Source organism: Dermacoccus barathri (assembly GCF_015070805.1).
GTDB classification, from domain to species: domain Bacteria; phylum Actinomycetota; class Actinomycetes; order Actinomycetales; family Dermatophilaceae; genus Dermacoccus; species Dermacoccus abyssi.
In genome coordinates this window covers 453362-500322 of the sequence record NZ_JADCTK010000003.1, presented here as the reverse complement: position 1 = coordinate 500322, position 46961 = coordinate 453362, and the positions used below count along the sequence as shown (strand labels likewise).

Here is a 46961-nt window from a genome sequence, read left to right as displayed (position 1 = left end):
CGCCCGGTCACATTCCGAACCCGGAAGCTAAGCCCTTCAGCGCCGATGGTACTGCACTCGCCAGGGTGTGGGAGAGTAGGACACCGCCGGACTCCTTCAAAAAAGAGAAGGCCCTGAACCAAGACAAGACGTGTCGTGTTCAGTGTTCCTCGAAGCCCCCGATAAATGGGTTGGCTCGGAACACACACCGCATGACCAGTCAGGTTCAGGGCCTTCCGCATACCCAAAGACAAGTCCTCAACCCGTATGGCGGCGAGAACATCTCCCGTCGCCTTGCTTAGCTCGAGAAGTGGGTATCAGAAAGGCCCCCGTCGCCGACGGGGGCCTTTGCTGCGTTCCGGAGGGGGGAGCGTCAAGCAGATGTCACGCGTGGGCGTGCTGCGGGGGAGCGTCCGTCGACGTGCCCTGGACGAGAGTGAACGAATGCTCACGGTTCTCCCGCGTACCTGCCAGAGCGGATGTCACCGTGTCCGCAATAGTGCGGCCCTTCTCCTGGCCACGCTGGTCGATCGTGGTGAGGGTGCCCACCAGCCACGGAAGGTCGATGCCGTCGAAGCCGGCCACACTGATGTCGGCTCGTGTGGAGAGTCCGTGTGCGCCGATGCTTCGGATCGCTCCGACGGCCATGAGGTCGGACTGCGCCGCGGTAGCTGTGACGGAATGACTGTCGGAGAACAGCCGTTCGCTGGCTTCGTAGCCGCCCTCGATGGAACTCTCGCCCGCCGTGATGACGAGGGCGTCGGGGAACACCTCGAGGAAGCCGGCAGTGCGATCGAGCGCCTCGGGGTTCATGACGTCCCCCTGAGCGTCCGGCTTGGGGCCGGGAAGCTGGATGAGTGCGACGTCACGATGCCCGAGGTCGTAGAGGTGCTGTGCGATCGCCCGAGCGGCTCCGCGCTCGTCCATGCGGAGGCGCAGGACGTCGTCTGCCTCGGGGTAACCGGTGCCCACGAGCGGGATGCGACGGTGAAGCAGATGCTCGAGGAGGGCGGAGGAGTTATACCCGCCGAGCGGGAAGACGACGGCGTCGAGGGGGATACCTGCTGTGCGCCGCACGAGCTCGTCCTGGTCCGCGCCCTGTGGCGGCATGAGCAGGATGCCGGCGGAGTTCTGCCCGAGGTGCTGAGCCAGACCGTCGAGGATGCTGACAGCTAAGGGGTCGCTGAAGGAGTTCATCAGACGTCCCTCGGCGAAGACGCCGATGATGCCCGAGCGTCCCTGTCGCAGTGACGACGCGAGGGGGTTGGGCCCCCCGTAGTCGAGGTCGGCCGCGTCCTTCAGCACACGCTCGCGCGTGGGCTCGGCCACGGGACGCTTACCGCTGAACACGAGCGAAGCCGTCGAGATGGCGACACCTGCGCGATCGGCGACATCTTTGAGCGTGTATCGAGGCTCGAGAGGGGCTGGCATACTCACGTTTCTTCAGGTTGGGAGCGGTGCTTCGCCCAGACGGACGTTCGGCAAGCGCATGTGTAGGGCTGATCGTCCTCTGCAGTACCCGGCTATGGCAATTTCCATGAAGTTCGAGTACGCCGCTGCTTTGTTACTTCCGCGTAGGTAGGGTTTAGGCCAGACCCCGACTCGAGGAACCAGGAAGTGATTTGCGTGTCGACGCGTCGCCGAGTGACGGTGCTGGACATGGCCCGCGGGATGGCCCGCATGACGCCCGAGCTGGGGCAGGTAGCTCGCAACGCCCCTGGTCTGCTCGTGCGGCGGCCGACGACGAAGTCCTCCATCGGTGCCGTCTTCCAGGATATTGCGGGCAAGCAGCCCGAGCGCACCTTCGTCATCGCCGACGAGGGCCGCCTCACCTACGGCGAGGCCAACGAACGCGTCAACCGGTACGCGTCTGTGCTGCGCGACGCCGGGGTGAAGCGCGGGGACGTCGTGGGGCTGCTCTCCCACAACTCCATCGACATGCTGCTCGTCATGCTCGCGACGGTGAAGCTCGGCGCGGTGAGCGGCCTGCTCAACTACAACCAGCGCGGGGACGTACTCGACCACAGCCTCGGCATTCTCGACGCCCGCGTCGTCGTCCTCGAGGAGTCGCTGCGCGAGAGCCTCGAGACCGCCCCCTCCGCGGGGCAGCAGAACGTCATGACGCTCGACGAGATGCGCGCCGCCGCCGATGCTGCGCCCGCACCAGCGGCGCACAACCCGTCCGAGTGCGCCGAGACGCGTGGCCACGAGAAGGCCTACTACATCTTCACGTCGGGCACGACGGGCATGCCCAAGGCCTCGATCATGAGCCACCACCGCTGGCTCAAGTCCTACTCCGGTCTCGGCGGTCTCGGCGTGCGCCTGCGACCGGACGACACGCTCTACTGCTGCCTCCCGCTGTACCACAACAACGCCGTGACGGTCGCGCTCGGTGCGGTGCTCAACGGCGGCGCGTCCATGGCCATTGCGGGCAAGTTCTCGGTCTCGAACTTCTGGGACGACATCGTCCGCTTCGACGCGAGCTCGTTCGTCTACATCGGTGAACTGTGCCGCTACCTGCTCGGCCAGCCCGAGCGTCCGAGCGAGCGTCAGCACCGCGTGCGTGTCATCGTCGGCAACGGTCTGCGCACCGACATCTGGCGCGAGTTCCAGGAACGGTTCGGCATCGAGCGCATCGCCGAGTTCTACGGCGCCAGCGAGTGCAACATCGCGTTCATCAACGCCTACAACCTCGACGAGACCGCCGGCACGTGCCCGCTGCCGCACAAGGTCGTCCGCTACGACCCGGACACCGGCGACGCGCTGCGCAACGCGAAGGGCCGCCTCGAGCAGGTCAAGACCGGCGAAGCCGGCCTCCTACTCGCCAAGGTGACCTCCGGCCAGCCGTTCGACGGTTACACCGACGAGGGTGAGACCGAGAAGAAGCTGCTGCGTGACGGCTTCCGCAAGGGTGACTGCTGGTTTGTCACCGGCGACCTCGTGCGCCGTCAGGGCTTCCAACACGTGGCCTTCGTCGACCGCCTCGGCGACACCTTCCGCTGGAAGGGTGAGAACGTCGCGACGACCGAGGTCGAGGCTGCGCTCGAGCGCCTCCCGCAGGTGCAGGACTGTGTCGTCTACGGCGTCGAGGTTCCGGGGAGCGACGGCCGTGCGGGCATGGCTGCCGTCGTCCTGCGCGAGGACTTCCACTCCAGTGACGTGGCCGGCCGCCTCGCCGAGATGCTGCCCAAGTACGCCGTGCCGCTGTTCGTGCGTGAGGTCGAGTCGCTCGAGCAGACGTCGACGTTCAAGTCGCGCAAGGTCGAACTGCGCGACGCGGGCTACGCCGGTGCGGGCGACGACCGCGTCTGGGTGCTGACGAAGGAGGGCTACGTGCCGTTCTACGAGGGCTACCCCGAGGACGTCGCCGGCGCGCGTCAGCCCTGAGGCACGTCCAGCGCCTGCGCCTGGGCGTGCTCCTGACGCAGGTCACGCTTGAGGATCTTGCCGCTCGCGTTCTTCGGTAGCGCATCGACGATGACGATGACGGTCGGGGTCTTGAAGCCCGCCAGCCGTTCGCGGCAGTAGGCGCGCAACTCCTCGACCGTCACGTCGTGGCCCTCCTTGGGTGTGACGGCAGCAGCGACGGTCTCGATCCACGTCGCGTGCGGCACACCGAACACCGCGACCTCCGCGACGGCCGGGTGGGTGTAGATGGCTTCCTCGACCTCGCGGCTCGCGACGTTCTCGCCGCCGGTCTTGATCATGTCCTTCTTGCGGTCGACGATCGTGATGTAGCCCTCGTCGTCACGCGTGCCGAGATCGCCCGAGTGAAACCAGTCGCCCTCGAAGGCTGCGGCCGTCTTCTCCTCGTCGTTCCAGTATCCCCACGTCGCGTGCGGGCTGCGGTGGACGATCTCGCCCACCACTCCGGGGGCCACGTCGTCGCCGGCGTCGTCGATCAGGCGCGTCTCGACGTAGATCGCCGCACGACCGGCGGATCCCGGCTTGCGCAGTTGGTCCTCCGGGCCGAGGACGAGGGCGAGTGCACTCATCTCCGTCTGGCCGTAGAAATTGAACAGGTCGATGTTCGGCAGCCGCTTGCTCAGCTCCTTGACGATCTCAACCGGCATGATCGATGCGCCGTAGTACCCACGCTTGAGCGACGACAGGTCACGCGTGTCGAAATCTGGGTGACGCAGGAGCGAGATCCAGACGGTCGGCGGGCAGAACAGGCTCGTGGCGCCGTGCCGCTCGATCGCCTCGAGCAACGCGCCCGGCTCCGGGCCGTCGAGGACGACGTTCGTCGCGCCGAGGGAGGCGTACGGCGTCAGCATGCAGTGCTGTGCGGCCACGTGGAAGAGCGGCAACGCGTGCAGGGCGACGTCGTCACGCGAGAAGCGCCCTTCGACGATGCAGCTCACGTACTGCGCAAGCAGGCTGCGGCTCGTCATGATCGTGCCCTTGGGGCGCGATTCGGTGCCGCTCGTGTACATGAGCTGCAGCGGGTCGTCGTCGGCAATGTCGACGACGGGTTCGCTCGTGTCCTCGTGGGCGAGCAGCGTGTCGCTCGCCTCCCAACCCTCGGGAACCGCGGCGCCGATGACGACGCGTAGGCCGATGTCGGTGCTCGCCTTGCCCATGGCGCGCTCCGCCGTCCGCACGAGAGCGTCCTCGACGATGAGGCCGCGGGCGCCCGAGTGCTCGAGGATGTAGGCGACCTCGTCGGCGTTGAGCATGAAGTTGACCGGAACGCAGATGGCGCCGAGCTTGGCGAGCGCGAACGTCACGACGACGAACCCGGCGTTGTTGTGCGACAGCAGGGCGACGCGCTGGCCCTTCGTCACACCGCGTTCGGCCAAGGCGTTCGCGCACTCGTTGACACGCTCGTTCAGCTCGGCGTAGGTGTAGCTCGTGTCGCGGTGGACGAGCGCGAGCTTGTTCGGCTCACGCGCAGCGCTGCGCCGCAGCACGTCTCCGAGGGCGTTACGACGGGCGGTGGCGACGGACTCGGACACGGCGGCGCTGAACATGGCGGACCTCTCCACGGGGACGTGACCCGAGTCACATTACCGAGCGGCCTCGCCGTGCGGGCACCCACGCCGCAACCGTCTCAGAACGAGGCGGAGGCCAGCTTGATGGCGAAGAGGCAGAAGGCCGTTCCGGCGACGAGGTGAGCGCCGATCGCCAGGCCCGGGCGGCCGCTCGCGCGGTGACCCAGCCGCGCACTCACCGCGATGACGGTGGCGAGGTAGGCGGCGCTGATGCACTGCATGATGACGGCCAGCACGCCGAAGTTGCTCCACAGGTGCGGATCGTCGGGGTGGACGAACTGCACGAAGAACGCCGCGAAGAAAAGGATCGCCTTGGGGTTGAGCAGGCTGGTCGCGAGCGAACGGCGGAACGGGGAGTAGCGCGCGTCGTGCATCGTGAGCGTCGTCTCCGTCGGCTCTGCTCCTGTCGCCGCGGCAGAAGGGCGAGCTTCGCGGCGCAGGGCGATGCCCTGGCGGATGAGACCGAAACCCAGCCACGCGAGGTAGGCGCCACCTGCGAGCGTCAGGAGGCGGAAGAAGACCGACCCGCCGGCCAGCAGCGTGCCGGCGCCGAGCACTCCCAGCATCATGAGCACGCCGTCACCGATGAAGACGCCGAGAGCGGCACGCCATCCCGCGGCGCGGGAAACCTTTGCGGCCGTCGTCGCGACGAAGAGGGAGTTCGGGCCGGGCAGCAGGACGATGAGAACCGCCCCGAGCGTGAACTGTGCGAGCTGCGTCAGGGTGAGCGTCATGGACGCTCGAGCGACGCCTCGCCGGCGCCCAACTCCTGAATGGCCGAACGGCGTGTGAGGCGGTGCTCGCGACGCAGTTCGGCTGCGCGGTAGCGGCGGCGGTCCGCGTCGGTCTCCGGCACGAGTTCGGGCACGGTGCGCGGCGCTCCGTTCTCGTCGACCGCCACCATGACGAGGAAGGCCGTGGCGACGTGGACGGGTGCGGTGAGCTCGTCCCAGCGTGTCGTCTCGACGCGCACGCCCACCTCGACGGAGGTGCGGCCCGCCCAGTTGACCTGCGCCTTTACGGTAAGGAGATCACCGACGCGAACCGGCGCGAGGAACACCATCTCGTCCATCGCGGCCGTCACGGCGGGACCGCCGCTGAACCGGGCCGCCGTGGAGCCGGCGGCCTCGTCGACGAACTTCATGACGTTGCCGCCGTGCACCGTTCCGAGAAGATTCGTCTGCTGCGTCCCCATCATCTGGGTGAGCTGGAGCTGGGTCGTCGACGGTGCGGTCATGCCGCCATTGTCGCGCACCCGAACCGGGGCTCGGACAGGGCGTTCACCGCTCAGCGGTTCGTCACGAGATCCGGGCCGTCGAGGTGGGTGAACTCGTTGAACGTGAGCACGTGTGGGCCGTGACGGTCGATCGTGATGCGGGTGACGCCGGTGTTGACCGCCGCGAGGGTGAACTGCTTCCACGCGTCGAGGCTGTCGGCCGCGGCGAGGTGCGCCATCGTCCAGCACACCGGACCCGCCGACGTCACGACGACGACGTGCTCTTCGGTGCCGTCGACGATCGAGCCGAGAGCATCGTTGATGCGCGTCGCGAACTCGGTGAAGCTCTCCGGGTAGTCGTGGTCGAAGTCGCCGCTGCTCCAGCGGTCGACGGCCTTGGCGAAGGTGTCCTCGAAGGCGATGCGGGGGCGCAGCGTGCGCACCATGTCGGCCTTGAGCACGAGCATGTTCTTGTACGCTGGCTTGTAGGCCGTGAGCAGTGCGCGGTGGTCGAGCTCGTTCCACCGCTCGTCGAGGCGCCGACGAAGAACGGGCGGGGCGTGCGTGACGCTGATGTCGGCACCGAGGTCGGGAACGTCCGTCGTGGCGGACTTGGCCCTGTCGGCTTTGTCCTTCTTGGTCTTGTCAGCCTTGGCCGATGCTTCGGCCGTCTCGGTGTCGTCCGTGACGTCGGTGAGCGTCCACCCTGCGCCGGCGGCGATCTCCGCGAGCGTCTGGCGATGTCTCTTCATGGATCCGCTCACGAGCAGGGACGGCGTGATGCCGCGGCGGGCGAAGTCCTTGCCGAGCAGGTAGGCCTGCTCGTGCCCGGCCTCGGAGAGGTTGTCGTAGTCGGACTTGCCGAACGACGCCTGCCCGTGGCGCACGAGCCACAACGAACGCGTTTCCATGACCCAATCTTGTCTCATGCCATGTGACTCGTCGGTAGTGTTCGGCGAGTGAAGCTGGAATGGGCGCCCGGAGAGCACGTCGAGGTCACGTTCACCCCCGCCGAGGACGAGGCCGCACCGCTGCTCGTCGTCTGGCCGGCGTTCGGAACGCCCGCTCGCTTCTACCGTCATCTGGCGCCGGCGCTTGCCGCCGCGGGCCTGGCGAACGTCGTTGTCGAGTACCCGGGCCGGGAGACTCCGCGCGGCGTCGGGCGTCATTCCTCGTACGGGTACGACGCGCTCGCGACGAAGGTTCACGAAGCAGTGATGACGTACGCGCACCGGGAGCGCCCCGAGGCACCCGTCTACATCCTCGGTCATAGCCTGGGTGCCCACATCGCACTGTTCGCAGCGGCGATGCACGCCGGCGACGACGCCACCCGGGCCGGCTTCTCGCCGCGTGGCCTCGCCCTGGTCGCGACGGGCAGCCCCTACTGGCGAGGCTTCGAGCGCAACGGGTTTCTGCGCTCCTACCTGGGCACGGGTTTCATGGCGTTCGTGGCGCGCACCGTGGGGTACTGGCCCGGCGACCGACTCAAGTTCTGGGGGCGCCAGTCGGGCGTTCTCGTCGCGGATTGGGCCCGGCTGGCCCGAACGGGGCACGTGCGGCCCAAGGGCGCCGAGCGCAGCTACGACGATGCCCTCGCCGCCTACACCGGTGACGTGCTGGCCATCTCGTTGCCCGAGGACCCACTCGCGCCTGTCACGGCGCTCGAGGAATTGTTGAAACTCGTGCCGCGAGCCCGGGTGACGCGCCGTCACGCCGCCATCCGCGTTGGGCACATCCAATGGGTGCGCCGCCATGAGGAGATCGTCGGACTCATCGCCGAGTGGGTGCACACCCAGGAAGCCGAGCAGAGTCCGAACGCTCGGGCAACGACGGGCGTCGACGCGCAGGCCTGAACCGCGTCGCCCGATCCGCCATTCGCGCGGTCTTGTCCTCGCCGGAGTCAAGGGATTCGAACGACCCGTGCTCGATACGATCGCGTCAGAAGGGGCGTGGTCAGAAATGGAATTCAGACTCGAAGAGCGGTGGTTCGTCATCTCGGATCCGGGCGGCGAGCCGTGGGCTCTCATCCGGCAACTCCCGAACAGCAACATCGAGCGCTACCTGCCCGGGGGTGGTGTGTGGGTGCCTCGTCAGGAGATGGCCGATTACCTGTTCGGTGAGCCCGGAGCGCGCCAGGTACTGCCGGAGAACTGGGAACTCGCGAAGAAGATTCCCACGCTGGTCGTCGGTGTGGATCCCGACGCCGAGCCGAGCGAGAGCCTCACGCCGGCGCCGCAGTCGAACCTCGCCCCCGAGTTCGTCGACGAGCGCGGGAGCGCGACCTCAGGTGGGAAGGTCCATCCGAACGCGCAGTCGCTCGGTGAGATGGAGTCGGGGCCGCAGTCCGCGGACGAGGGCGGATTCAGCGAGGAGTACATGCGTGTCATCAGTGGGGACATGACGCACGAGGAGTACACCGAGTGGTACGAGTCGACGCGTCGAGACTGACGCGCGTCCCCGCCTGACGCGGCAGGTCCCGCCGACCCGCGTCTTGCCCTCGGGGGCGAGCAGGTGCGAGCCGGCGGGGGCCGGTGAACGTCAGGCAGCGGCCTGAGCCGGGGCGTGAACTGCCTTCGGCGGCAGCGTGTTCGACGCCTTCTTCGCCGGCTTGGGCGCGTTCGGCTTCGCGTGGTGCTTGCCACCGTGCGCGTGCGGCGCGTGCTTGTTCGCGTCCTTGCCGTGCGGCTTCGCAGCCTTCTTCGCGGGGGCGTGGGCGTGCTTGGCCCCCGGCTTCTGGGCCTTCGGGGCGTGCGGCTTCGCGGCCTTGCCCGTTTGCGTCGTCGGCGAAGTGGACGACGTGGAGGAGGCCGCGGTCGTGCCCGTGGTCGCAGCGGTCGATGCGCTGGAGGCCGCAGCGGTGTTCGCGCTCGCGGTCGTGCTCGTCGACGACGTGGCCGGTGCGCTGGTCATGCTCGACCAGCAACTGCTGCTCGCGGCCCAGGGCGAGGTGCCCATCTGCGCGTAGAGCTCCTGAGCCGCAGCGTCCTGCACGGAGGCAGGCGCCGACGCGGCCGTCGAGTAGCCGGACGCGGCCGAGAGGCTGCGCCACGTCGAGTCGAGGAATTGGTAGGCGCCGGACGCGCCGCTCGAGGCGTTCACGGCCTGGTAGTTGCCGCCGCTCTCGCAGTACTTGATCTTGGCGAGCGTGGAACTCGCGGACGACGTGGTGGCGGCGTTCGCGGTGCCGGCGAGGCCGGCTCCGGTTGCACCGAGCAGGGCGATACCACCGGCGACCGTCATGGCTCGAACTCGCATGGGCTTCTTCATGGGGGACATCTGGTGTTCCTTTCATCGGTTGACGTCATCAACCGTGACGAGGCTTCGTTGCCCCCGCCTGACGTCCGGATGTCCCCGCCGACACGCTGTGTGCCTTCTGTGAGCAGCCGCGAGGCAGCGGGAGTGTGGCCGAAGTGGAGATGAAACCCGTTGATCCGCAGTGAGTTACGTGGGGAGGGCGCCGTCCGAGTGACGCCTTCGCAGCCCCGCCTCGCCGCCCGACGGCGCCCCTCAGCGCGGCGACCGTTCTTATCGAACTCAAAGCCGTGCTCCCTACGTTCTGCGGCATGAAAGCACTCATCGTGGACGAAGGCGGCCGTGTGGCCGAACGACTGCATCCAGCCCTCGAGCAGGAGGGGTACGTCGTCGAGTCGGCGCAGGCGCGGGGCGAGGCGTTGTGGCTGGCGGGCGAGTCCGACGTCGACGTGGTCGTCGTCTGCTCCTCACGCCCGGGAGTTCACGACGTGCCCACGATTGCGGCGCTGCGCGAGGAGGGCGAGAGCGCGCCGATTCTCGTCATGGCTCGCCGCGGCAGCAGCAACGAGACGGTCGCGGCCCTCGATTCCGGCGCCGACGATGTCGTCGTCTCACCCGTGCCATTCGCGGAGGTGGCGGCACGCCTGCGGGCTCTGACGCGCCGCCCGCCAACGCTCCTGCCGGACGACCTCACCCTGGGCGACCTTCGCCTCGATCGCGCGGCACGCTGTGCCGTCCGCGAGGACAAGGGTGAGCCCGTGACGATCGCGCTGTCGGCGCGTGAGTTCGCCCTGCTCGAACTCCTCATGCGTCATCCCGGCCAGGTCATCTCGCGCGCTCGGATCGCCGATCACGTATGGGGCGCGGGCCACGAAGCCGGTTCCAACGTCGTCGACCAGGTCGTCAGTCACCTGCGTGCGAAGCTCGACCGTCCCTTCGGGCGCCGCGACATCGTGACGGTGCGTGGCGCGGGATACCGCATGACGAACGGCGCCCAACCCGCATCGGGGATGAGCGCCGCATCGTGAAGCGAGGGCTTTACTTGGCCCAACAGCTGCTGCTGGCAGCCCAGGGCGAGGTGCCCATCTCGTTGTAGAGCTCGAGAGCAGCGGCGTCCTGCACCGAGGCCGGCGCGAACTTGGCCCGGGAGTACCCGGCCGAGGCGTCGAGGCTCTGCCACGTGGTGTCGAGGAACTGGTAGGCGCCCGAGGCGGTGCTCGTCGGGTTCTGTGCCTGGTAGTTGTTGGAGCTCTCGCAGAACTTGATGGCGTCAAGCGTCGGCTTGGTCTGGCTCCACGTAGCGGCGTTCGCGCCGCTCGCGAGACTTATGCCCGCCGTGCCGAGGAGGGCAAGGCCTCCGGCGACTCCGGCTGCGCGCTGACGAAGGTTTCGGCTCGAGTGGAACATGGGTCACCTCTCGTGTCGACGATGGGGGTGGGAGGGCACGTTCGCCCTCCCGGCTGATCTTCCTTCCTAACAAGGGCGCGGGGCGTGACGCAAAGGCAACCGCTACCCGAACAGCCACCACACCCCGTGAGAACCCCGCCCTGGCGCGGCAAACACAAAGTGGCGCCCGGCCGAAGCCGGACGCCACTTGCTCGCGTGGAGCGATCGATCAGCGCATCGCGCGACGGCGGCGTGCGACGAGGACGACGCTGGCACCTGCGATGAGCGCTGCCGCGGAGCCCGTGGCGGTCAGGGCGGTGGCGTTGGACGACTGCGTGACGACGCGGTCGGTCTGGACAATGGGGCCGGCGGCCGGCGGGGCCGTCTCGGCGGGCTGCGACGGGGTGGCGCCGGGCACGCTCGGCATCTCCCCTTCCATGCCGATGAGCTTGGTGAACCAGGCCTCCCACTCGGCTTCGGAAGCGTCCATGGAGGGCAGAGCCGGCAGACCGAACATCTTCGCGACCTTGTTCGCCCACGCCTCGAACTCGGCGTCGGAGGCGTTCATGGCGGGCAGGGCCGGCAGGCCGAACATCTTCACGACAGCGTTGACGAAGGCGTAAGCCTCGGCCTCGGTGGCGTCGGCGCCCGGGAAGGCCGGCAGACCCATGGTCTTGGCGGCCTGAGTCAGCCACGCCTCGATCTCGGCGTCCGTGGCGTTCTCATCCGGGAACGGGGGAAGCTTCGTGGCGGCCTGGGCGACGGCCGGAGGCACCGTGGGCGTCGGCGTCGGAGCAGCGACGGCGGGGGCGGCGAAGGAGAGGGCGGCAGCAGCGGTGCCGAGCCCCGCGATCGCACGGGTCTTGAGGGACATGGAGTCAACTTTCGTCGGGCCCATATCGTTCCGATCGGAGCATGCGGGCGTGATACAGGTCATTATGCGGTACGCCACAGGAATCGTGCGATTCCTGTGGCGCGCCGATCGGGGAAATCAGGCAGCCCGGTAGGCGGCCCACTCCTCGCGGGTCGGCACGGCGAGCACGCAGATGTTCTTCCACGTCGAACCGAGCTGACGGCCGAAGCGTCCGGTGTTGTAGGGAAGCCCGTAGCGTCGGCAGATGTCGCGCACCTTCGGGGCCACCTCGATGTAGCGGTTGCTCGGCAGGTCCGGGAAGAGGTGGTGCTCGATCTGGTGGCTGAGGTTGCCGGTGAGGGTGTGGAAGACGCGGGTGCCGTCGATGTTGGCCGAGCCGAGCATCTGACGCACGTACCAGTCACCGCGCGTCTCTCCGTCGATCATCTCCTCCTCGAAGGTGTCGACACCGTCGGGGAAGTGCCCGCAGAAGATGACCGAGTGCGCCCACACGTTGCGCAGCGCGTTGGCGGCCACCGTGCCCCCGAGGGCACGTGCGGCGATCGACGCGAACCGTGCGGGGCGTCCGAACGCCTTGCCGACGACGGCGCCGACCGCTGCTGCCGCGAGCGGCGTCGCGATGTAGTCCTTGAGCACCATGCCGACGGCCTTGTCGCGCAGGTCGCGCATGTCGGACATCATCTGCTCGCGGGTCTTGTACCCGGCCTTGTACTGATCCCATTCGATGTCGTAGCTCGCGATGCCCCACTCGAACGTGGGCGCGAGCAGCGCGTTGACGAGCGGGTTGAAGACGTCGCGCGGCTTCCATGGCTGGTCGTCGGAGACACGCAGGATGTTGTAGCCCACGTCGCGGTCCTTGCCGATGACGTTGGTCCACGTGTGGTGCAGGTCGTTGTGCGTGTGTTGCCAGCCCTTGGCCGGCGCCACGAAATCCCACTCCCACGTCGTGGAGTGGATGTCGGGGTCGCGCATCCAATCCCACTGCCCGTGCAGGATGTTGTGCCCGAGTTCCATGTTGTCGAGCACCTTGCCGAGCGCGATGAGCCCGACGCCCGCGCTCCACGCGATGCGGCTGCGCGCACCGGTCATGGCCACTCGGCCGGCGAGCTCTGTGACGCGCTGGATCTTGACCATCTTCTTGATGTAGGCCGCGTCCTTGGCGCCGCGCTGGGCGAGAACCTCGTCACGGATGGCGTCGAGTTCGGCGCCCAGGCGCTCGACGTCCTCGTCGGACAGGTGCGCCGCCGTCGGCGGGCGGACGGCGACGTGGCCGCTCGTGGGCAGAACGCCGGTACGACGTTCGGGGTTCGCCGCGGCGCGACCCGTCTTGCGGTCGAACGCCCCGGCCTTGGGCTGGGTGGTCGTGGCAGTCATGACAACTCCTGAACTTACGCGTCGAGGTGCACAGGCCCAACGGCTGCGCTGATGCAGGTCTGGATGAGTTCACCTTCGTCGGAACACAGTTCGCCCGAAGCAAGGTTACGGACGGTGCCGCTGACGAGCGGCGTGAGGCACGTGCGGCAGATGCCCATGCGGCACCCGGAGGGAAGCAGGACGCCGGCGTCCTCGCCGACCTCGAGGAGGGAGGTGTTGCCCTCCGCAGTGGCTTCCTTATCGGACTTCTCGAACGTGACGAGCCCGCCGCGCGCGTTGGGGTCGGCGAACAGCGTCGGCATGAAGCGCTCGACCGTGAGCTCGTGCGGCAACTCTTCGGTGTGCCAGAGCTTCTCGGCGTCGTCGAGCATGGCTTGCGGGCCGCAGACAAACGTCTTGCGGGAGCGCCAGTCAGGGCACAGCTCGTCGAGCTCGTGCGTCGTCGCGAGATCGAGACGCCCCTCGTGTGCGGTGAAGCGGTGCACGAGCGTCAGGCTGTGGTGCTCGTCGTTCATGCGCTTCAACTCGTCGAGGAACAGCGTCTCGTCCGGCGTGCGTGAGGAGTGAACGACGACGACGTCCGCGTCGTGCCGCTTCGGCAGCAGGGTGCGCAGCATCGACATGACGGGCGTGAGGCCACTGCCGGCCGTCAGCATGAGGAGCGGACGCGGGCCGCTGGGCAGAAGGAAGTCGCCCTGCGGCGGCGCGAGGAAGAGCACATCACCGCGCTTCGTCGTGCGGACGAGGTGCGTCGACACGCGACCCACCGCGGTGACGGTGATGGCCGGGTCGTGGCCCTCGGCCGTGACGAGGGAGTAGGAGCGCCAGTTACGGGCACCGTCGATCTCGACGCCGATGCGCGCGTATTGACCGGCCTTGTGCGGATCCCAGCCGCCGCCCGGCTTGAACTCGATGGTGGCGGAGTTCGGCGTCTCGTGACGCACGGCCGTGACGACGCCGCGCAGCTGGCGGCTCGAGACGAGCGGGTTGAACAACCGCGCGAACTCCTGCGGCGGCACCGGCGAGGTGAAGACCTCGGCGGCACGCCAAGCGGCCCGCCGGAAGCGGGCAGGCTGCTGCGAAGCCGAAGGAGTCACTGACCCATTGTCCAGTACGTCAGGATCAAATTCCTCCGAGGAGGGGGTAAAACGCACTGGGCTTTTCGTCCCTTGAGGACAACCGGGGTCAGCGTCCGGTGCGTGCTCGCCACTCGCGCCGCGTCTCACCGGGCCGAGGCAGGTCATCGGAGGAAGCGTCGGTTTCACCCTCGCTTGCACTGTCGTGGCTCTCCGAGAAGCCCGACTCAGGACCCGCAGGGGCATCGGTCGGCAGCGTCGCGCTCGACGCGCTCTGACCCTCGACGGTTTCGGGAGCCTCGGGGTCGACCTCGAATTCGGGCACCTCACGGCGGGCATCGAACTCGTCCTCGGGGGAGGCGGGGTCGCGGGTGTCACGTGAGACGCCTGCCAGCGGGCGGGAACCCGCCTCGGTGTCACCGCCCTTCCAGGCGCGGTGTTCCTCGTCGGTGCGCACGACGCCGTCCTCGCCGAGCACGAGGCCCTCGGGCAGGTCTTCGTCAGCAGGCGGCAGGTCGGAGGGAATCTCGGGCTCTTCGTCGCGGAAGGTGGGGCCGACTCGCTCGTCGGGTGCCTGGTAGCTCGAGGTGTCTGCGACGCCGAACGGCGGGAACCCCGCGAGCAGTTCGACCTGACCCACGACGACGGACCCCGGCGTCGGGGCGCCTTCGAGAGGCAGCGGGGTGCACAGGTCGACCTCACCGCACACCGTGGCGATTCGCGAGACGAGGAACTCGTGGCCCGTCAGGGAGTTCTTCTGCACCTCGGCGAACTGGACGGTGCCGCTCAACGTGGCGAGCGCGTCATCCGCGTTGTCGCTCGGGAGGAAGGTCTCGATCTCCATCGTGGGCGGCCACGCGAGCCCGAACTGCTTGACCTCGGCGGGCGGTTCGCCCTCGAAGCCGGGTAGTGCGCTGCGGGGCGAGTCGAAGAAGTCCTCGGCCGTCGGGAAGAACTCGGTGTCGATACCCATGGCCACGAGCGCCACACGTCCGACGGGCGCCCAGCCGACGGTGTAGCGGTTGTTGGGCACAACCGTGAACGGGTCGAGCTCGAAGCCCGAGACATCGGTGAAGACGACCTGCGCGAGCCCGTTCTCCATCGGCGTGATGCCGCGGTACGGCGTGCGAACAGGCGTTGAGAAGCCGGGGCGCGCGTACTGCGCGTTGCGGTCGAGGAACAGCGTTGCGCCGCTGGAGTCGACCCAGAGGTTGGTGCTCGACAGCTCGTGCACCGGCTCGCCCTTCTCACGGACGATGCTCGCCAACGACGAAGGGTCGGTGAAACCGATGCACGCGACTGTGGAACTCATGGTCCAAAGGTAGGCGAGCGCCGTGCCCGGTGCCACCTATCGAGGGGCGATCAGTCGAGTCGCAGGGCGCGCCGGTCGGTGTCAGGCGATGGTGGAGAGGCGCTTCGCGTTCTCTGCTGAGGTGACCACGACGCCGTCCTCGTCGCTCCACAGGTGATCGCCCGGGGTGAACGTGGCGCCGCCGAAGCTGACGGGTACGTCCTTCTCGCCCTCGCCGGCCTTGGCCGACTTGCGCGGGTTGGTGCCGAGCGCCTTGACGCCGAGGTCGAGCTCGTCGACGGCGACGCTGTCGCGGATGGCTCCGTTGATGACGACGCCCGCCCAGCCGTTCTTCACCGCGGCCTCGGCGATCATGTCGCCCATGAGGGCGCTCTCGACGTTGGCGTCGCCGTCGACGACGAGCACCTTGCCCTCGCCGGGGGAGTTGAGGGTCTCCTTGACGATCTGGTTGTCGCGGAAGCAGCGGACCGTGACGATCGTGCCGTGGAAGCGGGCCTTGCGTCCGAAGCGGCGGAACTGCGTCGAGCACGAGTCGAGGGCGTCCTCGAGTTCGTCGTAGAGGTCAGCGGTCGTGATTCCGGCGTTCGTCTCGGACATGGGTGCCTCTCGTGTGGGTGCGGCCTGACGTGGGTACCACCGTAGAAGTCGAGCGCTCGTGATGGGGCGCAGTGCGCGCGATCGGTCAGGATGGTGACGTAACCCACTCGTCCGACGCACAGCTGCGTGCCCAACTCTTCGCTTCCGGCGTCCCGATGTTCGTGCGGCCGAAGGACCGGCTTCGGGGGCTGTCCGGGCGTTGCGCCGCGCCCTTGCTCACCGTGCTCGTCGTCCTTGTTGCTCTTGGACACCTCGTGGGCGTGGCGGAGGGTCTCGGGTCGACGCCTGTCGAGCAGGTCGCGGGGAGCACGCAGGCCGACATCCTCGTGACCATGAGCGTTCTCGTGCTTTCGCCTGTGTGGCTCGCCGTGTTCGCCTGGGTGGCTTCCTTCCCCGAACGGCTCGTCCTCGTGATCCTTGTTGTGCTCGCCGCCTACGTCGGAGCCGGCGCCGTCGGCCTGTGGGCCCTGCGGTGCGTGGGGCGCGAGCTCGGCACCCTCGGGACGATGGTCGGGCGCGTCCTTCCGGTATGACGCTCACGACCCTTTTCATGTTCTTCAACGCCGAGGTGTGGCAGGTCGTCCGCCACCTCTCGATGGGCAGGACGTGGCTGTTGGCGCTCGTCGGCAACGGATTGGGCCTGGTGTTCGCGCTGTTCGTCTCGCGCAACGTGCTCGGTGACCTTCAGGACCGTTTCGCGCGAGCCGAGCCCGGCGCCCCGCGCCTGCGTCCCGGCGAGCGAATCGACGTGCTCGTCCTCGGTTCGTCGTGACACTCGTACAGAACGTCCTGCTCGCTGCCGTCGTCTTCTGCTTCTTCACCGCCGTCTCCACGAGCGATGCGACGTACCGCCGAGCGTTCGTCGACCCCGCCTTCGAGGAGGTCGAGGAGGCCCTGCGGGTGCGTCACGCCTATCTCGCGACGGGCCGCGACGACAACCCCGGCGCCCCCGACAACCCGGACAACATGGCCGAGAACTCGGCGTCGTGACGCCCGTTCGGCGTCACATGGACTTGCGGTAACGGCCCGGCGGGATGCCGACGAGGCGGGTGAACGTACGGCTGAACCCGGCCTGGTCGGCGTAGCCGCAGAGGTCGGCGATCTGGGCGAGCGGCATGTCGGAGCCGGTGAGCAGCCCACGGGCCACGTCGATGCGCGTCGAGAGGATGAGCTGGCCCGGAGATCGCCCGAACACCCGACGGCAGCGCCGCTCGAGGGTGTCGACCGAGCACCCCGCCACGCGGGCGAGGTCCTGGGACGTGACGTTCTCGCCGAGATGGACGCGGATGTGCGCGACGACGGCACCGAGCGACGTCATCGTCCGGTCGTCCGCCGCACCCTCCCCGACGTCCTGCGACATGCTGACGACGCCCGTCACCCGGCCGTCCTCGTCACGCAGCGGCACCTTGGCGGTGACGTGCCAGCGGAACGGGCCGCCCGGAGCGCGGATGAGTTCCAACTCGTTGAACAGGGGGCGTCCGCTCGAGTGGACGCGGGCGTCCTGCTCCTCGTAGCGGTCGGCGAGTTCGGCGACGAACAGTTCACCGGCCCGGCGCCCGAGCACCTCGGCGCGGGAGCGCTTGTTCGTGCGTTCGACGAAGGTGGGGTTGACCGCGATGTAACGGCCGTCGGCGCCCTTGACGCAGAACATCGTGCCCGGAAGGTGGTCGACGAGATCGAGCACCGCGGGCCCCAGAGCGCCTGCGAGGGCGCTGAGTTCGGGGCCGTCGGGCATGGATCAAGAATACGGGTGCTTCAGCCCGGGATTTTGTAGACGTTCCGCGCTGTATACGACGCCGAACGTCTACAGAATCACCCGGACGCGACGCGCTCAGGGGACGAGGCCGGCGCGGCGGGCCGCAATGGCGGCCTGAACCCGGGTGGTGCACCCCAGCTTCGTCAGGATGCGCGAGACGTGGGTCTTCACCGTCGACTCGGCGATGAAGAGCGACGACGCGATGTCGGCGTTCGACAATCCCTCGCCCAGCGCAGCGAGGATCTCGCGCTCGCGGTCGGTGAGATCACTTGGCAATGTTGATCGTTCGTCAACTGCAGGCGGGTGCTCGATCGCGACGAAGCCCGTGATGACGCGGCGCGTCACCTCAGGCGAGAGCACGGCTTCGCCGGCTGCGACGCGACGCACCGCGTCGGCGAGCGGGCCGGCGTCGATCGTCTTGACGAGATAGCCGTCGGCGCCGGCGCCGAGGGCTCCGACGACGTACTCGTCGATCTCGAAACTCGTGAGCACGAGCACGCGCGACCAGCCGTTCGCGACGATCTCGCGGGTCGCCGCGATGCCGTCCGTGCCCGGCATTCGCACGTCCATGAGCGTGACGTCGGGACGCAGGCTGCGTGCCTGCTCGATGGCGACGGCGCCGTCGCGCGCCTCACCGACGACCTCGATGTCGTCGCACCCGTCGAGGATGAGGCGCAGCCCGGAGCGGATCGCCGTGTGGTCGTCGGCGAGCAGGACGCGAATGGCTGCGGTCATGCCACCACCTCACCAGAGTCGAGCGGAATGACGGCGTGAACGCGCCACCCTCCGTCGTGCGGGCCCGCCTCGAACAGGCCGCCGAGCGAGGTGACACGCTCCGACATCGACGTGAGGCCGTACCCGCCGTCGCTCCTCGGACCGACTCCACACGGCGAGTCGACGGTGATGGTGAGGTCGCCGTCGCGCGTCACGACGAGCCCGGCCCGCCCACCCGGGCAGTGCCGCTCGACGTTGGTCAGCGACTCCTGGACGACCCGGTAGGCCGCGTGCGCGACCTGGGGCGTCAGATCGCCGAGCGGGGCCGGCTCGTACCGGGCCTCGATCTCGAGGCCACGACCGCGGGCTGCGTCCACCGCATCCTCGAGGTTCGATGGCGGCATCGCCGGGCCCCCGTCAGGCCGCAGAACGGCGAGCATCGAGCGCAGTTCGCCCATGGCCTGCTTCGACGTCGTCCGGACCACCTGCAGAGCCTGCAATGCAACCCTCGGATTCGCGAGGCCCGCCTCGGCGTGGATCGTGATGGCCGCGAGGTTGCCCGACAGTGCGTCGTGAATCTCACCTGCCATCGCCTCGCGCTCGCCTCGACGGGCTTGCTCCTCGCGAAGCGCCGCCATGCGCGCGAGATCCTCGGCGCGAGCTCGTTCGGCCTCGACGAGGTCGGCCTGCTGCTTCGCCGACTCGCCCCACCAGTACGACGTGCCGAGGACCGCGAAGACGGTGAGCGCCGCCATGATGGCGACGCGTAGGTCGCGGGTCGCCACGAGCGTCAGCGCACCGACGGCTGCGATGACGGCGACGATGACGTGGGCGAGGTGGTCGGCGATCCGGCCTCGTCCGTAACGCCCGGCCGCGTGGACGAGTTCGATGAACACGAGCAACGACGCGAGGCTCCCGCCGAAGAACCCCTCGGCGACGAAGACGAGAAGGCCGACGCCGAGCGCGGTGAGCGGGCGCCCACGCCGAACGGCCATGAGCGCACAGAGCACCGCGAGGGGTGCGAGATGCCACCACCGTTCGAGTGTCCACGGCGTGTCCGTCCACGTCTCGACAAGACCGATCGGCACGAGGGCGACACCCAGCGCGAACATGCCGAATGCGCCGCGCAGGTCACGGCTCGTCACGGGAGCTGATGCAGGTTCGGCGGGGGCCACGTCAGTCATTGCAGCACGCCACCGGCCCTCATGCGTCCGTCGAAAGGATGACGCCGGTGTGCGCGAACGGCACTTCCTGCCGACGCGCGAGTACGGCGCGCGCGAGCACGCTGAGCGCATGGACCTCGAACTCGCTCTCACCCTCGTGGTGCTCGCGCTCGTCGACGCGACGAGTCTCGGAACCCTCGTCATCCCGGTGTGGTTTCTCCTCATGCCCGGACGGCCACGCGTGGGTCGGATGCTCACCTACCTTGCGGCCGTCGTCGGCTCGTACGTCGTGCTCGGTTTCGCGTTGCTCGCCGGTGCCCTCGTCGTCCTCGAACGGATCTCGGCCTGGTTCGCAGGGTCGAGCGGAGCCCACGTTCTGCTCGCCGTCGGAGCCGCCATGTTTCTCGTCGGCGTGTGCATGCCGACGAAGAAGGACGCCGAACCAGGACGCCTCATGCGCAGGATCACCACCTGGCGCGACCGGGCGATGGGCGCCGACGTCGACGCCGGCGTCAAGGCCGTCGTGGCGCTCGCCGTGGTGGCCGTCCTTGTCGAAGCGGCGTCGATGGTGCCCTATCTCGCAGCGATCGGTCTGCTCTCGGCGGCACCGATGTCGACGCCGGAGCGGGGCCTCGCGCTCGTCGCGTACTGCCTCGTCATGGTGGTGCCCGCCCTCCTGTGCCTGGCGGCGAGGCTCATCTTGCACGAGCGCATCGAGCGACCGCTCCAGCGCTTCGGGGCCTGGATCGAACGCACGAGCCACGAGAACCTCGCCTGGGCGCTCGCGATCATCGGGTTCCTCCTCGTGCGCCACGCGTGGATGGCCGGGGCCCGCCCGCCCTGGATGTGACCGGAACATTCGCTTCTGCCCCGTCATTGCGCGCAATCCGCGGCCACGCTGCGGCATTCGGGCAAGACATACGGACCGGTAGGGCGAACACTGACGGTATGAGCCAGATCACTGACGCGCCGCACACCCCCGCGGTGCCCGACACCGACCCCACCGCCGTCCTGCGCGAGCTCACGGACGAAGCCGTCGCCCTCGCCAAGAAGTGGGGCGACGCCACCGAAGCCGGCCAGACGAAGGCCGAGAAGCGCACGAGCGATCAGCTCGGCGCGCTGCTGCGTGACGAGAAGGGCCTCGACCTCGCGGTGAAGTTCGTCGACCGCGTCGCCCGCCCCGAGGACAACACGGCGGCCGCACGCGAACTCGCCCGCTTGTCCTCCAACGAGGCCACCGGGTTCATGGGCCGCATCGACGCCGCGCTCATGGGCATCGGCTCGCGCGTCGCCACCCTCGCGCCGCCTGTCGTCGTGCCCGCCGCGCGCAAGCGCCTGCGTCAGCTCGTCGGTCACCTCGTCGTCGACGCGAGCGACCCGACGCTGGGCAAGCACCTCGCCAAGGCGCAGGCGGACGGGTTCCGCCTCAACCTCAACCTGCTCGGCGAAGCCGTGCTCGGTGAGGCCGAGGCCGCTCGTCGCACCGAGTCGACCCGCAAGCTGCTCGCGCGCGACGACGTCGACTACGTCTCGATCAAGATCAGCTGCCTCGTCTCGCAGATCTCGACCTGGGACACGGAGGGAACGGTCGAGCGCGCCCTCGAGCGCCTGCGCCCGATCTACCGGGTGGCGAACGAGGCCTCGCCCAAGAAGTTCGTCAACCTCGACATGGAGGAATACCGCGACCTCGACCTGACGATCGAGCTGTTCACGCGACTCCTTTCCGAGCCCGAGTTCCATGACCTCGAGGCCGGCATCGTGGTGCAGGCCTACCTGCCCGACGCCGTGCCCGCGCTCGAGCGACTCATCGACTTCGCGAGGAAGCGCAAGGCGGCCGGTGGCGCCGGCATCAAGGTGCGTCTCGTCAAGGGGGCCAACCTCGCGATGGAGCGCGTCGAGGCCGAGGTGCACGACTGGGAGCAGGCACCGTACACCTCCAAGGAGGACGTGGACGCCAACTACCTCGCGTTCATCGAGCGCGCCACGCGCCCCGACGCGATGGAGGTTTGCCGACTCGGTGTCGCCTCGCACAACCTCTTCGACGTCGCCGTCGCGCACCTGCTGTCGGAGAAGCGTGGCGTGAGCGACCACCTCGACGTCGAGATGCTGCAGGGCATGGCGCCCTCGCAGGCGCGCGCCGTCAAGGCCGACGTGGGCACGGTGCTGCTCTACACGCCGGTCGTGAAGTCGGAGGACTTCGACGTCGCCGTCTCCTACCTCATCCGCCGTCTCGAGGAGAACGCGGCCGAGCAGAACTTCCTGCACGCCATGTTCAGCCACGACGACGAGGCCGACGACAAGTACAAGTACGTGCGCGACGGCCTCACCGGCACCGGTCGCCTCACGCCCATGGAGGATCAGGAGCGTCGTTTCCGCGAGTCCGTGGACGCTCTGGCCTCGACGCCCGTCGGGCCGCGCCGCAGCGCCGAGCGCAAGCCGATCGGTGACTACTTCGAGAACACCGCCGACTCCGACCCGGCGCTGCCGGCCGTGCGTGAGTGGGCGCTCGCGGCAGTGACACGTGAACCCGCGCCGCTGACCTCGCCCGAACTCACGTCGCTCGAGGCCGTCGACGAGGTCGTGAGCCGTGGCGTCGGTGCGCACGAGGCCTGGGCCGCTCGCCCCAACGCGGAGCGTGCCGCGCTGCTGCGCGAGGCCGCACGCGAACTCGAGAAGCGTCGTGGTGACCTCATCACCGTCGCGGCCGCCGAGGGTGGCAAGACGATCGATCAGGTCGACCCCGAGGTCTCCGAAGCCATCGACTTCGCGCGCTACTACGCCGACAGGTGCGAAGACCTCGTCAGCGGAATGGCCTCGGACGGAGCGCGATTCGAGCCTCACAAGCTGACTCTCGTCACGCCGCCGTGGAACTTCCCCGTCGCCATTCCGATCGGTTCCGTGCTCACGGCGCTCGCGAGCGGATCGGCCGTCATCATCAAGCCGGCGCCGCAGACGGTCGGCTGCGTCGAGGTCGCGATGGAGGCCCTGTGGGCCGCCGGCATCCCGCGCGAGGTTGCCCAGGTCGTGCGCGTCGAGGAGAACGAGAACGGCAAGGCGCTCGTGTCCCACGAGGACGTCGACACCGTCATCCTCACCGGCTCGATCGAGACGGGGCGCCTGTTCGCCGGCTGGCGTTCGCGTCACGCCGGTGGCCCGCGCGTGTTCGGCGAGACGAGCGGTAAGAACGCCCTCGTCGTCACGCCTGCGGCGGACCTCGACCTCGCGGCCGCCGACCTCATGAAGTCGGCGTTCGGCCACGCCGGTCAGAAGTGTTCGGCGGCCTCGCTCGGCATCCTCGTCGGCTCGGTCGGCTCCTCGCGCCGTTTCCGTGAGCAGCTCATCGACGCCGTGGAATCGCTGCGCGTCGACTGGCCGAGCGACCTCGGCACGACGATGGGCCCGGTCATCGAGCCGCCGTCGGGCAAGTTGCTCAAGGCGCTCACGACCCTCGAGGAGGGCGAGACGTGGCTCGTCGAGCCGAAGCAGCTCGACGAGACGGGTCGCCTGTGGTCGCCCGGCCTCAAGGACGGCGTGAAGCCCGGCTCCTTCTTCCACATGACCGAGGTCTTCGGGCCCGTGCTCGGCCTCATGCACGCCGACTCCCTCGAGGAGGCGCTCGAACTGCAGAACGCGACGCAGTTCGGCCTCACGGCAGGCATTCACAGCCTCGACGAGGACGAGATCGAGTACTGGCGCGAGCACGTCGAGGCCGGCAACGGCTACGTCAACCGCCACATCACCGGCGCCATCGTGCAGCGCCAGAGCTTCGGTGGCTGGAAGGAATCGGTCATGGGCCCGGGCGCCAAGGCCGGTGGCCCCAACTACGTCGCACAGTTCGGTACGTGGGTGGCGGACGGCGTTGCTCGTCAGGGTGCGCCGGTCATGCCGCGCGTGCGGGACCTGCAGGAGATCCTCGCGCCCCTCGCGCGTACCGAGGACGACGCGGCGTGGCTGCTCGCGTCGCTGCGTTCGGACGCCTACGCGTGGCGTGAGGAACTCGGTATCGAGTCCGACCCGTCGTCGCTGCGCGCGGAGAGCAACATCTTCCGTTACCGCCCGCAGCCGCGCGTCGTCGTGCGCGCGGAACTCAGCGAGGGTCTCGACGCCGATGACCGGGCAGCCGACCGCACCCTCGTCGAGGTGGCGCGTCTCGTGCTGGCCGCGCACCTCGTCGGTTCGTCGGTTCGCCTGTCGTGGGACATCGCCCTGCAGCCGGCGCTCAAGCGACTCGAGGAGACGGGTGAGGGCCGCCAGGCGCTCGCGTGGCTCGACCGCGTCGGCGAGGTGGAGAGCTCCGCGCAGTTCGTGTCGTGGGCTCGCGCGCAGGCGCTCGACGGCGAGTCGCTGCGTATCCGCATGGTCGGCGCGGACGCCGACGGTGAGACCGCTGCGGCGCTCACCGAGGCACCTGCTGCCGACCAGGGCGCCAGCATCACGCCGCTGTTCGGCGAGGTGCTCTCGACCGGCCGTCGTGAGCTGCTGACGTTCCTGCGCGAGCAGGCGATCAGCCGCACCCTGCACCGCTTCGGTCACGTGCCGCCGGAGCTCGTGCGCTGATCGACGCCACGAGAGGACGCGCCTCGCAGCCGACGCTGTGGGGCGCGTTCTCGTGTCATCGCCCCGGTGTCGCGGCGTCGGGGAGTGACGGTGGCAGCCGCGCGGCCACCATCTCGTGTCGGCAATCGGGCACCATGAATCCGTGGCACTTCTTCAGTCGGACGTTCTCGTCATCGACCAGGTCACGAGCTTCATGGGTAACGACTTCGCCATCATGGACGCCGGTGGGCAGCCGATCGGGCGCATCCGCACCGACGGTGGTGCGCTGAAGCGCTTCGCCCTCGGCAACCGCGAACTCACCATTCTGGACACCGACGGCTCCCTGTTCATGCGCATCGACGACGTGATGAACTTCGGGCGCGACCGCTACGTGCTCCAAGACCCCAACGGTCAGCAGTTCGGCGAGGTGGTCAAAGAGTTCACGTTGTTCTCCAAGCGGCTCACCGTGAACCTCCCGGACGCGACGCTGCAGTTGTCGGGCAGCTTCTTCGAGCGCGAGTTCGAGGTGGTCGGCCCCGGTGGACCGGTGGCTCGCGTGTCGCGCCGGTGGCCGGGCATCGGCGCGGCGTTCCTCGGCAAGGAGCGTTACGTCCTCGGGTTCACTCCTGAGGTTCCCGGCCCGACTCGCGCCGCGACACTGGGCGCGGTCGTCGCGCTCGACCTCATCCGAGCCAAGGGCCAACAGGGTTAATCCGGCTTCTCCTCGGCTGAACCGGGTGAGCGTCCCCCGGGCGCCGGGTCAGGCGTCTCAGTCGAGGCCGGGCTTGCGACGCTGCTGCTTCGTCACGCTGCGCTGCTTCTTCGCCTCGAGGCGCCGCCGCTTCGAACCGCGCGTCGGCTTCGTCGGCCGGCGAGGCACCGGTGGGGCGACCGCCTCACGCAGGAGGGTAGCCAGGCGCTCGCGGGCGGCTGTGCGGTTACGGCGTTGCGAGCGGTGCTCGGCTGCGGTCACCGTCAGCACCCCGGCCGCGAGCCGCGCGTCGAGGGCTGCGAGCACGCGGGCGCGCTGGGTGTCGTCGAGCGCGCTCGTCGTCGTGAGGTCGAGGCTGAGCTGCACGCGCGAGTCGGTGGTGTTGACGCCCTGACCGCCCGGCCCGGAGGCGTGGGAGAACTGCTCCTGCAGCTCGGCGGCGGGGACGCGCAGGCCACGCGGGGCGCCAGGCCCCGGCATCACCAACAGATCGTCCACGTCAGAAGTCAGTGCTTCTCGACGAAGGCGACGAGGTCGGCGAGTTCTGGCTTTACCCGGGCTGATTCGAGCGAGGCGGCGAGGACACGGTCGTGCGTGGGGCGGGCCTTCTCGTAGGCGGCGCGACCTTCCGGCGTCAGCTCCGTGTAGATGCCGCGCCGGTCGTCCGCGCAGATGATGCGCGTGAGGTAACCGCGGTCTTCGAGTCGGTTGACGAGCCTCGTCGTCGCGGAGGGGGAGAGGGCTGCTGCGCGCGCCACCTGCGCCATGCGGAGGTGGAACGTGCCGTCCTGGCGCGACAGGGCGTCGAGCACCGTGTACTCCACGACGGTCAGGCCGTGGCCCGCGACGAGCTCCTTCTCGAGACAGGTCTCGATGTGTCCGTGGAGTGCGGCGAGCGTGCGCCAGCCCGAGGCGCGGACCTCGACGGCGGTGTCAGCGATACCCATGAATTCAGTATACGCCGCTTGCAATAGAGCGCGTGTGCAACTAACGTCACGCAAGTTAGTTGCACGCGCGGTATGTTGCCGCATGGAATGAACCTCGAAAGGTTGCACTCATGCCTGTCGGACTGCTCGCCCTGGCCCTCGGTGGCTTCGGCATCGGGCTCACCGAATTCGTCATCGCCGGCCTGCTCACCCCGGTCGCGAACGACCTCGGGGTCTCCGTGCCCACGGCCGGCTACCTCGTGAGCGGTTACGCCCTCGCGGTCGTCTTCGGTGCGCTGGCGCTGCCGCCGCTCCTCGCGAAGTGGGCGCCGAAGCGTGCGCTGCTGCTCCTCATGGTGCTGTTCGTCGTGGGCAACGCGATCTTGGCACTGGCACCCGGCTACGCCGCGCTCCTCGCCGGACGTGTCGTCGCGGCCCTCGCGCACGGCGCCTTCTTCGGCATCGGGTCCGTGCTCGCGGCGGCCCTCGTGGCCAAGGAGAAGCAGGCCGGCGCCATCAGCATCATGTTCGGTGGGCTGACGCTTGCCAACGTCCTCGGCGTGCCGATGGGCACCTTCGTCGGTCAACAGTGGGGCTGGCGGGCGACGTTCGCCACCATTGCCGTCGTCGGAGTCGTCTCCTTCGCCGGCATTGCAGCGCTCGTTCCGGACGCCCACGCCGAGTCGTCCGAACGTAGCCTCCGGGCCGAACTGGCCGTCTTCTCCCGGGCCCAGGTCTGGTACTCCCTCGGCATGACAGTGCTCGTCTTCGGCGGCATGTTCGGTGCGTTCATGTACATCGAGCCGCTGCTGACTCGCGTCACCGGTTTCGACGACGGCGCAGTGCCGTGGCTCCTCGTCCTCTTCGGCGTCGGGCTCTTCGGCGGCAATCTCCTCGGTGGGCGCCTCGCCGACGCAGCCCTGCGCCGCACCCTGACGACGTGGACGCTCGCGCTCGGCATCGTTCTCGTGGTCTTTGCGCTCGTCCCGGGCAACAAGGTGGCGGCGGCAGCACTCCTGCTCGCCATGGGCTTCTTCGGGTTCGGCACGGTGCCCGGCCTGCAGATGCGTGTCATGCGCTACGCCGACGAAGCGCCGACGCTCGCGAGCAGCGCGAACATCGCCGCGTTCGACGTCGGCAACTTCCTCGGCGTGTGGATCGGCGGCCTCGCCATCGCGGCCGGCCACGGCTTCGGTTCGCCGCTCTGGGTCGGCGCAGGCTTCGCGTTCGCGGGCCTCGGGGTGCTCCTGTTCGCCGACGCCCGCAGCAGCGCCCGGTCGACGGCAGCGGCGGCAGTGGCCTGCTGACCGCCGAGTTGCGCCTACTGGCGGCGAAGCTTGCCCTCGGCGAGTGCAATGCTCTGATGATCCTGCGGCGAACAGCGCTGCGCTCTCAGCTCGAGCACGAGGCTGCGCACCCCCGTGACGTCGAGCGAGAGTGCTTTCGCCTTTTCGCTCGAGAAGTTCACGGTCTGCTTCGTGTCGCCGTCCAGGCGCACGACGACGGCGCCGGTGTCCCCCGAGGGGTTGGGGCGCGCGTTGAAGCCGGCGAGCAACTCCATCTGAGTGAACTCACCGTCGAGGGTGAAACGCACCGGACGGGTGCAGGTGGGGGGCGTGAGATCGCGGGCGACGACGGCGTCGTCGAAGTCACGCCCGTCGATCGTGGCGCTATTCTTCTCCGCCTCCGAGCCGGCGAGACGACTGGACAGCGGAACCACCGTCGGTTGCGCCCGTGTCGTCGACGAGGAGGTGGTGGCCGATGGTTTCGCCTTCGTCTGCTCCGAGCCGGTGTCGCGCAACAACAGCCACGCGACGAGCGCGACGAGGCACAGCCCGACGACGAGCCCGACGCCGAGCGCGATGCTGCGACGGTGCGACGTGCTCTCGTCGTCATCGTCGGAGACGGTCTCGGGAGAGCTTCCGGAGGTCGGCAGTGCCGAACCGATGAGTCGCGTGGGGGGAGAGGCGTGCAGGGGAGCGGGGGCCGGCATCCCGGCGAAGCGCGGCACCATGTCGGCCAGCTGCGCCGCGACGGCGGAGGCGTCGTCGGGCCTGTCTCCCGGGTTCTTCGCCATGAGCGCCGCGACGAGGTGCCACAGCTCGTCCGGCATGCCGTCCGGGCGTCCGGGCGCGTGGTCGGCGTGCATCCGCAGGAGCGCGACCGGCGAATCAGAGCTGAACGGCACGATGCCGCACGCCATTTCGTACAGCGTGATGCCGAGGGCGTAGAGGTCGCTGGCACGCCCGCTCGGCAACCCGTCGCCGAGCTCGGGCGCGAGGTACTGCGGGGTGCCGATGACGTTCGCCGTGCCGACGTGCCCAGTCGCCGTCACGGCGAGCGAGGCGATGCCGAAGTCCGCCAACTTCGGCTCGAGGCCGTTCGGGGTTTCGTCGAGAAGCACGTTCTCGGGCTTGAGGTCGCGGTGCAGGACGCCCGCGCCGTGCACCGCTGCGAGGCCGGCCGCGATCCGCGAACCGAGGGACGCCACCTCCGCAGGCGGAAGATTGCCGCGCTGCTGGAGCAGGCCGCGCAACGACGGCCCGCCGATGTAATCCATGACGATGGCGAGGCGCGGGCCCTCGACGACGAGGTCGTGCACGCGGATGACGTGAGGGCTGCGCAGATTGACGAGCAGGTTGCGTTCCTGGAGGAAACGCGCGACGACGGTGGGGTCGTCAGCCATCTCGGGGCGCAACAGCTTGAACGCGAGGGGGCGGCCGTCGACATCGCGACCGGCCCACACCTGACCCATCGCGCCCGCGCCGATTCGACGTTCGAGCACGTACCGGCTGCCCAGCTGCCAACTCTCCGACACGTGGTTTCCCTCCCTGCCCCGATCGCCTCGATCTTATGGTCTGCCCGGTGTCACTGGTGGCGAGTAGGCTCGAAGGCATGGCGATTTTCGCGGTCTCCTACCGCTACAGCGACGACGTCGCCGCGCGCGACACCCACCGCCCCGAGCATCGCGAGTTTCTCGCGCAGTGCGAGGGCCTCCTGCTCTCCGGGCCGCTCACCGACCCGGCCGGCGCGCTGCTGCTCGTCGCAGCCGACAGCGCCGAGCAGGTCGAGCAGCGTCTCGACGGCGACCCGTTCCGCCGTGAAGGGGTCATCGTCGAACGCGTCGTCCGCTCCTACGACCCGGTGCTCGGCAGCCTCGCGGACGCCGTCGCCGCCCACCGCTGATGGCCACCCCCGACATCGAGGTGGGCAAGGTCCACACCGCGCGCGACGGTGAGGCGATGCGCGTGCTCGTCGACCGGTTGTGGCCCCGCGGAGTCTCGAAGGAACGAGCAGACCTCGACGAGTGGGCGAAGGACGCCTCCCCGAGCACGGACCTGCGCAAGGAGTTCCACGGCGGAGATCTGAGCTTCGAGCAGTTCGCCGACCGCTACCGAGCCGAGCTGGCCGACGGTGACGGTGCCGACGGGCTGGAGAAGCTCGCCGAGACCGTTCGCGGCACCGACGGGCGCGTCCTCCTCCTCATCGCCGGTGACCCGACCGGTGACAACCACGCTCAGGTGCTCGCGCAGGCGCTGCGAGAGCAGATCGGAGAGAGCTCGTGAGTCCCGCCTCAGAAAACGAACCGGGCAACTCGAGCGCAGCTCTGGCCGCCGACGTCGACGTTCTCGACGCTGCCGCGGCCGAGGCGCTGCTCGCCGCGTCTCTCGCCACGAACGTCGACGAACCCGAACCCGACCTGCCGCCCATCACGACCGTCGAGGTCGACGGCGTCACGGTGCATCACCGCGACAGCGGCCACAACGTCTCGGGGCCCACCTACGTCCTCGTCCACGGTCTCGGCGGGAGCCTCGCGAACTGGGAGCCCGTCTGGCCCTACCTCACGCGCCTCGGGCGGGTACTGACACCCGACCTCGCCGGCTTCGGGCGCACCGAGGCCGACGCCGGCCGTTCCGCGGTCGGCGACAACGTCGACCTGTTGAGCGCCTACCTCGACGTCGTGGACGCGCGAAACGTCGTACTCGTCGGCAACTCGATGGGCGGGATGATCTCGCTGCTGCTCGCCGCGAAGGGCCACCCGCAGCTCGAGCGGCTCGTGCTCGTCGACGCGGTCGTGCCGTTCGGCCCCAAGGTGCGTCCGAACCCCCGGGTCGGTCTCACCTTCGCGCTCTACATGTGCCCGCCCCTCGCGCGCTTCGTCGTGCCGCGCTACGTCCAGCGTCGCGGCACCGACCAGATGGGCCTCGATGGCGTACTCGTCGTCGTGGCCGACCGTCGTCGCGTGCCGCGCTGGGTGTGGCGCCGGGCCGTCGAGGAGGCGCGGGCACTCACCGAGATCCAGAGCGCGGTGCCCTCCCTTGTGCGTGCTGCGCAGTCGATCGTCACCGCAGGAGCGTCGCGAAGCTACCGCCGCGCGCTGGCCGAGGTGACGGTGCCCGTCACGTTCCTCCAGGGAGACGCGGACGCGCTCGTGCCTGCCCGCGGCGTGCGCGCGGCGCTCGCGAGGGTTCCGGAGTGGAACTACGTCGAGGCCGAGGGCGTCGGTCACGTGCCGATGTTCGAGGCTGCGACCTGGACGGCTGCCGTCATTGCGGGCCGGATTCGCGGAAACATCACGAATATGTAACGGTAGGTGACTTGTGGGCGATGAACCCATGACCGACCGAGAGGCCAGAACCACGGGCCCGACGAGAGGAAAATCGTGCACCACCACGCTTTCACCCGAACTCGCCGCATCCTGCCGGCAACCGCGGCGAGCCTCGGGCTCGCGGTGACGATGGCCGCCTGCGGCAGTGCGAACAGCGACGACGCCAGCCCCACTGTCACGACCTCCAGCGCGACGACGAACGCGGGCAAGCCCGGCGCGACGCCGGCCCTGCGCGCAGCCTGCATCGACACGAACAAGAAGGTCGTCTCGGCCAACTCCACCTGGAACAAGGCTGTCGACTCGCGCAAGGCGGCCGACCTCAGCAAGGCGTCGACCTCGATGGGCAAGCTCGCCGACGAACTGCGCGAGCAGGGCAAGAAGTCCGGCAACGCCAGCTTCAAGCAGAAGGCGGACGCCGTCGCCAAGAAGGTCGGCACGCTGACGAAGGCCAAGGCGCCCTCGAAGACCGTCGACACGAACACCTACAACGACGCGGTCGACGACCTCACGTCCTACTGCGGCCAGATGTTCCCGTCGGCGACGAAGAAGTCGGCCTGACGCACTTCATCGGGCAGGGTCGAGCTGCCCGATTCCCGGGCTCCTCACCTCTCGTCGAGGGCTCTGACGCGAGTCTCCGCCGCCGCGAGGGCGGCCTGTGCACTGTCACGGGCCGCCTTCGCGGCGTCATAAGCGTCTACCGCAGCGCTCAACCGGTGGCGGGCCCGCTCGACCTCCTGCATCGCCGTGCGACGTTCGGCGTCCCGCGCGGCAGCCTCTCGCTCGGCCTCCCGGTCGGCTGAGTCGGTGTTCACGATGCGAAGAGCGGCACGGCCGCGTGCGGCTGCGTCCCGATGTGCGAGGGCGTCCGACAGGTCAACCTCACCCCACCCCGAATAGCGCAGGCCCCGCACCAGGGTGCGGCTCGCGACGGCGGCCTCGGCGCTGGGGTCGGCTGTCGCGGCGAGCAGCGTGCAGCGAACCTCGTCGCGCACCGCGGGTGAGACGGAGACGGTTGCGAGGACGGCGTCGAGCAGGCGGTGGCGTTCGGACGTGAGGCGTTTCATCTCGTCGGTGTCGAGGCGCGTCTGAGCAGCCCGTAGGGCGGTGCCGACGGCGAGGAGTTCACCGAGCGGCTGATCCTCCAGGTGATTGACGGTCTCCGCGGCCACCGTGGGTTTGCGCAGCGCCGTGATCGCGCGGGCGACATCGGCGGCGCCCTCACTCTTCGCCCGAGCCGCGAGTTCCTTGCGGACCCGCACGAAATCGGCTGCCGGTCCGTCGTAGAGGCGACGGACGGCGTCATCGAGGCTGATCGGCACGGGCATGCTCACCATTGTGCGGCCCATGGGTTACGTTTGCTGTCTCGTCCCCGTCGCCTGACGAAAGTTACCCATGCCCGCGTTGCCCTCGGCGCAGGAGCGCCCCGCGATCGATCGCGTACTCGTGCTCCTGCCGACTTACGACGAGCGCGAGAACCTTCCCCGGATCCTCGAGCGCGTCCATGCCGCTGTTCCGCATGCGGACATCCTCGTCATCGACGACAACTCGCCCGACGGCACCGGTGAGATGGCTGACGATTTCGCAGCCTTGAGCGCGCACATCCACGTGCTGCACCGTCGGGGCAAGGAGGGGCTCGGGAAGGCGTACCTCGCAGGATTCGCCTGGGGTCTCGAACGCGGTTACGACGCTCTTGTCGAGATCGATGCCGACGGCTCGCACCCCGCAGAGGAACTACCGGCGATGCTCGAGCTGGCTCGCCAAGCCGACCTCGTCATCGGCTCGCGCTGGATCAAGGGCGGGTCGGTGGTCAACTGGCCCAAGCAGCGCGAGGTCCTCAGCCGAGGAGCCAACCTCTACGTGCGCGCGTTGCTGGGTACGCACATCCACGACGCCACGGCCGGGTACCGCGTGTACCGCGCCCCGATGTTGCGGGCCATCGACCTCGACGGGATCACGACGAGCGGATACGGCTTCCAGGTCGACCTCACCCTGCGTGTCCTCGAGGCCGGCGGCGTCGTCGTCGAGCACCCGATCCGCTTCGCGGAGCGAGAGTTCGGCGTCTCGAAGATGTCGCGCGACATCATCGCCGAGGCCTTCACGCTCGTGACGACGAGCGGCCTGCAGCATCGAGCCCGTCAGATGAAGGCGCTCCTGCCGGGACGCTGATCGCGCTCCCTCCACGCAGGTAGCGGCTGAGTCGCGGCTACTTCTCGTGGGCGTCGTGGTGCGTGGGCGGGGCACCTTGCTCGGCGGCCTTGCCGAAGACGACCGTGCGGTAGAGCACGAACCGCATGAGCGTGCCCAGGCCGATGCCCAGAACCACGTGCACGTTGACCCAGAACGGCTTCGTCACGTCGAGGACGTAGTGGGCGAACGCGACCCACGCCGAGGTGACTGCGAGCGCGACGCCGTTGACGCCGAAGAACAGAACCACCTCGTGATGGACCGGGCGCCCCTCGCGTTCGCGGAACGTCCAGTACCGGTTGCCGAGCCAGGCGAAGACGGTGGCGACGGCACCCGAGAGGATCTTGGCCGTCGTGTACTTGTCGCTCAGCGCACCGTGGATGAGGACGTTGAACAGGCCGAGGTCGATGACGGCGGCGAAGGCGCCGACGAAGCCGAACGTGCTGACCTCGCGCCAGAACGTCGACAAGGGGGACGACGAGGGCTCCTGTTCCGCTTCGTGTTTCGAAGCCGCGGTGTCCTGGGTCGTCATGGTGCCCGAGTCTAGCGGCGCCCCCTCGGCTCGACGGTAAACGGCCCGGGTGACAGGAGGCCTCAATTATCGTGACGGCAACGATGCAGAGGGAGTGATGGGCATGACTGAACGAACGTTCGACACGATCGTCGTGGGAGCAGGGCTCGCCGGTCTCGTGGCGGCCGCGGAGCTGACGGCGCGAGGGCGCCGCGTCGCCGTCGTCGAGCAGGAGAACCGGGCGAACCTCGGTGGGCAGGCTCACTGGTCCTTCGGCGGTCTCTTCCTCGTCGACTCTCCTGAGCAGCGTCGCCTGCGTGTGCGCGACAGCCTCGAGCTGGCGTGGGCCGACTGGTGCAACAGTGCTCAGTGGGACCGCCTCGACGGCGAGAACGCCGAGGACACGTGGGGGCGCGCCTGGGCTCGTGCCTACGTCGAGTGGGCGGCCGGCGGCAAGCGCGAGTGGCTGCGCGAGAACGGCATCAACCTCACGCCGATGGTCGGCTGGGCCGAGCGCGGTGACGGGCGTGCCGACGGCCACGGCAACTCGGTGCCGCGCTTCCACATCGCCTGGGGGACGGGCACGGGCGTCAGCGGGCCCTTCGTCGAGAAGGCGCTCGACGCCGAGAAGCGCGGGCTGCTCACCTTCTTCCACCGCCACCGCGTCGACGAGCTCGTGACGACGAGCGGCGCCGTCACCGGTGTGCGCGGCACGGTGCTCGCGCCGGACGACGCCGAGCGCGGCGTCGCCTCGAACCGCGATGCCGAAGGTGACTTCGAGGTCGAAGCACCCTCTGTGATCGTGGCGAGCGGCGGAATCGGTGGCAATCACGACCTCGTGCGTCGCTGGTGGCCCGAGAGCCTCGGCACCCCGCCGTCGTCGATGATCACCGGCGTGCCGGAATACGTGGACGGACGCATGCTCGACGTGGCCGAGAGTGCCGGCGCGCGCCTCGTCAACCGTGACCGCATGTGGCACTACACCGAGGGCATCCGCAACTGGAACCCCGTGTGGCCGCAGCACGCCATCCGCATCCTGCCCGGCCCGTCGCCGTTGTGGTTCGACGCGATCGGCCGACGCATGCCGCAGCCCTGCCTGCCCGGTTTCGACACGCTCGGCACGCTGCGCCACCTGCGTACCGACCCTGCGATCAGCGCGTACGACCACTCCTGGTTCATCGTGACGAGCAAGATGCTGGAGAAGGAATTCGCGCTCTCGGGTTCGGAGCAGAATCTCGACCTCACCTCGGGCAGTCGCAAGGAAGTCGTCAAGGCCCGCCTGGCCTCCGGCGCGCCGAAGGCCGTGGCCGACTTCGTCGAACACGGTGCCGATTTCGTCGTCGCCGACACGATCGACGAACTCGTGGCGAAGATGAACACACTCACGGACGAACCGCTGCTCGACGCCGACGCTGTGCGCACGCAGATCGAGGAGCGGGACCGGCAAATGGGCAACCCGTACTCCAAGGACGTTCAGGTCATGACGATCCACAACGCCCGCAATTACCTCGGTGACAAGCTCGCCCGGGTGAGTTCGCCGCACCGGGTTCTCGACCCGAAGGCCGGCCCACTTGTCGGTATCAAGCTGCACGTCCTGACCCGCAAGAGCCTCGGCGGCATCCAGACCGACCTGCAGTCTCGCGTGTTGGACGCCGACGGGAACGCCGTCCCGGGTCTCTTCGCGGCCGGTGAAGCCGCTGGGTTCGGAGGTGGAGGCGTGCACGGATACAACGCACTCGAGGGGACGTTCCTCGGCGGCTGCCTGTTTTCCGGGCGCGCGGCCGGGCAAGCGGCGGCGGGGTGATTCGGCCTTCGGCCTAATAATCCACTTCGAGACGAAGGAAGAAGTCGCCGACGCGGTACTTGCGGCCCACGGAGATTGGATGGTGAAGGCCGCCGAATCGGTACCCGGACGTGGCGCGCAGAAGCTGATCAATCTCGGCTATGTCGTGTGCGACGCCCTGGCCACGGGCTTCCTTTTCCAGGCCACGGCCCGGCTCGCCGTCGAGCGTGAAACCTACAGCGAGGGACGCCCGGCGTCCTTCCACATGTGGGAGTCGATGGCGCGCCACATGATCGAGAGCCTGGACCGCGACGGCGCTTTTGCCAAGAGGATCGACGCCGAACGCATGGCGCGGATGCTCACCGGGGCCCTGCTCGGGTTGCACCTCACGCGGCAGGCCACCGGGCACGAGCAGGGCCTGCACGAGGAAGTGGAGTACTTCTGGCGAACCATCGCCCCGGTGCTCATTGCCCCCTCCGAGTACGAGGCCCTCGAACTGAGCCGTCCGGCCTGAGCGCTCGACGTGGGAAACTGGCCCGATGAACGAGCCGGTTTCCCCTGACAAGGCGCGCGCGAGCGTCCCGTTCGGCATCCGCCTCGCGGGTGCCTGGTCGGGTTACCTCCTGCTCGTCGCAGCCGCAGTGGCGCTCGTGTTCTGGGCCCTGGCAAAGCTCGGCCTCGTGACCGTTGCGCTCGTCACCGGCATCATGGTGGCGGCGCTCCTGCAGCCGCTCGTGGCGTGGCTCGTGCGCCGAGGCCTCGGGCGCGGGCTCTCGGCCGTCATCTCCTTCTTCGTCGGATTCGGGTTCATCGCGCTGCTCGTGTGGTTCGTCTGGGCCCAGGTGGCCGATTCCAGCGGCGAGTTCGCGAGTCAGTTCGGCGGCGCCCAGCGCGGTGCGCGTGACTGGTTGGTCGACGGTCCGCTCGGCCTCGACCCGGCCACTGCGAACACCTACACCGTCGATCTGGCCAAAACGGTGAGCGAGCACTCCGGCGACATCACCGCACAGGCCGGTGGCTATCTCGGTCAGGCGGCAGGCGCGCTGTCGGGTTTCGTCCTGACGCTTTTCTGTGTTCTCTTCCTTCTCGCCGACGACGGCTCCATCTGGCGCTGGTGCGTGCGGGTGCTCCCGCGCCCCGCCCACAACTATGCGGATCTCGCCGGCGCGGCAGCATGGAGGACGCTCGTCGTCTATATGCGATCGCTCGTCCTGCTCGCCGTACTCAACGCCGGGGCGATGCTGCCGGTCATGTGGATCGCCGGTGTCCCACTGGCCGTCCCCCTCACCGTGGCGCTGTTCCTCGGCTCCCTGGTGCCGCTCGTCGGCGTGCTCGTCGCGGCGGTCCTGCTGTTCGTCATCGCTCTCGTCAGCAAGGGCATCGTCACCGCGATCGTGATGATGGTGGCGCTCGCCCTCGTCATCCAGCTGTTCGGCAATCTCGTCAACCCGATCATTCTGGGCAAGTTCGTCGATCTCCACCCGCTCGTCATCCTGCTCGGCGTCACCGCCGGCACCGTGCTCGGAGGGGCTTTCGGCGCCTTCACCGCGGTGCCGCTGATCGCCGTCGTCAACAACATGGTCAAGGTGATGCGCCGCTACCACGTCTCGGGAGAGGTGGACGAGGACCTCGACCACGTCCCGGAGGCGCGCCTTGAGAACCTCGTCGAGGAGTCACTGTGAACGCTGCGAACCCTTCACCCCTGCGGATGGCGGCGCTGCGCCTCTACAAGTTGCTGCCGGTCGGCATCAGCCACCGCATCGTCCACGCGATCCAGCCGACGTTCACGGCGGGTGCCGTTGCGATCATCGAGTACGACGGTCGGGTGCTCGCGCTGCGGCAGGTGCACCGCAAGGGCTGGTCGCTGCCCGGCGGGCTCATCGACGGCGGTGAACAGCCGCGCGACGCCGTCATCCGTGAGGTGCGCGAGGAGACCGGCCTGACGATCGAACCGGGTGGCGCGATGGCCACGTACTTCGTGCCGGAGATTCGGCACATCGACGTCATCTTCCGCGTCCACTGCGAAACGAAACCGCACGTCGAGGTGGCCAGTGAGGCCCTCGAATCGGGCTGGTTCGCCCTCGAGGAACTGCCCGAACCCGACGACTCGACGCGCCGCATCCAACACGCCGTGAAACTCGCGCGCGTGGCTCCGCAGCCGGGTCACCTCGTCGACCCCTCCTGAACTGACATGGTGATTGCCTCACCACGTCGAATTCCGTCAGCGCAGGATGCCGGCGGTGCGGGCCTTGGCGACGGCGTCCGTGCGGGAGGTGGCGCCAAGCTTGTCGTTGATGTGCACGAGGTGGGTCTTCACGGTGGCCTCGGAGACGAAGAGTGCCTTGGCGATCGCGCGGTTCGTCGCGCCGTCGGCGACCCGTTCCAGAACGTCCACCTCGCGCGCCGTGAGAGAGGCTGTCGGCTGCGCGAGGCGGGTGACGAGGCGCTGCGCTACGGCCGGTGCGAGCACCGTCTCGCCGCGTGCCGCGCGGTGGACGGCGTCGACGAGGGTCTCCGGTGGGGCGTCCTTGAGCAGGTAGCCGCCGGCGCCCGCCTCGACGGCGCGCAGGATGTCGGTGTCCGTGTCGTAGGTCGTGAGGATGAGCACCGCGGGGGCGCATCCGCGGCCACGGATGGCCGCCGTCGCACTCACACCGTCCATGCCGTCGCCCATCTGCAGGTCCATGAGGACGACGTCGGGCGGTGTTCCGGTGGCCGTGAGCCGATCGAGTTCGCCGATGGCCTCCGCGCCGTCACTCGCTTCGGCGAGAACGTCGATGCCCGACGCCACGAGCAGGGCCCGCAGGCCGGCTCGAACCACGGGATGGTCGTCGGTGAGCAGCACCGTGGTCACAGGGCGCCTCCGTTCGTCGTGACGGGCGATGGTGCGGCAGGCGAGGTGGCCGTCGGGATTTTGACGAAGAGCGCCGCCCCTTCACCGGGGGCCGACTCGACCTCGAGCTGCCCGCCGAGTTCGACGAGGCGCTCGCGGATGGCACGCAGGCCGAATCCGCTGCCACCGAGCGGGGCGCGCTCGACGGCGGCCTCGTCGAAGCCGACACCGTCGTCGATGATCTCGAGCGTCACGTCGGTGGGCGAGTAGGCCAGCGTCACCCCGGCGCGCGAAGCCTGGGCGTGAATGCGCACGTTGGCGAGACCGCTCTGTGCGATGCGCAGCAACGCGACCTCGACGGGGGACGGCAGCGGGCGGGCGTCCCCGTCGCACGTCGTGGACACCGCGATGCCGGTCTGTTCGCCGAGGCGCTCGGCGAGGCGGCGGAGGGCAGCGAACAGGGGAGCGTCGGCGAGTTCCGTCGGCGCGAGGGCGTGGACGACCTCGCGGGACTGCGTCAGCCCTTCCGCGGCCTGTTCCTCGATCTGACGCAACAGCGTGCCCTCGCCGTCCTCGCGCGCCAGCCCGGCACGCGAGAGGAGCAGGATGCTGGAGAAGCCCTGGGCGAGGGTGTCGTGGATGTCGCGGGCGAGGCGCTCGCGCTCGGCGAGGACCCCGGCGCGGTGCTGCGCGTGCGCCAGTTCCTCCTGGGCGGCGAGGGCGTCGTCCTGCGCAGCGACGAGTTGGTCGACGAGGAGGTTGCGGGCGTCGTTCTCCCGCCGCAGTTGGACGTACACCCATGCGATACCGAGGGCGACGAGCATGCCCATGAACGGGCCGATGAGGCTGCCCGGTCCCCGCGTCGAGTTCGAGCTCGCGAGAGCGACGACGCTCGCAACGAGCACGACAGCGACCAGGGCCGCGGCGAGCGCGCGTCGCGCGACGTAGAGGACGAGGAAGTAGAACGCGAACGCCAGCCACGCGAAGTCGGCAGCCACGGCGAGCAGCGCGATCCACGCCACGACGAGCGCTGAGATCCACACCTGGGCGAGCTGTTCGCGGCGCGCGTCGGAGACCGGACGGCGCTCCAGCGTGAGGCCGAAACAGTAGAGGCCCATGAACAGCGCCGACGCGACGAACAGGAGCGCGAGGTGCGGTGCCGTCATCGTCTGCGTGAGAAGCGCACGCGCAAGCCCGACGACGAAGAGCAGGACGAAGAGCACGTGCATGGCGGCCTGCATGGCGCGGATTGCGCGCGCCGTCTCGGGGCGTCGGGCTGTGGCGGACGGCGGCGGGTGGGCACTCATCGTCCCTTCATTCTGCCTTGGCAAGGCGCGCGGCGGTATCAACCAAACGGTTGAGGTGGGCCTCGCCGAGCGGTCGATGTGTGCGCGCGGGAACGGCGATGGAATGGAGGCATTCACTCCCGCACCTCTTGTTCGGAAAGGCTGAGATGTTTCTCGGATCCCGCGACCTGCTCCACGCCAAGGGCAGGTTCGCGCTCATCGGCGGCGTAGTCGCTCTCATCACGCTGCTCGTCGTCATGCTGACGGGGCTCGCGGCGGGCCTCGGGCGTGAGAGCGTTGCCGCCGTCTCGACGATGCCGGATCGCGGCGTCTCCCAGATCGCCTTCTCGCAGCCGGCCCAGGGGCAGAAGGTCGGCTTCGACTCCTCTCGCGTCGCGTCGTCCGCGGTGAAGGACGCGGCCGACCAGCCCGGCGTCACGGAGGCGACGTCACTGGCGATCGCGCAGAGCCGCGTCAGCGTCGACGGTGTCCGCTCGGCCGTCACGGTCTTCGTCGTCGAGGACGGATCGTTCGCCGCGCCGTCGGGCGTTCGTCCCGGCTCGGTCGTCGTCGGTTCGGGCCTCGGCAAGGACGCGAACGTCGCGGCCGGTGACTCGATCACGTTCGGCGACAAGTCCGTTCGCGTTCAGGCGGTGAGCGACGACGCGTCCTACCAGCACGTTCCCGTCGTCTGGATGACACAGGCCGACGCCAAGGCTGCGGGCGTCCAGACCGCGGGCGGCACCTCGCTCGCCCTGCTGAAGACCGACGGTTCGTTCGATGCTGCAGCGTTCGAGAAGCAGAGCGACCTCGTGGCGATGACACCGAACGATTCCCTGTCCACCATCTCCGCCTACCAGGCCGAGAACGGTTCGCTCACTCTCATGCGCGTCATGCTCATGCTCGTCTCGGCCCTCGTCGTCGGAGCGTTCTTCACGATCTGGACCATCCAGCGCACGAAGGACCTAGCCGTGCTCAAGGCGATCGGTGCCCGCACGAGCTACCTCGTGCGTGACGCCCTCGGCCAGGCCGCGATTCTCCTCCTCATCGGCGGTGGCCTGGGCACGCTCATCGCGACCGTCGGCGGGTTGCTCGCCCGAGACGTCGTCCCCTTCGTCGTCAGCCCGACGACGACCCTCGTCCCCCTCGTCCTTCTCATGGTTCTCGGTCTGCTCGGCGCGCTCGTCAGCCTGCGCCGCATCGCGACCGTCGACCCCAACTCAGCGCTAGGAGCTGCACGATGAGCCTCATCGTCGATGACGCCGTTCTCACCTTCCCCGACGGCGCCGGCCGCATCACCGCGGTCGACCACGTCAGCCTCAGCGTCGGACCCGGCGAGTTCGCCGCCGTCACCGGCCCGTCCGGTTCGGGTAAGTCGTCGCTCCTCGCCGTGGCGGGTCTGCTGCAGACGCCGGACTCGGGCAGCGTCGCGATCGGCGGCCGTGTCGTCTCGGGCCTGTCGCGCAAGGACGCTGCCGCGGTGCGCCTGTCGTCGATCGGCTTCGTCTTCCAGCAGAGCAACCTCATCGCGTCGCTCACCGCCGCGGAACAACTCGAAGCCGTGGCCCGCCTCGACGGGCGCAAGGGCAAGGCCGTCCAGGATCGCGCGATGGAACTGCTCGAGGCAGTCGACCTCAAGGACGCCGCGAGCCGTCGTCCGGCGCAGCTGTCGGGCGGTCAGCGTCAGCGCGTGGGTATCGCCCGGGCGCTCATGAACTCACCCGAGCTGCTCCTCGTCGACGAACCGACGTCGGCGCTCGACTCCGAGCGCAGCTCCGCCGTCATGCGCCTCATCGGCGACGTGACGCGTGACTCCGGCGTCGCGACGCTCATGGTGACGCACGACCTGCCGACGCTCACCGCCGTCGACTCCGTGTACGAGATGGTCGACGGTCGGCTGAGCCGCTCCGAGCGGGCCGAGGCCGCCTGACGTACCACGAGTTCACAGGCGCACCGTACGCGCGGGAAGCGATCGTCGCTTCTCGCGCGTTCGTGCATCGGTCGGGAACACGTCGGGATCTCGCCCACCTCGTGGGCGCCGAGTGCCATCCTGGCGGCATGCAGCAGGTCGACTTCGCCGAGGGATACTTCGACGCCGTGAGCGTCGGCACGAAGGCCACCACCGTGCGATGGAAGGAGAACATCGCACCCGGCGCTGCCCGGTTCGCCTTCGGTGCTCGCAGTCTTCGTGGCCGGGTCGAGTCGGTCACGAGCCACGCGGCAGCGACCCTCACGGCCGAGCAGGCGGACGCTCCGCCCGGCACCGACATGCGGGAGTTCGTGGAAGCTCTGCGACGTAACTACTACGCCGAGATGCCGGACGACGCGGTGGTCGAGGTCGTACGGTTCGTCGTCGAGAGGGACGACGAGAACTCCGGGTAGTGCGTCAGCTGCGGCGCGCGAGCCCGACCGCGAGCACCTCGTCGAGGCCGGTGGCCACCGTGGTGGAGTCGACGACCTGCGTCGAGATCGGCGGCAGATCGTGGATGAGGCGCGTGAGGCGGGCGCTCATCGCTTCGGCGTCGAGCAGCTTGAGTGGGTCCGCGGTCCAGCACGCGGCGAGCGTCACGTAGGACGTGGAGTTGAGGCTGGCCTCCACCTCCTCCCAGGTTCCGAGGGTGTGCGGCAGATCGGTGGCCGCCATCGCGAGCACGTGGTCGGCCTCGAGCTGTTCGAAGACGAGATCCCGCCGGGCGGCGACGCCCCGGTCCGAATCCTGCTGGCCGTCGGCCATGAGCACGAGCACGCGCTGAAGCGCTCGCAGCGAGCGGCGGAACTGCCTGCGCACCAAACGGATCGGCAGACGTCGCGCGAACGCCCACAAGATGACGACACAGATGGCGCACGAGAGCGCCGTCTCGAAGACGCGGTCGAGCATCAACTCGGTCGTTGGTGCGTGCGACGAGCCGACGGAGGCCACGAGCAACGCCATCGGTGTGATGAACATCGAACCGAGCGCGTAGTTGCTCACGACCGACCACTGCAGGAGGAAGACGCACACGAGCGCGATGACGATGACCCACCAGTCGGTCGGTCCGGCCAGACTGACGAGGAAGAACAGGCCGACGCCGACGACGGTGCCGACGAAGCGGTGGCCGGCGCGGTGCGTCAGCGAGAGTCGGTCACCGTTGAGGGAGACGAGCAGCGCCGTTGTCATGACGGCCCAGTACGGGTGTGAGACGCCGAGGGCGTACGCGATGACGCAGGTGGCGAGCACCGCGAGCGCGGCCCGGCGCGCGATGAGCGAGGGCAGGGAAGAGCGGGACAGCCCCCACTCGAGCAGGTAACGCCGCGGCGGACGCCCGAGGTAGCGCGCCTGGAGCATCGTCGGGACGGCGATGTCGGCGTCGGGCAGGCGGGTGGCGGCGGTGCGTTGGACGACGCCGATGTGCATCTTGCGCACCTGCGCCGTGAGATCACGCAGGTGCGGGTTGCGGTTGCGGCGCCCTGCGGCGAACGCGACGGCCCACGCGGCGTTGAAGATCGAGCCGTATGCGGCGTCGCGCAGGCGGCCCGTCTCGACGAAGTCGCCGTCGGGGTCGGTGGCGAAGTATTCGTCGCACGCCTCTTGCGCATCCTCGACGGCTTCGTCCTCGGGCGTGTGCCGGAACGGCCACTGCAGCGCGAGGCTGAGTGTGCTCGACATCACGGCGCCCAGGGACGCGGCGAGTACGAACGTCGAACCGGCCACGCCTGTCGTGGGCAGGTAGGTGCCGATGGCCGGGCCGATCGTGAGGAACACCGGCCCGGGCGGGTCGCCGACGAGCGCGTGGTAGAGCAACACACTGACGCCGGCAATCGCCGTCAGGGCGAGGGTGGTGAGAAGCGCGTTGCCCGCGACGCTCACGCCGATGGTCAGGGCGAGGGCGTAGGCGAGTGTCATCGAGGCGAGGATCGTGACGCGATGGCGCCACGTGCGTCGCACGCTGACGGTGCACAGGAACGTTCCGGTGAGGCCGAGCAAACCCATCTTCGGACCGAAGATCAGCGACAGCGTGAGCACGGTGAGGGTCACGCAGGTCGTGATGTGCGCAGCCACCTTCCAGCGTCCCGGAGAGGGCTTCACCTCGACGAAGGTGTGTAGCTCGTCGGCCACGCGCCTCTTCGTCACGCCACGGCGTCGCGCGACGCGCCGCACCTCGGGCGGGACGAGGAGCATGGTCAGCCGGGACATGACTCCTATTTTGTCGGCCCGGCGCCGTGCACGGCCACCGAGCGTGCGCCGGATACCGAACACACGAACGCGGGCCCGGTGTGACCCGGACCCGCGCACGGTGTGGTTCGCGCAGGGGTCAGCTGCGCGCCAGTCGCTCCTCGACGTAATCGAGCCAGCGCAGTTCGGCCTCGTCGGCGAAGATGAGCGACTCGAGGACGAGCTCGTCGGCGCCCACACCAGGCGGGGTCTCACCGAACGACCGGCGCGGTTTCGAGCGGTTGAGTTCGCGCAGGTGCGTCAACGTCGCCGCCCGTTGCGCCGAGACGATAGCCCGAACGTCGACGCCCGGCATCGTCACGGCGAGGGCCAACTTGATGGCCAGTTCGTTGCGGGGCGTGACGTCCCGCGGCACCGCCTGATCCCACCAGCCGAGCACCTCGGCGCGGCCGGCGTCGGTGAGCCGGTAGGGGATGCGCCCGTCGGCGTCCGGCGTACCGGCGCCCTCGACGAGACCGTCGCGCTCGAGGCGCCCCAACGTCGTGTAGACCTGACCGATGTTCAGCGGCCACTGACCGCCGGTGCGAGCCTCGAACTCGGCCTTGAGCTGGGCGCCGTACATCGGCTGGGAGTCGAGAAGGGCGAGAAGACTGTTACGAACACTCATGACAGCCTCCTCATGCTTCGCGGCGGGTCAGCGGCGGCGTGCGCCGGGCGAACGTCATCGAGATCGCCGCGGCGAGCAGGGGCACGCCGACGAGCAGGATGAGCAGCAGCCACCAGGGAACCACATAGGTTCCGGGGACGCTCGTGGCGCCGGTCTCGGTGTAAGCCGTTCCGGTGGCGTCCCGCGCCAGGATGAGGCCAGGCACGAGACCGATGGCGATGCCGACCACACTGCCGATGAATCCGATCGCCGCGGCGTGGGCGCCGACGATGCGGCGTCGCATCCCCAGCGGTGCTCCGACCGTGGCGAGCGTGGCCGCGTCGGCGCGTGACTCGGCATCGTTGAGCAGGGTCGAGATGACCGTTGTGATGATGACGAGCAGTGCGGCGAGCGCCGTCAGCGCGAGCAGAATCTGACTCATGGGGCTCGAGTAGCCGCGCTCGACATAGAGATCCAGGCCGAACGGGGCTGCAGCTTTGAGCTGCGCTTCCATCCGCGTGTCGATACCTCCTGCCGGCGCGACGTTCAGGGCATAGATCTCCGTCGGCACCTCGTGCTTCTCGGCGGTCGAACGCAACATGATCGCCGTCGTGCCACGGTCGGTCTTCATCGTGTCGTTGATCCGCTTCTCGGGAATCGGGGCCGCCTCGAGCGAAACCGGCGTGCACGAGCTGGTCTTGGTTCGGCCGGTGTCGCTCCACTCGGCCACGAAGCGCTTCAGCGTGATGGTGTGGGGGCCCTGACGGGCCGGAGTCAGGATCTTCGCCGAGACCGAGCTCTTGGCCCCTGTCGAGAGCAGTACCCCGCCGCTCTCAAGGACCGAGCGCTGTGTCTCGCTCAGACCGAGGCGGTCCATGCCGCTGGCGTCGATGTACGTGGTCTCCAGCGACGCCGAGTCGAGGTAATCACCGGCCGTGGGACAACTCTCGGCGAAGCCGATGAATTTCTCCCCGTTGTCCCTGTTCACCCACAGGGGGACGATCGGCGACGCGATGCGGCGTGCCGCGGCCAGGCCTGCGTCGACCTCCGCTTGCGTGCGGGGTTGTGTGCCGATGCCGCTGTAGTTCGTGAACTGTCCGGTCCCCATCGGGATGCTCGGCGTGTACGTGGCGCGCTCGTGCGCGTCAACGCTGGACGCGAGGACGGTGACGCCGGTGCACACGGCCACCGTGGCCAGCACGGCACCCACGGACGCGGTGGCCCGTGTGCGCTGACGGCTGACGTCACGCACGGCGATGCGTGCCGTGAGGGGAAGGTGCCCCGCCAGTTTGCCGGCGGCCATGAGAACGTACGGCACGGCGAGGACGGCGCCGCCGAAGAACAGTGGCACGCCGACGTAGGCGAGGAGCGTCTGCTGAGAGGTGTCGTCATTGTCGAGCGTGACGGCCCGGTAGAGGCACAGCGTCCCGATGACGACACCGATGACGCCGACGACCGGCAGGCGTCGCTTGACCGTGCGCGACGAGACCTGGCCGCGCAGAGCCGCGAGAAGGTTGGTGCGGCCGGCTGCCATCGCCGGTGCGAATGCCGCGACGAGCGAGGCGAACGTCGCGACGGCGACGATCGCGAGCATCCAGCTGACGCGGATGTCGATCGGTGGAGTGATGCCGTAGAAGCGGACCCGGATGAAGTGACCGGCAGCGGCGCCCAGCGCGGTGCCGAGCAGCGTGGCCACCACGGCCGTCAGGGCGCCGAGGAGCATCGCCTCGGCCATGACCATGCGGCGCAACATGCCGCGCGTACCACCGTTGGCGGCGACGAGCCCGAGCGTGCGGCGTTGACGCGTGGCACTCGCAGCGAAGGCGGGAGCGGCGAGCAGCGCCGTCACGGCGACGAACGCCATCGTGCCGACGGCAATGCCGAGAGCCATACCGGGGTCGGTGGCCGTGGGTGCGACTTCTTCCTCGATGGCGGTACCCGGTGCGCTCACGGTGAGGCCGTACTTCTGCCACGACCGAGCTTCTGAAGAACTCCACGCCCGGGAGTCGGAGACGAGGAAGCTCACGTTCGTCGGACGAACGCCCTCGGGTGCCGGCCCGACGACGGCGACGCCGGGCACTCCGGCGCTGGTCACCCCGACCACTGTCACGGGGCTGGCGCTACCGTCGTGCACGCGCATGCCCAGCGGGCCGCTGGTGGGCAGGCCGATGATCCGTCCGTAGTCGGTGATGACGACCTCACCCGGCCGCTGGGGAGCCCGCCCCTCCTTGATCCTGAACTGCTGGCGCAGGATGGGGCTGGTGAGGTCGGTGAGCACCACCGAGCCTCTCGTGGCCGTGAAACCTGACCCGTTCGGTACCGGCGAGAAGACGCCGTACTCCTCGCTGAGGCCGATGGCAGGCGCGTCGGCCTGGCGCGAGATCTCGGTTGCAGTGGGGGGCTCGGCCTGCGTGACTTTGCGACCCGAGGCCGGGAAGGCCGTGATCGCCCGCGCGCCGGATGCCTGCTCGTCGTTGACCGTCACGACGGCACTGACCCCCCGGGAGCGCATCGCGGCGTCCTCGTCGGGCGAGATGTCCACCGTGGCGATGGCCGTGAGTCCCGCGGCCATGACGACGACGGGCAGGAAGATGAGCAGTGCGGCGAGAGCGGAGCGGCCCTTGTAGCGCTTGAGGTCGCGTAAGGCGAGACGGAGGGGTAGGCGCCAACCGCTGAGGGGAGCAGACATGTCAGCCCTCCTTGCGGGTGGCGGCCCGGGCCGCCATGACGAGAGCGCCGGCGGCGGACGCAGCGAGCACGATCTGAGCGCTCGTGGAATCGAAAAGCACACCGTCGAGGTAGGCCGTGTCCTCGGCCGTCGCCGCCGACGGCGTGCCGTGGGTCGGTGCCCACGTGCTCACGGCGACGGGCCCGGCAGGCTCGGCGTGGGCGGGCTCGGCGCTCGCGGTAGCGACCTGGGCGCCGGCGCCCATCAGGGTGAGCAGCAGCGATGCGGCGGCGATGCGGCGGGCCGGGACGCGGGAGGACTTCGTCATGACGTCACCTGCTCGCTCGTCTCGGCGCCCTCCGGGAGGTCGCCCACGACGTCGACGACGGCACCGTCACGCAGGTTGACGATGCGGTCGGCC

Annotated in this window: 50 protein-coding genes and 1 rRNA gene (1 of these 51 cut by a window edge); 24 read left to right on the top strand and 27 right to left on the bottom strand. The window is 69.0% G+C overall.

From position 1 onward, the window contains the following. Window positions 1–92 (top strand): 5S ribosomal RNA (rrf, locus tag IM689_RS08110); the annotation flags it as partial. Between the two features lie 271 nt (window positions 93–363). Here the strand turns inward: rrf and IM689_RS08105 are convergent. Beyond that, entirely contained in the window at window positions 364–1410 is a 1047-nt protein-coding gene (locus tag IM689_RS08105; RefSeq protein WP_193643581.1) for a LacI family DNA-binding transcriptional regulator, read from the bottom strand. 195 nt (window positions 1411–1605) lie between these two features. Between IM689_RS08105 and IM689_RS08100 the strand changes: the two genes are divergently transcribed. Next, the gene (locus IM689_RS08100) at window positions 1606–3366 is read left to right on the top strand and encodes a long-chain-acyl-CoA synthetase (RefSeq protein WP_319803837.1); all 1761 of its coding nucleotides are present in this window, start codon (window positions 1606–1608) and stop codon (window positions 3364–3366) included. Here IM689_RS08100 and IM689_RS08095 read toward each other — a convergent pair. The 4 genes from IM689_RS08095 to IM689_RS08080 all read right to left on the bottom strand — a co-directional run bounded on the left by IM689_RS08095 (window position 3357) and on the right by IM689_RS08080 (window position 7100). Continuing rightward, window positions 3357–4952, bottom strand: coding sequence for a fatty acyl-CoA synthetase (locus IM689_RS08095; RefSeq protein WP_193643580.1), 1596 nt, complete (start codon window positions 4950–4952; stop codon window positions 3357–3359). The genes IM689_RS08100 and IM689_RS08095 overlap by 10 nt on opposite strands. An 80-nt stretch (window positions 4953–5032) precedes the next feature. Continuing rightward, a complete protein-coding gene (gene leuE / locus IM689_RS08090; protein WP_193643579.1) occupies window positions 5033–5707 on the bottom strand; it encodes a leucine efflux protein LeuE in 675 nt (224 codons plus the stop codon). Beyond that, the gene (locus tag IM689_RS08085; protein ID WP_193643578.1) at window positions 5704–6210 is read right to left on the bottom strand and encodes an acyl-CoA thioesterase; all 507 of its coding nucleotides are present in this window, start codon (window positions 6208–6210) and stop codon (window positions 5704–5706) included. Before IM689_RS08085 ends, leuE begins: the two co-directional genes overlap by 4 nt. 50 nt (window positions 6211–6260) lie before the next feature. Next, the gene (locus IM689_RS08080) at window positions 6261–7100 is read right to left on the bottom strand and encodes a histidine phosphatase family protein (protein ID WP_193643577.1); all 840 of its coding nucleotides are present in this window, start codon (window positions 7098–7100) and stop codon (window positions 6261–6263) included. 48 nt (window positions 7101–7148) lie between these two features. Between IM689_RS08080 and IM689_RS08075 the strand changes: the two genes are divergently transcribed. Both IM689_RS08075 and IM689_RS08070 read left to right on the top strand, forming a co-directional pair. Beyond that, a complete protein-coding gene (locus IM689_RS08075) occupies window positions 7149–8042 on the top strand; it encodes an alpha/beta fold hydrolase (protein WP_193643576.1) in 894 nt (297 codons plus the stop codon). A gap of 106 nt (window positions 8043–8148) precedes the next feature. After that, window positions 8149–8637 carry a hypothetical protein gene (locus tag IM689_RS08070; RefSeq protein WP_193643575.1) on the top strand — a complete coding sequence of 163 codons (489 nt, stop codon included), beginning with the start codon at window positions 8149–8151 and terminating at the stop codon, window positions 8635–8637. Between the two features lie 90 nt (window positions 8638–8727). On the opposite strand, the gene IM689_RS14895 is transcribed toward IM689_RS08070, so the two are convergent. Further along, complete coding sequence (locus tag IM689_RS14895; RefSeq protein WP_193643574.1) at window positions 8728–9465, bottom strand: transglycosylase family protein; 738 nt, start codon at window positions 9463–9465, stop codon at window positions 8728–8730. Window positions 9466–9752: 287 nt separating this feature from the next. Between IM689_RS14895 and IM689_RS08060 the strand changes: the two genes are divergently transcribed. Continuing rightward, window positions 9753–10469: a response regulator transcription factor gene (locus tag IM689_RS08060; protein ID WP_193643573.1), complete on the top strand. Its 717-nt coding sequence runs from the start codon at window positions 9753–9755 to the stop codon at window positions 10467–10469. Between the two features lie 10 nt (window positions 10470–10479). Here the strand turns inward: IM689_RS08060 and IM689_RS14890 are convergent, their stop codons facing one another. The 6 genes from IM689_RS14890 to rraA all read right to left on the bottom strand — a co-directional run bounded on the left by IM689_RS14890 (window position 10480) and on the right by rraA (window position 16060). Then, complete coding sequence (locus IM689_RS14890; RefSeq protein ID WP_193643572.1) at window positions 10480–10848, bottom strand: transglycosylase family protein; 369 nt, start codon at window positions 10846–10848, stop codon at window positions 10480–10482. A 208-nt stretch (window positions 10849–11056) separates the two neighbouring features. Further along, a complete protein-coding gene (locus tag IM689_RS08050) occupies window positions 11057–11701 on the bottom strand; it encodes a hypothetical protein (protein WP_193643571.1) in 645 nt (214 codons plus the stop codon). Window positions 11702–11818: 117 nt separating this feature from the next. Continuing rightward, on the bottom strand, window positions 11819–13075 hold the full coding sequence (locus IM689_RS08045) for a fatty acid desaturase family protein (RefSeq protein WP_193643570.1): 1257 nt from the start codon (window positions 13073–13075) through the stop codon (window positions 11819–11821). Between the two features lie 14 nt (window positions 13076–13089). Continuing rightward, complete coding sequence (locus tag IM689_RS08040; protein ID WP_047312557.1) at window positions 13090–14172, bottom strand: ferredoxin reductase; 1083 nt, start codon at window positions 14170–14172, stop codon at window positions 13090–13092. Between the two features lie 88 nt (window positions 14173–14260). After that, window positions 14261–15463 carry a hypothetical protein gene (locus IM689_RS08035; RefSeq protein ID WP_193643569.1) on the bottom strand — a complete coding sequence of 401 codons (1203 nt, stop codon included), beginning with the start codon at window positions 15461–15463 and terminating at the stop codon, window positions 14261–14263. 81 nt (window positions 15464–15544) lie between these two features. Continuing rightward, the gene (gene rraA / locus IM689_RS08030) at window positions 15545–16060 is read right to left on the bottom strand and encodes a ribonuclease E activity regulator RraA (RefSeq protein ID WP_187037058.1); all 516 of its coding nucleotides are present in this window, start codon (window positions 16058–16060) and stop codon (window positions 15545–15547) included. 155 nt (window positions 16061–16215) lie between these two features. Here rraA and IM689_RS08025 point away from each other — a divergent pair, with 155 nt between their 5' ends. From IM689_RS08025 to IM689_RS08015, 3 genes are read left to right on the top strand one after another with little or no spacing between them, the layout of a single operon-like run. Further along, complete coding sequence (locus tag IM689_RS08025) at window positions 16216–16593, top strand: hypothetical protein (protein WP_193643568.1); 378 nt, start codon at window positions 16216–16218, stop codon at window positions 16591–16593. Further along, complete coding sequence (locus IM689_RS08020) at window positions 16590–16832, top strand: hypothetical protein (protein WP_193643567.1); 243 nt, start codon at window positions 16590–16592, stop codon at window positions 16830–16832. Before IM689_RS08025 ends, IM689_RS08020 begins: the two co-directional genes overlap by 4 nt. Next, window positions 16829–17050, top strand: coding sequence for a hypothetical protein (locus IM689_RS08015; protein ID WP_193643566.1), 222 nt, complete (start codon window positions 16829–16831; stop codon window positions 17048–17050). The genes IM689_RS08020 and IM689_RS08015 overlap by 4 nt, the downstream gene beginning before the upstream one ends. A gap of 13 nt (window positions 17051–17063) precedes the next feature. On the opposite strand, the gene IM689_RS08010 is transcribed toward IM689_RS08015, so the two are convergent. From IM689_RS08010 to IM689_RS08000, 3 genes are all read right to left on the bottom strand, one after another. Beyond that, the gene (locus tag IM689_RS08010) at window positions 17064–17795 is read right to left on the bottom strand and encodes an AraC family transcriptional regulator (RefSeq protein WP_193643565.1); all 732 of its coding nucleotides are present in this window, start codon (window positions 17793–17795) and stop codon (window positions 17064–17066) included. A gap of 96 nt (window positions 17796–17891) precedes the next feature. Beyond that, window positions 17892–18551, bottom strand: a complete 660-nt coding sequence (locus IM689_RS08005) for a response regulator (RefSeq protein WP_193643564.1) — start codon at window positions 18549–18551, stop codon at window positions 17892–17894. Beyond that, window positions 18548–19714: a sensor histidine kinase gene (locus IM689_RS08000; protein WP_193643563.1), complete on the bottom strand. Its 1167-nt coding sequence runs from the start codon at window positions 19712–19714 to the stop codon at window positions 18548–18550. Before IM689_RS08000 ends, IM689_RS08005 begins: the two co-directional genes overlap by 4 nt. Window positions 19715–19763: 49 nt before the next feature. On the opposite strand from IM689_RS08000, the gene IM689_RS07995 reads away from it, so the two are divergent. From IM689_RS07995 to IM689_RS07985, 3 genes are all read left to right on the top strand, one after another. Continuing rightward, a complete protein-coding gene (locus IM689_RS07995; protein ID WP_193643562.1) occupies window positions 19764–20543 on the top strand; it encodes a GAP family protein in 780 nt (259 codons plus the stop codon). 98 nt (window positions 20544–20641) lie between these two features. Next, complete coding sequence (locus IM689_RS07990; protein WP_193643561.1) at window positions 20642–24250, top strand: proline dehydrogenase family protein; 3609 nt, start codon at window positions 20642–20644, stop codon at window positions 24248–24250. 142 nt (window positions 24251–24392) lie between these two features. Continuing rightward, entirely contained in the window at window positions 24393–24941 is a 549-nt protein-coding gene (locus tag IM689_RS07985) for an LURP-one-related/scramblase family protein (protein ID WP_193643560.1), read from the top strand. A 57-nt stretch (window positions 24942–24998) separates the two neighbouring features. Here IM689_RS07985 and arfB read toward each other — a convergent pair whose 3' ends face one another. After that, complete coding sequence (gene arfB / locus IM689_RS07980) at window positions 24999–25439, bottom strand: alternative ribosome rescue aminoacyl-tRNA hydrolase ArfB (protein ID WP_193643559.1); 441 nt, start codon at window positions 25437–25439, stop codon at window positions 24999–25001. Between the two features lie 8 nt (window positions 25440–25447). After that, window positions 25448–25888: a MarR family winged helix-turn-helix transcriptional regulator gene (locus tag IM689_RS07975; RefSeq protein ID WP_193643558.1), complete on the bottom strand. Its 441-nt coding sequence runs from the start codon at window positions 25886–25888 to the stop codon at window positions 25448–25450. 110 nt (window positions 25889–25998) lie between these two features. On the opposite strand from IM689_RS07975, the gene IM689_RS07970 reads away from it, so the two are divergent. Beyond that, a complete protein-coding gene (locus IM689_RS07970) occupies window positions 25999–27174 on the top strand; it encodes an MFS transporter (protein ID WP_193643557.1) in 1176 nt (391 codons plus the stop codon). Window positions 27175–27188: 14 nt separating this feature from the next. On the opposite strand, the gene IM689_RS07965 is transcribed toward IM689_RS07970, so the two are convergent. Further along, window positions 27189–28685: a serine/threonine-protein kinase gene (locus tag IM689_RS07965; protein WP_193643556.1), complete on the bottom strand. Its 1497-nt coding sequence runs from the start codon at window positions 28683–28685 to the stop codon at window positions 27189–27191. Between the two features lie 77 nt (window positions 28686–28762). Between IM689_RS07965 and IM689_RS07960 the strand changes: the two genes are divergently transcribed. From IM689_RS07960 to IM689_RS07945, 4 genes are all read left to right on the top strand, one after another. Further along, complete coding sequence (locus IM689_RS07960; protein WP_047312549.1) at window positions 28763–29053, top strand: YciI family protein; 291 nt, start codon at window positions 28763–28765, stop codon at window positions 29051–29053. Further along, entirely contained in the window at window positions 29053–29433 is a 381-nt protein-coding gene (locus IM689_RS07955) for a DUF488 domain-containing protein (protein WP_193643555.1), read from the top strand. The genes IM689_RS07960 and IM689_RS07955 overlap by 1 nt, the downstream gene beginning before the upstream one ends. Beyond that, window positions 29430–30455, top strand: a complete 1026-nt coding sequence (locus IM689_RS07950; protein ID WP_193643554.1) for an alpha/beta fold hydrolase — start codon at window positions 29430–29432, stop codon at window positions 30453–30455. Before IM689_RS07955 ends, IM689_RS07950 begins: the two co-directional genes overlap by 4 nt. 75 nt (window positions 30456–30530) lie before the next feature. Beyond that, a complete protein-coding gene (locus IM689_RS07945; RefSeq protein ID WP_047312547.1) occupies window positions 30531–31034 on the top strand; it encodes a hypothetical protein in 504 nt (167 codons plus the stop codon). A gap of 44 nt (window positions 31035–31078) precedes the next feature. On the opposite strand, the gene IM689_RS07940 is transcribed toward IM689_RS07945, so the two are convergent. Continuing rightward, window positions 31079–31801, bottom strand: coding sequence for a hypothetical protein (locus IM689_RS07940; RefSeq protein ID WP_193643553.1), 723 nt, complete (start codon window positions 31799–31801; stop codon window positions 31079–31081). 67 nt (window positions 31802–31868) lie between these two features. Between IM689_RS07940 and IM689_RS07935 the strand changes: the two genes are divergently transcribed. Further along, window positions 31869–32642 (top strand): polyprenol monophosphomannose synthase, encoded by a 774-nt coding sequence (locus IM689_RS07935; RefSeq protein ID WP_193643552.1) that lies wholly within the window; start codon window positions 31869–31871, stop codon window positions 32640–32642. A gap of 37 nt (window positions 32643–32679) precedes the next feature. Here the strand turns inward: IM689_RS07935 and IM689_RS07930 are convergent, their stop codons facing one another. Next, window positions 32680–33192 carry a GtrA family protein gene (locus tag IM689_RS07930; RefSeq protein WP_193643551.1) on the bottom strand — a complete coding sequence of 171 codons (513 nt, stop codon included), beginning with the start codon at window positions 33190–33192 and terminating at the stop codon, window positions 32680–32682. Window positions 33193–33295: 103 nt separating this feature from the next. On the opposite strand from IM689_RS07930, the gene IM689_RS07925 reads away from it, so the two are divergent. The 4 genes from IM689_RS07925 (at window position 33296) to IM689_RS07910 (ending at window position 37139) form a co-directional block, all read left to right on the top strand. Further along, window positions 33296–34975, top strand: coding sequence for an FAD-binding dehydrogenase (locus tag IM689_RS07925; protein WP_406565488.1), 1680 nt, complete (start codon window positions 33296–33298; stop codon window positions 34973–34975). A 79-nt stretch (window positions 34976–35054) separates the two neighbouring features. Beyond that, entirely contained in the window at window positions 35055–35468 is a 414-nt protein-coding gene (locus IM689_RS07920; protein WP_193643549.1) for a hypothetical protein, read from the top strand. A gap of 25 nt (window positions 35469–35493) precedes the next feature. Beyond that, window positions 35494–36636 carry an AI-2E family transporter gene (locus tag IM689_RS07915; protein ID WP_193643548.1) on the top strand — a complete coding sequence of 381 codons (1143 nt, stop codon included), beginning with the start codon at window positions 35494–35496 and terminating at the stop codon, window positions 36634–36636. Next, window positions 36633–37139, top strand: coding sequence for an NUDIX hydrolase (locus tag IM689_RS07910; protein ID WP_193643547.1), 507 nt, complete (start codon window positions 36633–36635; stop codon window positions 37137–37139). The genes IM689_RS07915 and IM689_RS07910 overlap by 4 nt, the downstream gene beginning before the upstream one ends. A gap of 36 nt (window positions 37140–37175) precedes the next feature. Here the strand turns inward: IM689_RS07910 and IM689_RS07905 are convergent, their stop codons facing one another. Continuing rightward, window positions 37176–37808: a response regulator gene (locus IM689_RS07905; protein ID WP_193643546.1), complete on the bottom strand. Its 633-nt coding sequence runs from the start codon at window positions 37806–37808 to the stop codon at window positions 37176–37178. Next, a complete protein-coding gene (locus IM689_RS07900; RefSeq protein ID WP_193643545.1) occupies window positions 37805–39094 on the bottom strand; it encodes a sensor histidine kinase in 1290 nt (429 codons plus the stop codon). Before IM689_RS07900 ends, IM689_RS07905 begins: the two co-directional genes overlap by 4 nt. Before the next feature lie 146 nt (window positions 39095–39240). Between IM689_RS07900 and IM689_RS07895 the strand changes: the two genes are divergently transcribed. The 3 genes from IM689_RS07895 to IM689_RS07885 all read left to right on the top strand — a co-directional run bounded on the left by IM689_RS07895 (window position 39241) and on the right by IM689_RS07885 (window position 41455). After that, window positions 39241–40317, top strand: a complete 1077-nt coding sequence (locus IM689_RS07895; protein ID WP_193643544.1) for an ABC transporter permease — start codon at window positions 39241–39243, stop codon at window positions 40315–40317. Then, window positions 40314–41003 carry an ABC transporter ATP-binding protein gene (locus IM689_RS07890; protein WP_193643543.1) on the top strand — a complete coding sequence of 230 codons (690 nt, stop codon included), beginning with the start codon at window positions 40314–40316 and terminating at the stop codon, window positions 41001–41003. The genes IM689_RS07895 and IM689_RS07890 overlap by 4 nt, the downstream gene beginning before the upstream one ends. 128 nt (window positions 41004–41131) lie before the next feature. Further along, complete coding sequence (locus IM689_RS07885; protein ID WP_118914321.1) at window positions 41132–41455, top strand: ASCH domain-containing protein; 324 nt, start codon at window positions 41132–41134, stop codon at window positions 41453–41455. A 4-nt stretch (window positions 41456–41459) separates the two neighbouring features. On the opposite strand, the gene IM689_RS07880 is transcribed toward IM689_RS07885, so the two are convergent. The 5 genes from IM689_RS07880 to IM689_RS07860 all read right to left on the bottom strand — a co-directional run. Then, complete coding sequence (locus IM689_RS07880) at window positions 41460–43247, bottom strand: FUSC family protein (protein WP_193643542.1); 1788 nt, start codon at window positions 43245–43247, stop codon at window positions 41460–41462. Between the two features lie 118 nt (window positions 43248–43365). Then, on the bottom strand, window positions 43366–43893 hold the full coding sequence (locus IM689_RS07875; RefSeq protein ID WP_047312535.1) for a PadR family transcriptional regulator: 528 nt from the start codon (window positions 43891–43893) through the stop codon (window positions 43366–43368). A gap of 10 nt (window positions 43894–43903) precedes the next feature. Next, window positions 43904–46561 (bottom strand): ABC transporter permease, encoded by a 2658-nt coding sequence (locus IM689_RS07870; RefSeq protein ID WP_193643541.1) that lies wholly within the window; start codon window positions 46559–46561, stop codon window positions 43904–43906. Between the two features lies 1 nt (window position 46562). Next, a complete protein-coding gene (locus tag IM689_RS07865) occupies window positions 46563–46868 on the bottom strand; it encodes a hypothetical protein (protein WP_193643540.1) in 306 nt (101 codons plus the stop codon). After that, on the bottom strand, window positions 46865–46961 hold the final stretch of the coding sequence (locus IM689_RS07860; RefSeq protein ID WP_193643539.1) for an ABC transporter ATP-binding protein. It continues 626 nt past the right edge of the window; only the last 97 of its 723 coding nucleotides appear in the window; its start codon lies off the right edge, out of view; the stop codon is at window positions 46865–46867. The genes IM689_RS07865 and IM689_RS07860 overlap by 4 nt, the downstream gene beginning before the upstream one ends.

Coding starts and splice junctions, on each gene's coding strand:
- IM689_RS14895 (WP_193643574.1), bottom strand. CDS start 9,465: ATGTCCCCCATGAAGAAGCCCATGCGAGTTCGAGCCATGACGGTCGCC.
- IM689_RS08095 (WP_193643580.1), bottom strand. CDS start 4,952: ATGTTCAGCGCCGCCGTGTCCGAGTCCGTCGCCACCGCCCGTCGTAAC.
- IM689_RS08080 (WP_193643577.1), bottom strand. CDS start 7,100: ATGGAAACGCGTTCGTTGTGGCTCGTGCGCCACGGGCAGGCGTCGTTC.
- IM689_RS07975 (WP_193643558.1), bottom strand. CDS start 25,888: ATGGGTATCGCTGACACCGCCGTCGAGGTCCGCGCCTCGGGCTGGCGC.
- IM689_RS07880 (WP_193643542.1), bottom strand. CDS start 43,247: ATGTCCCGGCTGACCATGCTCCTCGTCCCGCCCGAGGTGCGGCGCGTC.
- IM689_RS08005 (WP_193643564.1), bottom strand. CDS start 18,551: ATGACCGCAGCCATTCGCGTCCTGCTCGCCGACGACCACACGGCGATC.
- rraA (WP_187037058.1), bottom strand. CDS start 16,060: ATGTCCGAGACGAACGCCGGAATCACGACCGCTGACCTCTACGACGAA.
- IM689_RS08035 (WP_193643569.1), bottom strand. CDS start 15,463: ATGAGTTCCACAGTCGCGTGCATCGGTTTCACCGACCCTTCGTCGTTG.
- IM689_RS08105 (WP_193643581.1), bottom strand. CDS start 1,410: ATGCCAGCCCCTCTCGAGCCTCGATACACGCTCAAAGATGTCGCCGAT.
- IM689_RS07925 (WP_406565488.1), top strand. CDS start 33,296: ATGACTGAACGAACGTTCGACACGATCGTCGTGGGAGCAGGGCTCGCC.
- IM689_RS08025 (WP_193643568.1), top strand. CDS start 16,216: ATGTTCGTGCGGCCGAAGGACCGGCTTCGGGGGCTGTCCGGGCGTTGC.
- IM689_RS07870 (WP_193643541.1), bottom strand. CDS start 46,561: ATGTCTGCTCCCCTCAGCGGTTGGCGCCTACCCCTCCGTCTCGCCTTA.
- IM689_RS07890 (WP_193643543.1), top strand. CDS start 40,314: ATGAGCCTCATCGTCGATGACGCCGTTCTCACCTTCCCCGACGGCGCC.
- IM689_RS07900 (WP_193643545.1), bottom strand. CDS start 39,094: ATGAGTGCCCACCCGCCGCCGTCCGCCACAGCCCGACGCCCCGAGACG.
- IM689_RS08010 (WP_193643565.1), bottom strand. CDS start 17,795: ATGCCCGACGGCCCCGAACTCAGCGCCCTCGCAGGCGCTCTGGGGCCC.
- leuE (WP_193643579.1), bottom strand. CDS start 5,707: ATGACGCTCACCCTGACGCAGCTCGCACAGTTCACGCTCGGGGCGGTT.
- IM689_RS07875 (WP_047312535.1), bottom strand. CDS start 43,893: ATGAGTGTTCGTAACAGTCTTCTCGCCCTTCTCGACTCCCAGCCGATG.
- IM689_RS07920 (WP_193643549.1), top strand. CDS start 35,055: ATGGTGAAGGCCGCCGAATCGGTACCCGGACGTGGCGCGCAGAAGCTG.
- IM689_RS08020 (WP_193643567.1), top strand. CDS start 16,590: ATGACGCTCACGACCCTTTTCATGTTCTTCAACGCCGAGGTGTGGCAG.
- IM689_RS07970 (WP_193643557.1), top strand. CDS start 25,999: ATGCCTGTCGGACTGCTCGCCCTGGCCCTCGGTGGCTTCGGCATCGGG.
- IM689_RS07990 (WP_193643561.1), top strand. CDS start 20,642: ATGAGCCAGATCACTGACGCGCCGCACACCCCCGCGGTGCCCGACACC.
- IM689_RS08070 (WP_193643575.1), top strand. CDS start 8,149: ATGGAATTCAGACTCGAAGAGCGGTGGTTCGTCATCTCGGATCCGGGC.
- IM689_RS08000 (WP_193643563.1), bottom strand. CDS start 19,714: ATGACTGACGTGGCCCCCGCCGAACCTGCATCAGCTCCCGTGACGAGC.
- IM689_RS08050 (WP_193643571.1), bottom strand. CDS start 11,701: ATGTCCCTCAAGACCCGTGCGATCGCGGGGCTCGGCACCGCTGCTGCC.
- IM689_RS08060 (WP_193643573.1), top strand. CDS start 9,753: ATGAAAGCACTCATCGTGGACGAAGGCGGCCGTGTGGCCGAACGACTG.
- IM689_RS07935 (WP_193643552.1), top strand. CDS start 31,869: ATGCCCGCGTTGCCCTCGGCGCAGGAGCGCCCCGCGATCGATCGCGTA.
- IM689_RS07885 (WP_118914321.1), top strand. CDS start 41,132: ATGCAGCAGGTCGACTTCGCCGAGGGATACTTCGACGCCGTGAGCGTC.
- IM689_RS08085 (WP_193643578.1), bottom strand. CDS start 6,210: ATGACCGCACCGTCGACGACCCAGCTCCAGCTCACCCAGATGATGGGG.
- IM689_RS07955 (WP_193643555.1), top strand. CDS start 29,053: ATGGCCACCCCCGACATCGAGGTGGGCAAGGTCCACACCGCGCGCGAC.
- IM689_RS07895 (WP_193643544.1), top strand. CDS start 39,241: ATGTTTCTCGGATCCCGCGACCTGCTCCACGCCAAGGGCAGGTTCGCG.
- IM689_RS08045 (WP_193643570.1), bottom strand. CDS start 13,075: ATGACTGCCACGACCACCCAGCCCAAGGCCGGGGCGTTCGACCGCAAG.
- IM689_RS07940 (WP_193643553.1), bottom strand. CDS start 31,801: ATGCCCGTGCCGATCAGCCTCGATGACGCCGTCCGTCGCCTCTACGAC.
- IM689_RS07930 (WP_193643551.1), bottom strand. CDS start 33,192: ATGACGACCCAGGACACCGCGGCTTCGAAACACGAAGCGGAACAGGAG.
- IM689_RS07915 (WP_193643548.1), top strand. CDS start 35,494: ATGAACGAGCCGGTTTCCCCTGACAAGGCGCGCGCGAGCGTCCCGTTC.
- IM689_RS07865 (WP_193643540.1), bottom strand. CDS start 46,868: ATGACGAAGTCCTCCCGCGTCCCGGCCCGCCGCATCGCCGCCGCATCG.
- IM689_RS14890 (WP_193643572.1), bottom strand. CDS start 10,848: ATGTTCCACTCGAGCCGAAACCTTCGTCAGCGCGCAGCCGGAGTCGCC.
- IM689_RS07960 (WP_047312549.1), top strand. CDS start 28,763: ATGGCGATTTTCGCGGTCTCCTACCGCTACAGCGACGACGTCGCCGCG.